The sequence below is a fragment of the Aequorivita soesokkakensis genome (genome assembly GCF_001641085.1).
Classification (GTDB): domain Bacteria; phylum Bacteroidota; class Bacteroidia; order Flavobacteriales; family Flavobacteriaceae; genus Aequorivita; species Aequorivita soesokkakensis.
Genome location: NZ_LXIE01000001.1, coordinates 56,535 through 114,205, shown reverse-complemented (window position 1 = coordinate 114,205; position 57,671 = coordinate 56,535). Strand labels below are relative to the sequence as shown.

The following is a 57,671-nucleotide window of genomic DNA, read 5'->3' as shown; positions in this document are numbered from 1 at the left end:
CAACAATGGCTGAATATATGGCCCAAGGCAAACAACCCGAAATACTTTTTTGGGTGGGTTGTGCAGGGAGTTTTGACGACCGAGCAAAAAAAATAACCAAAGCCTTTGTGAAAATACTAAACAAGGCAAACATAGATTTCGCCGTTTTGGGGACAGAGGAAAGTTGTACCGGAGATCCAGCAAAAAGAGCCGGAAATGAATTCCTTTTCCAAATGCAGGCAATGGGCAATATTGAAGTGCTAAACGGGTATGAAGTAAAGAAAATAGTTACCGCCTGTCCGCATTGTTTCAACACCATAAAAAACGAATATCCCGGCCTTGGCGGCAATTACGAAATAATGCACCACACCCAATTCCTAAAATCCTTGATGGAAGAAGGTCGCTTAAAAGTGGAAGGTGGAAAATTCAAAGGAAAGCGAATCACATTCCACGATCCTTGCTATTTGGGAAGAGCCAATGGCGAATATGAAGCGCCTCGCGAACTGCTTCAAAAACTGGAAGTGGAATTGGTAGAAATGAAACGTTGCAAAACCCGCGGACTTTGCTGCGGTGCCGGTGGAGCGCAAATGTTCAAGGAACCCGAAGCGGGAAAAAAGGATATAAATGTAGAGCGCACCGAAGAAGCTTTGGAAACTGCGCCAAAAATTATTGCTGCGGCTTGTCCGTTTTGCAATACCATGATGACCGATGGCGTTAAGGCTAAACACGCTGAAGACAATGTTCAGGTTTTGGACATTGCTGAAATGATTGCAAATGCTGAAGATTTATAAATAATGTTGACAGATTTTAAAAACCTGCCCGATGATTCCAGAATTTGGATTTATCAGGCCAATAGAAAACTAAGCGACGATGAAGTTGCTGAAATTACACAATTATCTGAAGATTTCCTGACCAAATGGACCGCCCACGGCGCTGAACTTGAAGCGGGACTTGAAATAAAATACAATCGTTTTATAGTTTTGGGGTTGAATCAGGCAAATGCTTCGGCTTCGGGCTGTAGCATTGATGCTTCGGTCCATTTTATCCAATCCCTTCAAAAAAAATTTGATGTGGATTTGCTCGATAAAATGAACGTTACATTCTATTCTGGCGATTATATTGCTTACAAACCTTTGGCAGATTTCAGAAAAATGGCGAAGGACAAATCTGTTTCAAAAAATACCGTCGTCTTTAACAATCTAGTAAATACAAAAGCAGAATATCTTGAAAACTGGGAAGTTCCCGCTACAGAAAGTTGGCACAATAGATTTTTATCATAAAATGGACTTTAATATTATGAAGAAATTATTGCTTGCATTCCTATTTGTTACCCTGTCTTTTACGGCCTTTTCCCAGGATAAAAACCCATTGATCGTTAAAAACGATTTTCAAAACCAAAAAAAATGGGTCGATAGTATTTATGATGCTATGACTTTGGAAGAAAAAATGGGCCAACTTTTTATGGCTGATATTTTCAGTAGCGATCCAAAAGAAAAAACCGATAAAATAAAAGATTTAATTACCAATTACCATTTGGGTGGCGTTATCTTTTCAAAAGGTGGGCCAGTGCGCCAAGCCAAATTAAATAACGAATTTCAGTCCTTAGCCAAAGTTCCTTTAATGATCGGGATGGATGCAGAATGGGGGTTGGCAATGCGCCTTGATTCAACCTATGCTTTTCCTTGGAATATGACTTTGGGCGCTATTACGGACAATAAAATTATTGAAAAAGTTGGCCGTAGAATTGGTGAGCAATCCAAACGATTGGGCGTTCACATAAACTTTGCACCGGTTGTTGACATAAATACAAATCCGAAAAATCCAATAATTGGAAACCGTTCCTTTGGGGAAGATAGGGACAATGTTACCGAAAAAGCCCTCGCTTTTATGAAAGGGATGCAGGGCGCAGGAATTATGGGAAGCGCAAAACATTTTCCCGGCCATGGCGATACCGATATGGACAGCCACAAAACCTTACCGACGGTCGATTTTTCACGTGAACGATTGGACACTTTGGAACTATATCCCTATAAAAGATTGATAAACGAAGGCCTCAACAGTGTGATGATAGCACATTTGAACGTTCCTGCCTTGGAAGACCAAGCTAATTATCCATCATCACTTTCCGCAAAAGTTGTAACGGATCTATTAAAAACCGAATTGGGTTTTAACGGACTTATTTTTACGGATGCGCTTAATATGAAAGGTGCTTCAAATTTCAAAAAGCCGGGCGAAATCGAATTGGCTGCGTTTCTTGCTGGAAATGACGTCCTTTTGATTTCTGAAGATGTTCCCAAAGCGATGGAATTTCTTATTAATTCGTTTAACGAAGGCTTAATTACTGAAAAGCGATTGGCATATTCCGTAAAGAAAATTCTTTATGCAAAATATAAAGTTGGTTTAAACCACTACAAACCTATAAAAACTGCATATTTAGTTGAAGATTTGAATTCGGTGAATGATGATGCACTTTACGAAGAGGCGATGGATAACGCTTTGACAGTGATTAAAAACGATCGAGCTATTCTTCCCATTAAAGACCTTCAAAAGAAAAAAATAGCTTACGTAAATTTTGGAGACGATTCCGGGGAAGATTTTTTGAATGAACTGAAGAAATATGGCAACGTAAACTGGGTAAAGGCAAATAGTTTGGACGACTATATTCAGAAATTGAAAGAATACAATTACGTAATCATCGGTTTTCACAAAAGCAACGACAATCCTTGGAAGAAGTTTGAGTTTTCTGAAAATGAACTGGTTTGGCTTTATGAAATTGCCCGAACCAATACTGTGATACTTGATGTTTTTGCGCGGCCTTATGCAATGCTGGATTTGAAAACAACGGCCAATTTTGAAGGCGTTATTATGTCTTATCAAAACAGTAAAGTTTCGCAGCAATTGTCGGCACAATTAATTTTTGGCGCACGCGAAGCCAAAGGGAAATTACCCGTTTCCTTGGGAGAAGATTTCCCTTTAAGCAGTAGTTTAAAAACGAAATCCTTAAAACGACTTCAATACGGAACTCCAGAAAGTGTTGGCGTGAATAGTTATAAGCTCAAAAAAATAGACTCACTTGCCAATTTGGGAATTAGAGAAGGAATGTATCCCGGAGCCCAGATTCTGGTAGCCCGAAAAGGAAAGATCATTTATCAAAAGGATTTTGGTTACCACGAATACGACAAAAAAATAGCAGTTAGCGATTCCAATGTTTACGATCTTGCTTCACTGACGAAAATTCTAGCAAGTCTGCCTTTGATTATGCAGCTGGTGGATAAGGAAGAATTGAGCCTTGACACAAAGCTTTCTGAAATGCTTCCGGAGTATAAAAATTCAAACAAGGCAAATATCACTTTAAAACAAATGCTTTCGCATTATGCCAGATTAAAAGCTTGGATTCCGTTTTACCGTCACACTTTTAATGATGAAAAAACGGGTATTTCCTCAAAATACTATTCAGATATTCCGGGAAAGGATTTCAACGTGCAGGTGGCTGAAAACCTATATATGCGCAGGGATTATATGGACACTATCTACAAAGATATCCGCGAAAGCGATTTGAATCCAAAATTGGAATACAAATACAGCGATCTTCCGTATTATATTTTGAAACAGTACTTTGAGCGAAAATACGGTAAGCCATTGGAAATGATAGTACAAGAAAATATTTATGAATCCTTGGGAGCCAATTATACTGGCTACCATCCTTTGGAAAAATTTTCAAAAGACAATATTCCACCAACGGAACAGGATGATATTTTCAGAAAACAGAAAGTTCAGGGCTATGTTCACGACCAAGGGGCTGCAATGCTTGGCGGAGTGAGTGGTCATGCGGGTTTGTTCAGTAATAGTAACGATATTGCCAAAATTATGCAAATGTATTTATGGGAAGGGTTTTATGGTGGAAAACGATATTTTAAACCTGAGACCATGGCGCTTTTCAATACCTGTTATTATTGCGATAAAAACGTGAGGCGTGGCGTTGGTTTTGACAAACCCCAACTGGGAACCTCAGGACCAACCTGTGGTTGTGTGTCAATGACCAGTTTTGGACACAGTGGTTTTACGGGAACTTTTGCCTGGGCAGACCCCGAACAGGAAATTGTTTACGTATTTTTATCAAACAGAACATTTCCCGATTCAGAAAACCGAAAATTGATACAGACTGATTTGCGAAGTAAAATCCAGGAAGCGATTTATGAAGCCATAGATTATTAGCTTTAAATTTTTTCAGAAAACTTGAAACTTGAAACCTACAAAATGAAAATAGCAATAGTATGTTATCCAACCTTCGGCGGAAGTGGGGTAGTGGCCACAGAACTTGGTTTGGCACTAGCCGAAAAAGGGCACGAAATTCATTTTATTACTTACAAGCAACCCGTGCGATTGGAGTTGCTTTCAAAAAACATCCACTTTCACGAAGTTTCCGTTCCGGTTTATCCGCTTTTTCACTACCAACCCTATGAGCTTGCGCTTTCCAGTAAGTTGGTTGATATGGTGAAACTCCATAAAATTGAAGTGCTTCACGTGCATTATGCCATTCCGCATGCATATGCGGGTTATATGGCGAAGAAAATGCTGGAAGAGGATAATATATATATTCCAATGGTTACTACACTTCACGGAACCGATATTACGTTGGTTGGGAATCATCCTTTTTATAAGCCCGCCGTTACTTTCAGTATCAATAATAGCGATGTGGTAACATCTGTTTCAAAAAGTTTAAAGGAAGATACATTGCATCTTTTTGACATACGAAAGGAAATTCATGTTGTTCCTAACTTTATAGATATTCCGAAGAAAATAAACGCATTTACCGACTGTCAACGCGATATGATGGCTGATAGGGATGAACGGATCATTACCCACGTTAGTAATCTTCGGAAGGTTAAAAGGGTAAAAGATGTAATTGAGGTATTTTACCGTATTCAGAAAAAAATTCCAGCAAAGTTGATTATTGTTGGTGAAGGCCCAGAACGCGAAACCTGCGAAAAACTTTGCGCAAAAAGAGGAATAGAGGAAAAAGTATTGTTCTTGGGAAATAGCAACGAGGTGGATAAAATTCTATGCTTTACAGATCTTTTTATACTTCCTTCGGAAAAAGAGAGTTTTGGTTTGGCAGCCTTGGAAGCAATGGCTTGTGGTGTGCCCGTTATTTCAAGCAACACAGGTGGTTTGCCAGAAGTGAATATTGAAGGAGTTAGCGGATTTTTAAGTGAAGTGGGCAATGTGGATGAAATGGCAGATAATGCATTAAAGATTTTATCTTCCGATGAAATTTTAGGCAAATTTAAAAAACAAGCTATTGAAGCTGCAATGGTTTACGATACGAAGAAAATTGTGCCTTTATATGAAAAACTTTATGAGGAGGCAATCGCTAAAAAAACCACGGCAAGTTTTCAATAATTCTTTTTTATAAATTCCATAGCATTTCCGTGCATTACACGCTCTACAATGGTTTCAGCATTAATTCTGTTGAACTCATTTAGGCGTATTAGATTTTTTGAAAGATACTCATTTGCGTGGTTCAACATTTCCTCAGCCAAATCCTTCATATTTTCTGCAGTCCAAAGCCCATTAATTGGGTTCACGATTCCATCAAAATCACTGCCAATACTTTGTATTCCCCAACAAAATAGACCTTCCTTATCAAGCACTTCAGCAATATGCTGCACTTGCCGCCAAACCAATAAAGCTTTTTTGTTGAGCTGTTTGCGTTTATTGGGAAAAATCATTTTACTTTCAGAAATGGCTTTATTACTTCCTATTCTGCGTTCGTCCAATTGTATTCCAAATATGCCGTTGCTGTGGGCAATTCGTATCAATTCTTCATCATAAAAATTAATATCAATATCACAAAACCATTCTTCGTGTTCGGGGAAATCAGTTTGGTTCCATGATACTATAGAATGCTTTCCATTACACGCACCGTGACTAGCTATAATTGGTATTTTTTCGGAAACGTACTTTGTATCCAGCAATTTATAATAAGCCTTTCGCGATGGCGTACTCAAATGCTTTATATCTATGGGGATTCTCTTTCCTTCTGTATCGTCAAGCAATAAATCTATGACTTCATATCCCAGTTCAGTTATGCCGCTATTTAGACCCCGATCTTGGTTCTTTTTTATCATTCCCATTGTAATGCTGCGCGCATGTCCGCAGAGTTCGTTGTAAAAATGATGGGCAAGTGTAAGAAACATAGGGCGATGTTCCCAATTTTTTATAGCATTAACATTCCCTATAACTTCCGTTCGGCTGGCCATATCCTTATTCATGTCCAAACCACTATTGAAACTATGGCCGCCTTCAATGGTAATAACAATATTTATTATCTTTTTAAAATCCGTTTCCTGTGCAAAATTGCTTTCAATATCTTTATAATTCCTCACAAGCCTGTAGGTATAGATTGTTCCATCAATATTTTCGACTTGATTGTGCAATTGCTGATAATAATGGTACTCATCCATTAAATCCATGAAATAATCATTATTGCTTCGTATATAATCCATTCGGGATTGGCTAATACTTGCAGCAAGATTTACCATTACATCTGTAACGCCTTTCACACCAATAATCTCTTTTCCGAAAAAATGCTTTTCAAAAGGATACAGAGCAACCACAACTACTTTGGCTTTGGATTTTGCCAAAGCAGTTAAATCTGTTTGGGTAAATTTGGTAAGGGTAACAATTCTGTTTACAAATTTTTCGAGAAAATTTGGCGGACTGTAGTGCCAAATGGAATTTTTCCGGTTCGGGTCCAGCGCGTTTTGTTTAGTGGGATTATATTTAAAACTTTTGCTGTACGGTTTTAACGAGGGATGACAATGTATATCTACATAGTGCTTTTCCATAATCTTAATTTATTGAATTTCATAAAATTGCAACAAATTTTAATAGTAACAAACAGGATTTTCCCTGTTTTTTAAAAGGGAAAAGCCCCATTTCAAGGTGGGGCTTTTCTTTCAAAATAATATGGATTGATTTTCTAAAACTGGTACCGCGCACTCAAACCTACGTCAAAACTAACGTCATCTCTATAACCCAAATTTGCTTGTGGTCTAAAATCGAAAGAAATAAGTAACGGAAAATCAAAATTATATTCAATCCCAACATCTCCAGTTAAAAAGCCAAACGCTTCCGAATCATTATATCTATCATCGTATGGATAATCTTTATGCTTTCTGTCATAACTTACAATACCTGCTCCCAAACCCGGGCCAGCATACCAATTAAAGCCACCATCAATATTCCAAACCCATTGATAAATACCGGTAAATTTTACGGCATCCCAATAACGTTTGCTGTGAAATGCCAAACCAAGTTCCAATCGGTTATTATCACCAACGGCACGCTGATAGTTAACTTCGGGACCAAAACCATCGCTTTCACTAAGGCGAATCCCGATTGCATTCTTTGAAATTTCTTGAGCGTTGGCTTGCGAGCCAAGTCCAATAATTAGCAATATTAATAAAATTGATTTTTTCATAATTTTTCTTTTAGTTATAAACGTTGTAAAAATAGGTCTATTATTAAGTGTTAATAGTTAACGCGATGCTAATCCACACTGTAAAATTTACAAAGTTTTGTTAAGGATTTTTCTACATTTACAGTTCCAGCTATGAAAAGAAAACTTCAGGATTTTGAAAGAATATTTAATGGTGAATTTTTCACAGATTCACTTCACACAAGTATTTATGCCACAGATGCTTCCGTATATCGAAAAATTCCACTTGCAGTTGCCTATCCAAAAAATGATGAAGCAATCAAACAATTAATTGATTTTGCTTCAAAAAACAAAACCTCGCTAATTCCCAGAACCTCTGGCACTTCCCTAGCAGGGCAATGCGTTGGCGATGGAATCGTGGTTGATGTTTCAAAACATTTCACCAAGATTTTATCCGTTGACGTTGAAAAGAGAACGGTAACGCTTCAGCCCGGAGTTATTCGCGATGAACTAAATGCCCATTTAAAACCATTCGGGCTTTTCTTCGGTCCAAATACTTCTACCAGCAATCGTTGTATGATTGGCGGAATGGTCGGCAATAATAGCAGCGGAACAACCTCAATTCAGTATGGAGTAACGCGCGATAAAGTTTTAAAATTGAAAACTGTACTTTCCGACGGCAGTGAAGCTGTTTTTGAATCCCTTCCAAAAGAAGCTTTTTTGAATAAAACAGAGTTAAATTCCTTGGAAGGAAAAATTTGTAAAACCCTTTATAATGAATTGATTTCTAAAGATACACAAAAGGAGATCTGGAAAGAATTTCCAAAGCCAGAAATACACCGAAGAAATACGGGCTATGCGGTTGATAGTTTGCTGAATACGTCTGTTTTCGGGGATTTCAATGAAGAAATAAATATTTGTAATCTCTTATGCGGAAGCGAGGGAACCCTTGCGTTTACAACAGAAATCACACTTCAGCTAGACCTATTGCCTCCCAAATATACCGCAATGGTTGCAACACATTATAAAAACCTTGAAGACTGTCTGAATGATGTGGTTGTTGCAATGCAATACAATTTGCATACCTGCGAAATGATGGACAATGTGATTTTGGACTGTACCAAAAAAAACAAAACTTACGAGCCGTACCGTTTTTTTGTGGAAGGCAATCCAAAGGCAATTCTTTTGCTGGAGTTAAAGAGTACTTCGGAAGAAGATTTGGAAAAGCAAATAGATTCCTTAGTTGGGGCATTAAATATATCTAATTACAGTTATCACAATCCCGTTTTGAGGGGCGAGGAAATTGATATGGCGCTCGAACTTCGAAAAGCGGGGTTGGGTTTATTGGGAAATATGGTCGGAGACCGAAAAGCTGTAGCCTGTATTGAAGATACAGCCGTGGCTTTGGAAGATTTACCTGCCTATATAAATGAATTTTCCGCGTTGATGAAAAACTACAATCAACAAGCGGTTTATTATGCACACGCAGGTGCGGGCGAGCTGCACTTGAGGCCAATCCTTAATTTGAAGGAAATGGAAGGTGTGGAGTATTTTAGAAATATTACCACAGATGTTGCAAAACTTTGCAAAAAATATAAAGGTTCCTTTTCTGGCGAACACGGTGATGGCATTGTTCGCGCGGAGTTTATACCATTTATGATTGGAGAAAAAAATTATGGTCTTTTAAAGCGAATTAAATCAGCTTTCGATCCCCAAAACATATTCAATCCCGGGAAAATTGTTGATGCCTATAAAATGGACGAATCACTTCGCTATGAAATTGACAGAAAAGAGCCCGACATAGAAACCTTGCTGGATTTTAGTGATTCTGAAGGAATTCTTCGTCTTGCAGAAAAATGCAACGGCAGCGGAGATTGCAGAAAAACTGAAAATGCTTCCGGAGCAATGTGCCCCAGCTATCATGCCACAAAAAACGAAAAAGATACAACCCGAGCCCGAGCGAATGCGTTACGGGAGGTTTTGACTAACAATGGAACTGCAAATAAGTTCAATTCCGAAGAATTAAAAGAAGTCTTTGATCTTTGTATAAGCTGTAAAGCCTGCGCCAGCGAATGTCCCAGCAATGTGGATATAAGCACTGCTAAAGCTGAATTTTTATATCAGTACAATAAAACAAATGGTATTTCATTTTCAAATAAATTATTCGGAAAAAGTACGAAACTGAATAAAATGGCTTCAAGGTTTCCGAGACTTTCAAATTGGTTTTTTTCGAATGATTTTACTTCAAAAATAATTAAGAATATAGGTGGTATCCATAAAAATCGGTTCTTACCAAAAGTTTCCATTAAAAGTTTCAGTAATGTTATACAAAGCAATAAAAATCAAATAATTACAGCATATTCAGTTGAAAAGAAAATTTACAAAAATGTATTGCTATTTGTTGATGAATTAAGCAATTATTTGGATGCTGAAATTGCACTGGATTCTTTTCTTCTTTTAACGGGTTTAGGCTACAAAGTAACCGTTGTTGATACCTTGGACAGTGGAAGGGCATTAATATCAAAAGGGTTTTTGGAGGAAGCAAAAAAAGAAGTCGATAAAAACATATTTTATTTAATGGATAGGGTTTCGGAAACAACTCCGCTTGTAGGTATTGAACCCTCAGCAATCTTATCTTTTCGAGACGAATATCTTCGTTTGGCGGACGATAAAACTGCTGCTGAAAACATTTCAAAAAGCACCTTTTTAATAGAAGAATTTTTGGCTACTGAGATTCAAACCGGAAACATTTTTTCTGCCCAGTTCACTTCCGAAGAAAAACATATTAAGATCCATTCGCATTGCCATCAAAAATCATTAAGCAACCAAAAAGTTACTTTTGATATTTTAAACCTTCCCGAAAATTACAAGCCAACAATCATTCCTTCGGGTTGCTGCGGGATGGCTGGAAGTTTTGGCTATGAAAAAGAACATTACGATATAAGTATGAAAATAGGGGAGTTGAAGCTTTTCCCTTCAGTAAGAAAATCTAGTAATGAAACAATTATTTCAGCCAACGGAACAAGCTGCAGACATCAAATTTTTGACGGTACGGGCAGGAAAGCATTGCATCCAGTAACCATTTTGAAAAATGCTCTAAAAAGTTAGTTTAGAGCAGCGTTTTGAAAGCTTTCATTGCAGCTACCATACTTTCAAAACCTTCGTTTTCTTCCTCAAATAAAATTTCCTCCGGAATAAATATATTTTGACGGTCATTATATGAATATAAGTTCCATCGTTCGTTATTATACTCCAGAGCTGTAAGATTTTCCACCCAATCACCGCTATTTAAATATTGGCAACTTCCTTTTGGCGTTTTCACTTTTTTAATGCAAGGTTGATGGATATGACCGCATACCACATAGTCAAAGTCATTGTCAATGGCCAAGTCTGTTGCCGTTGTTTCAAAGTCGTCTATAAATTTGATTGCACTTTTTACGCTATTCTTTATTTTTTTTGACAATGAATATTTTTCACGACCAAATTTTTCCAAAAAATAGTTTATAAATCTATTTATAAGAATTAAAAAATCATAACCCCAACCTCCAAGTTTTGCAATCCATTTGGCATGCTGTATGGAAGCGTCAAAAACATCCCCGTGAAAAAACCAAGCTTTTTTTCCGTCTAAATTGAGCAACAATTTATCTATTATTTGGATATTACCCATTTTGGTATTACTGAACCTGCGGAGTTTTTCGTCATGATTTCCTGTTATGTAATAAACCTTGGCTCCCTTTGTGGCAAATGATAATAGTTTTTTTATGATTAAGAGATGCGCCTTTGGGAAATATCGCTTTCTGAATTGCCAAATATCAATAATATCACCATTTAGAATTATTTTTTTGGGCTTTATAGAGTTTAAATAGTTTAGAAGTTCTTTGGCGTGACAGCCGTAAGTTCCTAAATGGACGTCAGATATTACAACAAGTTCAACTTTTCTTTTCAAGTAGAAATATTTATGAAACAAATTTCCAAAAATCAGTTGGCAAACATTTTATGTGAATGTTACGCTTGGTGTGCTTTAGCGTTATTTGGAATGCAGAATGTTTCCAAAAGATTAAGAATACCGTTTATTTTCATTATTCGTTACTATCGTTTACATTTGTTGAAAACACATCTATGGCGGGCAATTCCTTCGGAAAAATTTTTAAACTCACCACTTTTGGAGAATCGCACGGTTCCGCTATTGGCGGAATCATAGAGGGTTGTCCCGCAGGACTTTCCCTCGATTTTGAAGCAATCAATTTTGAAATGCAACGCCGAAAACCTGGCCAATCTGCTATAGTTACCCAAAGGAAAGAGGAAGATGAAGTAAAATTTCTCTCAGGGATTTTTGATGGAAAAACCACGGGAACGCCCATTGGATTCATTATTGAAAATACCGATCAGAAAAGTAAGGATTACAGCCATATAAAAGACATTTACCGTCCATCACACGCTGATTATACCTATGATAAAAAATACGGAATTCGCGACTATCGCGGCGGTGGCCGTTCTTCTGCACGTGAAACCGCTTGTAGGGTTGTTGCCGGAGCAATAGCGAAACAATTATTGGCAGGAGTTAAAATTACAGCTTATGTTTCTTCAGTTGGGGAAATGGAGCTTAAACAGCATTATTCAGAACTTGACTTTTCAGAAATAGAAAAAAATCCCGTCCGTTGCCCAAATGCTGAAATGGCTTCAAAAATGGAAGATTATATAAAATCTATCAGAAAAGAAGGGAATACCATTGGCGGAATTGTGAGTTGTGTGATCCAAAATGTACCCATAGGTTTGGGCGAACCGGTTTTCGACAAACTGCATGCCGAATTGGGCAAAGCAATGCTTTCCATAAACGCCGTAAAAGGCTTTGAATACGGAAGCGGTTTTGCAGGAACGAGAATGAAAGGCAGTGAACACAATGATGCTTTTAATGAAGATGGAAGTACGAAAAGCAATTACAGTGGTGGAATACAGGGCGGAATAAGCAACGGGGAAGATATTTATTTTAATGTTGCTTTTAAACCTGTTGCAACCATTATGCAAAAACAAGAAACCATAGATAACAAAGGAAACAAAGCCGAAGCCGAAGGAAAAGGCAGGCACGACCCTTGTGTCGTTCCGCGAGCAGTACCTATTGTGGAAGCAATGGCAGCATTGGTTTTGGCAGATTTCTATTTATTGAACAAAATTTCAAGATTTTAAAAAACGTAAAATTTATATGAAAAAATTAGCGCTACACTGGAAAATAATCATCGGATTGGTTTTAGGAATAATCTGGGCATTGCTTTCCAGCCAATTGGGATGGAGTGAATTCACCATTGATTGGATAGCGCCTTTTGGTAAAATCTTTATCAATCTTTTAAAATTGATTGCCGTTCCGTTGGTACTAGTTTCAATTATCAGTGGCGTTGCAAACATTGGCGACGCTTCCAGTTTGGGAAGAATGGGAGGGAAGACCTTACTTGCATATTTGTTGACTACCCTTTTTGCCGTGGGAATGGGGTTGGCGCTCGTAAATATTATCCAACCGGGAAAATTGATTGATGAGCAAAGCAGAATTGATAACAGAATAAGTTATGAAATTTGGGCAGCATCGGAAGGTCATCAAATAAAAGACGGAATAAATTATTTGCAGGATCCAGCTTTCTTTGAACGTGCACAAAAAATCACAGATCTTTCAAAAGGTGAGCTTCGGGATGCCTCCGTAACCGAAAAAATGCAAACTGCTGAACAAACAAAGGAAACAACTCCTTTACAACCTTTGGTAGATTTGGTTCCCGAAAACTTTTTCTTTTCACTGACAAACAATGGGTTGATGCTTCAGATTATTTTCTTCGGAATTTTCTTTGGGGTCTGTTTGCTTCTTATACCAAACGAAAAATCGCAGCCTGTAACGGCATTTATGGACAGCGCGATGGAGGTGTTTTTAAAAATGGTAGATTTAGTGATGCAGGCAGCACCTTTTTTCGTATTTGCACTTTTGGCGGGTGTTGTGAGCAAAATGGCGGGAGACGATATTGGTAAGGTTTATGAGATATTTAAAGGTTTAAGTTGGTATTCGCTTACTGTGTTTATAGGGTTGATGTTGATGATTTTCATAGTTTATCCAATTTTGATGAAACTTTTTGTAAAGAAAATTCCTTATAAAGGATTTTTTAAAGCAATGGCTCCTGCGCAAACATTGGCATTTTCAACATCAAGCAGTGCCGCCACCTTGCCTGTAACGATGGAATGTGTTGAAGAAAATTTAGGTGTCGATAAAAAGATTACCAGTTTTGTTTTGCCAATTGGCGCTACAGTAAATATGGACGGAACCTGTTTATATCAAGCGGTAGCGGTTGTTTTTCTTGCACAGTTGCATATGATTGATTTAACGTTAGGGCAACAACTAACCATTGTACTTACGGCAACTTTGGCATCAATTGGTTCAGCCGCCGTGCCAAGTGCAGGTTTGGTGATGTTAATAATAGTTTTGGAATCGGTTGGGCTAAATCCGGCTTGGATTGCTATTATTTTTCCAGTTGATAGAATTTTGGATATGTTCCGCACTATAGTAAACGTTACGGGTGATGCAACGGTATGCACCATAATTGCGGATGGTGAAGGGATGCTTAATTATGATCCACAGGAAAACCCTTCTGAAACCTTCGATTTAGATTCATAATTTTTTAAAAGAATTAATTTTAACACATTCGTGTTTTAATAAAACACAAGAATTCATTAAATTAGATAATTACTTCTCCCCGGCAATAAGTGCCCGATCTAATCTTTATTTTGAATTTACCTTCTTAGCTATGACTAAATATCATAGTTATGAAAACAATTGTCTTAGTTTTTTGTGCTGGCTTTACAATCTGGAATGTATTTGGCCAGGTGGGGATTGGAACAGTAAACCCCAGTAGTTCTTCAATGCTTGAAGTTAGTAGTACCTCTGATGGCGGTGTTACTTATAAAGGTATAATGCCGCCGCGGGTGGAAGTTGCTGCAGAACGTGATTTAATAAATCCTTCCACTAACGATGTTGGTTTAATGATTTTTGTAGAGTCTATTGGATGTCTGCAAATTTGGAACGGCACAAATTGGGAAAATATTTATTGCTTAGATAGAATAGCCGTTGAACCTTGGATCAATGAATTTCATTATGACAATGTTGGTGGAGACGTTGGCGAGTTTGTTGAGATTGCAGGACCAACAGGTTTAGATTTGAGCAATTATCGATTATTATTTTATAATGGAGCAAATGGAACTGTTTATTACGGGCTCACTTTATCAGGAATAATTGACAATGAATCTAATAACTTTGGCGCAGTGAGCTTTCCATATAACAATATCCAAAATGGCCCTGATGGTATTGCTTTGATTAAAATTTCCAACAGTGAAGTTCTTCAATTTATAAGTTATGAAGGTTCTTTTCTTGCCACTGCAAATGTTGCAGATGGTTTAATGTCAATAGATATTGGCGTTCAAGAATCTGATGCCACAACACCAATTGGTTATTCATTGCAACTCACGGGAACGGGCAATACATATGGTGATTTTAACTGGAATGCCCCAGCAGATGACTCACCGGGAGACTTGAATGTTGGACAAAATATTAATTAAAAGAAGCGGCGATGCATTGATGCATCGCCGCTTTTAAATTTACAAATAAACCTTTTTAAATTTTGGATATTTCACAGTATAGGTAAACTCCTTTTTATCTGAAGCATTCGCTTGAAGGTCAATTTTCCAACGCATAATCCCTGTTTTATCATTGTATTCGGAAGAACCAGTTTCAATATCTTCTACTTTAATTTCCTTGTTTTCAGAAATTGGAATTCTATCTTCTACAACCAAGGTTATCGGCGTGTTTTTATTGTTTTTCACTTCTAGTTTATATCCTTTATCAACGATTCTCGTTGCACCCAAAAAGGACTTGCTCTTAAAATTTTCCAGTTTTTCACGTTTCACTATTATATTTGGATCAATTCCCAAGGAAAGGTTCAAACTATCTGCTGTAGCTTGTGGATTGATAATTGACTTTCCTGCATAACTTCCTTCAAAATAGATATTTGCTTCGCCGGTTAAAAGGTCAAATTTTTCCCAGTTTTTTATGGTTGCCGTAAGAAAAACATTTTCGTTCAACTCTGGCGCTGCATAATATTGATAATTGGCTGAAAGTTCAAAATTGTCAACCTCTATCACGGTAATTTCTGCGTTGGATTTGATAGTGTATTTTTCCTTTATTTCGAAACGTGTATTGGTTATTCCAGTTTCTTTAATTGAAGTAGAAATTTCCTCAGGTTTCTTTGTGGTAATTAAAACAACCCCATTTGCTCCACGAGAACCGTATATTGCAGTTGCTGAAGCGTCTTTTAAAACTCTTATATCTGCAATTGAATTATCGTCTAAATACTGGACATCGCTTTCTGAAACTGGTTGTCCATCCAAAACATAGAGCGGAGAAGAACCAGCATTAAGTGAACTCATTCCTCTTATACGCACAAAAGTTCCTTGCCCAGGTCTTCCATTAGCGCCTGTTACTTGAACGCCCGCAGCTTTTCCAGAAAGGGCTTTATCAAGCGAATTATTTGTTTTTCCATAACCAGTAACAACAACTTCCTCTAAAACAGCTCCGGGTTTTAAATTAACATTCATTGCGCTTGCATAGATAGGAAGCGTTTCAGTTTCAAAACCTACATAACTATAAGCAAGTTCACGGGAACCTTGAATATCCAAAGTATAATGTCCATCAAAATCTGTTTGCGTGCCGTTTGATGTTCCAACCTCTATCACATTTACTCCCGGCAACGGCAAACCAGTATCGTCGATAACAGTTCCGGTAACACGGCGGATCGTGGGGTTGTATTTGTATTTGCTATTGCGAACGGGAGTTGTGCTTGCATAGCTTTTATTGTTGAAATTTAAATACTTCGGAAAAATTGAGGGCTTAATATTATTGGTATTTGGATCGCCCGTTGACAATACCACATTTACGTTTTCCCAATCCGTCCCGCTTTGTTGATATACATTGGCTTTATATGAAAATTCAATAGGTGAGGAGGTATTTATCGCGCGAATATCATACAAGGGAAACCAGCCCGCATTTTTAATGTTGTACTTAATGTTCAAAACAAGGTTTGTGGGTTTTGGGGAATTAAGCTTCAAGGTTATTTCGCCACGCTGTTCTTTTTTGGAATCGTCCAACTTCAGTAGTTCGTTTTGATGGTCGGTGATTTTATTTTTTAAATCGGTTATTAATTGATACTGTTTGTAAATAGCGTTTTTAATTTCTGTTGTACGGTTTCTGTAATAAACTGACATTTCCTTAACTTTTTCAAGAGAAAGGTCCGTTGCATCGCTATTAATTTTTTGGTTTTGCTGCAATAATTGCAATTCTTGCTTAAAACCGTCAATAACATTTTCAACCTCGTTTTTTTGTGTTTCCAGATTTTCCAAAGCATTTTTTAAAGTTTTGTATTCTTCAGAAACCTCTTTCTTTTCGAGATAATCTATATTGAATACTATTGAAAGAATGGAAGTATTTCCAAGACCCGAAATCTGAATACTATTCTCATCAATATCTGGAGAAAGGTTATTGAAAACAAAAATGTTTTCGCCTGAAATAAGGTTTACGGAAGAATTCCGCTCTATGGAAGCACCTTCCAAATAAACGGTAACTTTTTCAATTTTTGAAGTTGTAGGTTTTTCCGAATTCGCAAACAAAACGAAAGGAAATAGAACGAAGAACAATGTAAGATTTTTCATGGTGATGGTTTTTATTTGTTATGGAACCAAAACTATCACCACACTTTTAAAATAAATAATCCCATTGAGCAAAATAGACTTTTGAAGTAGGGAACTGGTATTACTGGTTATTTGGGGCATTAATATTATAAAAAGAAAGCAGGCCCCAAAACAAAAGGCCTGCTCTACTAACTAAATCTAATTATGAAAAATTAGTTCTTAATAACTTTATAGGTTCCAATTTCTCCGCCAATGGAAACCTTCATAATGTAGGTTCCTGTAGCAAGGTTTGAAACATTTAATTCCATTCTATTGGCAGCATTATTCATTTCAATAACTCTTTGTCCCAAAAGATTGTAAATAGCTACATTATCTATTGTTGAAGTGGCTTTTAAGTTAACCACATCGCTAGTTGGGTTTGGATAAAAACTAAAACCATCAAGCGTGTTGTCTTCCACACCAAGCACGGTAGCATTGATAAGAATATCGGTTATTCCGCCTGTATTCATTACAAAAACATAATAGGTCTGGTCGGCCAAAGTGAATATTGAGGATGAAGTGCCCGGCGCACATTGATTTGTATTTTGGTCAACCAAAGTCAAATCTGCTTCTGTAGCGTTTTCATCAGCAGCCGTGTAAAAAGTTACTGAACTTGCACCCGCTGGAGTAACGATTGTAGCATCTGCATTTCCATCAACGTTTGTTGTGAATTTATACCAAACGCCATTAGCTCCCGTAAGATCACAATTGTTAGGGTTTCCGTTTTCAGTAGTCGCTGCAGGCATTGCAACGGCAGGGTCTGTGTAAGGGAATCCTATTTGGTCAACATCAATTGCATTGGTAATCATATCGTTCGGTGGCGGTACTGGAGTACAGTCAACATTCAAAGTAAAGTTTCCGGTAGCATTCAAGAAACCGTGTACCAAAATGTAATAAGTTGTATTTCCATCACTTTGGAAAGAAACTTCAGATTGAAGTCCGCAAGCATCATCATTGGCAGTTTCGCAAACCAACGCTCCGCAAGTACCTGAATAAACAGTTAATTTACTGTCGTAATCCGTTCCATTACAAAGTGAAATGGTGTAATCTGTAACCAAACCACTGTTATCCGTGAATTCATACCAAACGCCAGGGCCGGTAATGTCAACGCCGCCACAGGCTGGGGCAGAAGCGTCAAAAGTTGCATTGGCAGTAGTTCCGGTAACTGTTTCGCCACAAGCTATTGGTAAGGCATTTTCACATTCATCGTTCACTGCCGTATCTACGCAAGATATTTCCATTGTAAAGTTTCCAGCACTTGTCCCGAAACCTTCTATCATAATAAAATAGGTTGTGGTTCCGTCTGAGTAGAACGTAGCTTCAGACTGCAAGCCACAATTATCATCATTATAACCTACTTGGTTAGCAAGGTCACAGTTATCATAAATTCTAATTGCAGAATCGTAATCAGTTCCGTTACAAAGTGAAACAGTTATTATTTGTGGAGTACCGTTTCCTGTATAGCTGTAAAATTCATCGTTAGCCTCATTTCCTCCAGAATCTGTGTCATTAATAGTTTCACCAGTAACAATGTCTCCACAGGCAACTGCAATGGCGCCACCACAATTGTCGTTTCCGTTATTGTAAAGGTTGTAGTGTGAAAAATAGCCATCATAAAAACCTACAACATTAATAATGTCTTCACCCGCAAAAGGATCAAAATCTACGGAAGTACTTCTGAACGAGCCCATTGTTAAAATGTGGTTGTCGTCATTAAAATACACTTGTGGAAAATCTTCAGAATTGTTGCCACCTGTAGTCCAATGGTTAACATATTCACCCGAAGTTGTCATTTCCATAAGGAAGTTATCCGTTTTTCCATTTGAAGTTGTAAGTGCTTCCGCAGCGCTATTGTCAAAATCGGTTGTGCCATTAAAGGCTCCGGTTACAAAAAGGTTTCCGTTGAAGCCTTCGGTTATATCGTAAAAATGCTCAAGATCTGTAGTTTCGCCACCAAGAACGTAACTGAAGTCATAATTTCCATTGGTATCAAATTTGCTTAAAAAAGCATCGTAAGGGCCGTTGGAAACTTGGGTATTCGTGCCAGCCGTTGGGTCTAAATCAACGGTGCCGGAGAACATTCCTTCCACATAAACGCCAGAAGGTAGGTTATTAATCGATTTAAAAACATCCAACCCAGTACCACCAAACGCCTGACCCCAAATATAATCACCATCGGAAGAAAGTTTCGCCATAAAAAGATCATCGCCTCCGTTTGAGGTAAAGGTTGAAGTTCCTGCATTTGGATCAAGATCTACCGTATTTCTGAATCTTCCTCCAATCAAAATGTCTTCATTCGCATCAAACTCCATATCCACTATTTCAACAATACCCGTTGATCCCAAAGTTTTTACCCAAATAAAATTCCCATCGGTATCTAATTTCAAAAGAAATCCATCAGGCGAAGAGCCACCATTGGTTGAAAATAATTCAAAAGAAGTGTTCGGGTCTGGATCAAAATCAGCATACACAAAGCTTCCGCCAATATATACGTTTCCAGCACTGTCAACTTCGATAGATTTGGAATCTTCGTTAACATTTGCACCCGCTGGGTTACTTACTTGCTTTGCCCAAACAAAATCGCCGTTGCTATCCAATTTTATGATAAAACAATCACGGCTCAAAAAAGGTGAAGGCTGGCTCAATTGGTACACGCCCGGACCCGGATCTGCATCGAAAGATTGAGAACCGGCGCCTTGAAAGTAACCTGTTATATAAAGATTGTCATTAGCGTCCACAGCAACATCAGTTGCCACATCGTCAAATCCGCCACCAAAACCTTTCACCCAAACTGGGTTTCCATCATTATCATATTTCGCCAAAAAACCATCGGCATTTCCTCCTGCCCAGGTTATAGAGTTGCCAATGGTAATGGTTCCTGAATAAATACCTGCTGCATAAACATTGCCTTGGCTGTCCATAGCCGAACGATATGCAAAGTCAATGGAGCCATCGCCAAAAGTGGTAGTTCCATAATACTCTTGGGCCGAGGCAATAGCTCCCAACAGGAAGATCGCAGCCACGAGTACTGTTTTTGTAATTGTTTTCATTTTCACTTTGTTTTAATTAATAATTGGATTTAATTTTTAATATTGAATTCCAGACCTATTCCGCGAACACTGTCAATACTAATGTTGGGATCGTCTTGAAGCCTTTTGCGAACACGTGTAATGAATACGTCCATACTTCTTCCGGAGAAAAAATCTGTTTTGTTCCACACGTGCAGAAGAATATCGTCACGTTTTATCAATTGGTTTCTGTTTGAATAGAGATAAAAAAGCAATCGAGCTTCTTTTTCAGTGATTTTTTGGGTTTTGTCGTTGATTTTCAATTCCAGATTGGTAGCGTCGAACGCGTATTTTCCAATGGAAATGATTTCATTTTGGGGAAGTTCGGCGCGAACGGTTCGCTGTTGTTCCGCACGGTTCATAATATTTTTTATGCGAAGGATCAATTCCTCCGCCTCAAAAGGTTTTACCACATAATCATCCGCGCCAAGTTTTAAACCTTTTATTCTGTCTTCCTTTGTTTTACGGGCTGTAAGGAATAGAAAAGGAATTTCCGGATTCACTTCAATTATTTTTTCCGCAAGTGAAAAACCGTCCATAATAGGCATCATAACATCGAGAATACAAATGTCAAAATCGCCATTCTTAAAAATTTCAAAACCTTCATTGCCATCCTTTGCCCAAGAAACAGAGAATTTATTAAGCTCCAAATATTGTTTCAGCATGGTTCCGAAATCCAAATCATCTTCTGCTAAGAGTATGTTTTTCATATTATTGGAATTTTAATGGTGAATATTGAACCTTTGTTGGCTTCGCTTTCCACAGAAATGCTTCCGCCGTGAGCTTTTATTATTTGCTTTGTGTAATAAAGTCCCAGCCCCAAACCTTTGTAATTATGGGTGTCTTTTTCGCTCACGCGATAAAATTTCTCAAAAATGAAGCGTTGGTATTTTGGAGAAATCCCGATGCCGTTATCCTTTATGCTGATGTAATGTGTGGAATCAGTTTTGTCAATTCCGTAGCTTACCGTCAATTCAGTACCGCCGTATTTTATGGCGTTGTTCAACAGATTTATTATTGCCGTACTCAAATAGAATTTATCGGCTTCAAGCGCAATTCCAGTACTGTCAATGTTTCTGTGAAGTTTTATTTCTGAAGAATTTACGGAGAGCAAATAATCGTCCAGCAATTCATTCATAAAAATGCTGCCATTAAAAGTTTCCTTTGAAAGCTGGATTTCCTGATAACCCAAACTGCTTTGCAGTACTTGGTCTATCAGCTTTTGGAGTCTGGTATTCTGTCTGTCAATTATTTGTACTGCGCCATCGGCAATTTCCTTATTTCCATTGGCGTGTTCGCTAGTCAAGGTTTTGGTTGCAAGTGAAAGCGTGGAAAGCGGAGTTTTAAGTTCGTGGGTAATGTTATTGATGAAATCTGTCTTTATTTCAGCCACACGTTTCTGTTTCATCAAATTTTGAATGGAATAATAGAGTAGCCCAACTACAAATAAAAACAGCAAGCAGGAAGCAACAAATAAAACTGAAAGTTCCTTTGTTAAAACGGAATTCCAGTTTAAAACATTCATAAAAATGCTGGTCTTAAAATTAAGTTTAAAAAAATCTGGATTGCCGTTATTTACGAAATCATGATCCTCTTGCCAGTTACTATAAGTAATTAGTGCGGCATTCTGTGAGTCAAAATTTTCGCCGAGCAACATGATTTTATCCGGATCATCTTCTTTGTATAACGTATCTGTATTTCCCAAACTGTCACTAACTGAGATTGAGCTTACAGACTTTTTAAATTGAATATCAACTCCGGGCATTTCAGCCTCCATTCCTTTTTTATAAACCGCCAAAAAGCCAGGATTTATTTCCTCGGTTTTTTGTTTTAAACGTTGAAGAGCATCCTTTTTAGAAATTTCTCCTTTTTTTAATGCCTCCAATTGTGTAAAGAAATCATTGCGGTATAACCACATTATGGAATCTACTTCTTTTGTATAATATACTTTTGAAATAGCCATCCTAGCATCAATGCTGAACGTTTTTTTCTTTAGTTCGTAGGTATTGTAAATAAGATATCCCTGAATGCCGATAAGCGCGATCAGGGTAAAAATTGAAATGGCGACTAAGCCTTTAAACTTCAGTTGCATGACGTAAATGTATTGTTTAGGTGAAAAGTTAAGGAAATAACGCGAGTCGTTAACTTATCGTTAACCGAAGTGCAAAATTTTGAAAGGAAGTATTTTACAGAAATTTAGATTTCAATTCCACAGTAGGAATCATACAGCTTTCCTTTTTCCCGAACCATTTATAGCGGTTTTTGGCAATGTAATCATAGACTGAATTTCTGATGAATTTTGGCACGATCATAAAGCCAAAAAGTAGGGGATAAGCGCCCGACAGCTGTTTGGCAATATGAAGTGCCGCTGAGGATTTAGTGTAATGTTTTTCGCCATCTATAAGAATGATGGAATCTACTTTTGAAGTGTCTATGTTGAATTTTGAAATCAGTTGTTGACCAATTTCACTTTGAAGCGCCGCAAATTTGAAAACGTTCTTTTTATCGCGTTTAATGATATAAGTAACCGCGCCGTTGCAGAGATTGCAAACGCCGTCGAATAAGATGATTTTATAATTATTAGACATAATTGCTTTTAAGAAATCCCAAAGAAAACAAATCCCAAATTCCAAATAAATCTCAATTTCCAAAAATCAATTAGTTGAAACATTTTTAAAGCTTTTGAAATTTGGAATTTATTATTTGATTTTTTTTGTGATTTGGGATTTGTCATTTGGGATTTTCAATTCAGACTTTTTCAAGTTCCTCCAAACTTACATTGGTTGTAAACATTCCATAATTAACGATTGCCTTGTTTTTTTCAATTGTATCAATTGTTCCAATGGCGCGGCCGTCAATCATTCGCACTCGGTCTCCAATTTTTAGGGCAACTTTCGGTTTTGGTGGTGGTAATTTTTTTGCTTTTTCCTTTTCCTCTTTTTTGCGCTCGCGAATAACTTCAACTTTCTTTTCAACTTCTTTAATAACCTCCCGTTCTTTGGCTTTTACAACCTTTTTCACTTTTGGCGCAAGCTTTTTTCGCTTGCTGTTTTCAATCATTACCAACTTCATCAACTCGTCTATCAACTGTTTTTTCTGTTTGTTGTTGAAATATTTTTCAGAAAGTACATCAACCTTTTTACCCAAGCTAATTAGTTTTTGATTGGCATCAAACAATTCCTGATAGCTTTCCAGTTTTTCCTGCACACGGGCATTCACTTCTTCCAATTGTTTGCCTTCAATCCTAGCTTTTAGTTCCTCATTTTTCAAGGATTCAGAAGTTTTCCGAAGATTTGAACGCTCCTTTTGAAGATTGGCAATGGTTTTATCAAAACGCACTTTGCCGCGCTCAATCTTTTTTTTCGCCTTGTTTATCAAACTGTACGGAATACCGTTTTTCTGCGCAACCTCAAATGTATAGCTGCTTCCCGCTTCACCCAAATGCAAATGGTACAAAGGTTCCAAAGATTTGTTATCGAACTGCATATTTGCATTGATGGCGTGGGGCAATTCATTCGCCAACAATTTTAAATTGGTGTAATGAGTGGTGATTATCCCGAAAGCTTCGCGTTCGTAAAAAACCTCCAAAAATGTTTCTGCCAAAGCGCCACCGAGTTCGGGGTCGCTTCCGGTTCCAAATTCATCAATCAGAAAAAGTGTTTTGTTATTGCACTTTTTTAGGAATTGATTCATTTTTTTTAGACGATAACTATAAGTGCTTAAATGATTTTCAATGGATTGATTATCGCCAATATCAGTTAATATCCTTTTGAAAAAGCAGATTTCACTTTGCGGTTCGGCAGAAATTAGCAGCCCACTTTGAAGCATAACCTGCAAAAGCCCAACGGTTTTTAGCGTGATACTTTTCCCGCCTGCGTTTGGTCCAGAGATTACAATAATTCGTTTATCGGGAACCAATTCAATGCTTTGCGGAAATGTTTTTTCTTTCCTTTTATTGTTTGAAACCAACAACAGTGGATGAAATGCTTTTTGAAGCGAAATCTTTTTTTCCGAAACGATAATGGGCAACACGCCGTTTATTTTTAAAGCATATTTTGCTTTCGCGTAAAGCACGTCCATCGTTATCAAATATTCCTGATAGCTTGCCAAAAGTTCGGCGTGCGGACGTACAAATTCCGTCATCGCCTTTAAAATGCGCTTTATTTCCTCGTCTTCCTCGTATAAAAGATTACTGAGCTCGTTGGCGTATTCCAGCGTTTCCTGCGGTTCAATATAAACGATGCTTCCCGTTTTTGAACTACCCAAAACGGCGCCTTTCACTTTTTTGCGATGCATCGCTTTTACGGCAAGCACGCGGCGGTTTTCAACCACTGACTCGCGGATTTCGTCCAAATAATCACTCTGTGCGTACTGTGAAAGTGCTTTTGTGAAAGAGGAATTAATCTTTCCTTTTACAATATTCAATCTCCTGCGAATGATACCAAGTTCTGTAGAAGCTTCGTCCTTTATTTCGCCGTATTTGTCAACGCGTTTGTTGATTTCTTCGGAAATGATTGAGGTGTAACTGACATCTTCCGAAAAGGAATTCAAGTGAATATAAAATTCTTCAAATTTCTTAAAGAATTTCAAAAGAATCCGTGTAGTTTCAGAAATGGAAAGAATCTTTCGAAAACCGGAAATTTCAAGACTACTGTTTTCAATTTCAAGCAAACGAAGCTCCCTAAAAATAGGATCAAAACCGTGATTTGGGATTCTGTTGTCACCATCAAACGAAGCTGTAAATTCCTTAACACGCTGCAATTCTGGCTCAATTTCAGAAAATTCCTCAAAAGGTATTATAGCCAAAATGGCTTCGCGACCAGGTTCGGTTACACAAAATTCTGCAACTTGCCGAAGCACGGCAGGAAATTCTAAATCCTCTAAAGTTTTACTGTCAATACGGGCTTTCCGTTTTATTTCCATTAATTTTACTTTTTCAGCAATCATACAAAAGTAACAATAATGGAGGTAACAATTGAGCCCGGATGGAAGGCGATTTTAAAGGAAGAATTTGAAAAGCCTTATTTCAAAAATTTAGTGGAATTTGTAAAAAATGAATATTCTTCCACAAAATGTTTTCCGCCGGGAAAGCAGATTTTTTCGGCTTTTAACCATACTCCTTTTAATGATGTGAAAGTTGTGATTATTGGGCAGGACCCTTATCACGGCGACGGACAGGCGCATGGTTTGTGTTTTTCTGTGGGTGAAAATGTAGCGACTCCGCCTTCGTTAAAAAATATTTTTGAAGAAATAAGGACTGATATTGGAACGCCTATTCCGAGCAATGGAAATTTGGAACGCTGGGCAGATCAAGGGGTTTTGCTTTTAAATGCAACTTTGACCGTTCGGGCACACCAAGCTGGAAGCCATCAAAATAGGGGATGGGAAAAATTTACGGATGCCATTATTGAAAAACTTTCACAGGAAAGGGAAGGCTTGGTTTTTATGCTTTGGGGAGGACCTGCAAAAAAGAAAGGAGCAAAGGTGGATAATTCAAAACATTTGGTTTTAACTAGTGGTCATCCTTCGCCATTGGCCGCAAATAGGGGCTATTGGTTTGGCAATAAGCACTTCAGCAAAACAAATGATTATTTAGAGGAAAAAGGGAAAAAACCAATTGCGTGGTAATTTTCAAATACAAAACAATAGAATAGAAACGGGGAGAGATTTTCTATTCTTCTTCGGGTACTTCAGATTCGGTAGCGTCGTTGCAGCTAAATTGCAATAGCAAGAAGTTTGTGACTAACAACGCCCCCAAAACGATTAAAAAAGTAGTCATAATACTTGGTTTTATACAAATAAGATGCAGGTTCTACTTTCGGGTTGCGTAAATATTAAGATTTTTTTTAGATATTTTCTAAGATATTGTTTTTCTGAATTTTAGCTTCAATTAAATCCAGTTCCAATAGTTTTTGCTGAATATTTTCCAGCTCTTTTGAAGTCAATTGACGATCGCTCCATTCGGTCAAGGAAAGCCATTCTCTAACATCCTCAATTTTTTGGCCATAGCGTTTTGCAATCATTTCATCAATATTTGGAAGGGTTTTAAAATCTGAAGTTACCAAATTAATTACTTCAAGGATTGCTTTTACGCTTTCAGCCTCATTTTCCAAAACATCGTTACGAACGGCAATCACAAAACTTGGCCACGGAGTAGGGGATTCGCCAACCAAACGGAAAATGCCCTTGTCCACGTGGGGTTTTGTCATAAACTTTTCCCACATAAAATAATCGCCGTCTCCTTTTGGAAGCCCTTCCAATGCACCATCCAAATCTTTTATCACCTTAAAATTCAAATCCTTTTTTAAATCCCAAGCAAGATTTTCAGCGTTTACAAACGCCATTAAATGCGAACCTGAGCCATAACGACTAATTGCAGCTTCGGTTCCTTTTAAATCTGAAACGGTCTCATAATCTGAATTTGCGGCAACGTGAATTCCCCAAAGCAAAGGCGATTTCACAAAAACCTGTACAATTTTTGTTTCGCTACCGTTGATAATATCGCGAACCATTCCTTCGGTAAGGATTACGGCCATATCAATTTCCTTTTCTCGTAGTGCGCGGCACATTTGGCCAGTTCCACCGGCAAAATCCTTCCAACGAAGATTGATTCCCTTTTCATTGAATTTTTTGTCGCGAAGCGCGATGTACCAAGGCAAATTAAAATGTTCAGGCACACCGCCGATGATGAAATTTTTCATTTAGCAATTATTTCCAAAGTGGATTTTATTAAAGATTCTATAGTTTTTTCAGGATTTTTACTGAAAGTTCCGTTTGCTCTGTTAGCCAAAATGGCATTTAGTGATATTGCGCGATGACCCAATAATCTTGCCATTCCATAAATTCCGGAAGTTTCCATTTCAAGATTTGTAATTTTTTTTCCTTTAAAATTGAAGTTTTGGATTTTATTATTCATTTTTCCATCTTCAAGCTTAAGTCGAAGAACGCGTCCTTGAGGGCCATAAAAACCTACATTGGTTGCTGTGATTCCTTGTCTGAATTTTTCAGAAAAGAATTTTTTCAGCAGCTTTTCATCAGCGGAAACAACGTAAGGTTTGGACTTTTTAGAATTCAAATTTGTTTGTGAAACAAATGCTTCGGAAAAATCTTCCTCTAAAAAAGAAGTATCGCCGTAAAAGTGAAGTAAATTATCAAAACCAATTGCTTTTTCAGAAACCAAAAAACTGTCAATCTCAATTTCAGGTTGAATGGCACCCGAAGTGCCAATACGAATGATTTCAAGGGAAGTCAATTCTTTTTTAACGGTTCGGGTTTCAAAATCTATGTTTTTTAAGGCATCCAACTCATTGAAAACAATGTCTATATTGTCCGTTCCAATTCCAGTAGAAATTACGCTGATTCGTTTTCCGTTCAAACTTCCTGTGTGTGTTTTAAACTCACGTTTGTGGACTTTAAACTCAATTTCGTCAAAATATTTTGAAACCGCATCAACCCGATCGGGATCACCAACTGTAATTATTGTATCTGCAAGCTGATGTGGCAGTAAATTAAGGTGATAAATACTGCCGTCTGGGTTGAGAATAAGTTCCGAATCTTTAATTTCCATAGTAATATATCAACCCCCAACTCGCTTCACCTTAAAACCCTTATCCTTCAAAAAACTCATAATCTTATCGCGATAATCGCCCTGAATGATAATTTGTTCATTCTTAAAACTTCCGCCGACGCTCAATAATTGCTTTATTTCCTTTGCCAAAATTTTAAAATCTGAATCTGCGCCAGTATATCCTTCAATAATAGTTATTGGCTTGCCTTTTCGCTTTTCATATTTGCAAATTAAAGGATCATCCTGCATCCAAATAGTAGTTTCTTCCTCAGTTTCGGGAATATCATTTGTTTCGTGGTCTGGGAAAAGATTTTTTAATTGATCTTTTAAATCCATTACTTTTTAATTAAGCCAATTTCTACCAAACGCTGGTGCAAAAATTCACCAGCCGTAATGTCATCATACGCTTTTTCATGTTCGGCATCAATACATTCCGGCAAACAATTCAATTTCATATCGCTGCGAGGATGCATAAAGAAAGGGATAGAATAGCGTGGACTTCCCCATTCCTCTCGCGGTGGATTTATAACACGATGAATAGTGGAACGCAATTTATTATTTGTATGTCTTTCAAGCATATCACCAACGTTTATAACCAATTCATCCTCGTTTGGTATTGCATCAATCCATTCGCCATCTTTTCTTAAAACTTGAAGTCCACCAGCCGATGCCCCCATTAATAATGTGATTAAGTTTATATCTCCATGGGCTCCAGCACGCACAGCACCTTTGGGTTCTTCCGTGATAGGAGGGTAGTGTATTGGGCGTAAAATGCTATTTCCGTTTGTTGCCCAATGGTCAAAATAAAATTCATCCAAACCAATATAAAGTGCCAATGCCCGAAGTACATAAATTCCTGTTTTTTCAAGCATTCGGTATGCTTCCATCCCTGTGTGATTGAAATCCGGCAATTCTTTTACCTGCACATTTTTTGGATATTCCTCAATCAGTTTTGCATCTGCAGCGGGTTCTTGACCAAAGTGCCAAAACTCCTTTAAATCGCCTTCCTTCTTTCCTTTAGCGTGTTCTTTTCCGAAGGAAATATAACCGCGCTGTCCTCCAAGGCCTTCAATTTCATATTTTTCCTTTACTTCAAGCGGAAGGGCAAAAAAACTTTTCACTTCTTTATAAAGTTCTTCAACCAAATCGTCGCTGAGAAAGTGGTTTTTAAGCGAAACAAAGCCTATGTCTTCATATGCAGAACCAATTTCGTTTACAAATTTTTGTTTTCTTTTTGGATCTTCAGATAGAAAATCGGCCAAATCTACACTGGGTATATTATTCATAGCAATTGAAATTAGCTTACAAAGATACCAAATTGTAAAAGTTTTTCCACAGCTAAATTTTGCTTTAATAATCCTTGTGGCAAAGGGTTTTTTTCTACTTTTGGTACTGCAAAATTATTATGATGAAACCAGAAACCACGCCACATATTTTCTTCGATTATAACCGAAAAGACCTTGATAATGAAATTTTGTTGAAACTTTACCGAGGTATGCTCAAACCGAGAATGATAGAAGAGAAAATGCTCATTCTTCTTCGCCAAGGAAAAGTTTCAAAATGGTTCAGTGGAATTGGGCAGGAAGCAATTTCAGTAGGAATTACGGCGGTTTTGGACAAAGACGAATACATATTACCGATGCACCGGAATTTAGCTGTTTTCACGATGCGCGATATTCCGTTGCACAGGTTGTTTTCGCAGTGGCAGGGAAAGGCGAACGGTTTTACAAAAGGTCGCGACAGAAGTTTTCACTTTGGAACACAGGAATTTCACATTGTTGGGATGATTTCGCATTTAGGGCCACAATTTGGCGTTGCCGATGGAATTGCGTTGGCAAACAAATTAAAGGGAAACAATAAAGTGTGTGCTGTTTTCACAGGCGAAGGCGGAACGAGCGAAGGCGACATTCACGAAGCGCTGAACGTTGCTTCTGTTTGGCAACTTCCGGTTTTGTTTTGTGTAGAAAACAATGGTTACGGCCTTTCAACTCCAACCAACGAACAATATAATTGTGAAAATATTGCAGACCGTGGCAAAGGTTACGGAATGGAAGCTCATATTATTGAGGGCAATGATATTTTGGAAGTTTATACAAAATTGAAAAATTTGGTGGAAAGTATGCGGATAAATCCACGTCCAGTTTTGTTAGAGTTTAAAACCTTCAGAATGCGCGGCCACGAAGAGGCGAGTGGTACAAAATATGTTCCGACAGACTTAATAGACGAATGGGGCTTGCGCGATCCACTTCTGAATTATGAAAGTTATTTGTTGAACGAAGGAGTTCTTTCCGAAGAAAAAATTCAGGAATTTAAAGATGAGTTTAAGCACGAAATAGATGAAAATTTAGACATCGCCTTTGCTGAACCAAAAATTGAATCTACTGAAGCTAATGAATTAAATGATGTTTATAAAGAATTTAAATATCAGGAAGTTAAAGAAAACTCAAAAAAAGAAAACATACGTTTAATCGATGCTATTTCGCAAGGTTTAAAACAATCTATGGAACGTCACGACAATCTTGTGATAATGGGCCAGGATGTTGCTGAATACGGAGGAGTTTTCAAAATAACGGAAGGATTTGTGGAGCAATTCGGGAAAGACCGTGTGCGCAATACACCTATATGTGAATCGGCGATTGTTTCTGCGGCAATGGGGCTTTCCATTAATGGATACAAAGCGATTGTAGAGATGCAATTTGCTGATTTTGTCACTTCGGGCTTTAACCCAATAATCAATTATCTAGCGAAAAGTCACTATAGATGGAGCGAAAAAGCAGATGTGGTTGTAAGGATGCCCTGTGGCGCAGGAGTGGGAGCGGGACCGTTTCACAGCCAAACCAATGAAGCATGGTTTACGCATACTCCTGGCTTAAAGGTTGTTTACCCAGCTTTTCCGTATGATGCAAAAGGGTTATTGGCAACAAGTATTGAGGATCCAAATCCAGTGATGTTTTTTGAACATAAAGCATTATACAGAAGTATTAGACAAGATGTGCCAACAGATTATTACACACTGCCATTGGGAAAAGCTTCTCTTTTAAAAGAAGGAAAGGACGTTACAATAATAACTTACGGTGCCGGGGTACATTGGGCCTTGGACACTTTAGATCAAAATCAAGAAATAAGTGCAGACTTAATTGACTTACGGACATTAGTTCCTTTAGATACTGAAGCAATATACAATTCAGTGAAGAAGACCGGGAAGGTAATTATACTTCAAGAAGATTCTATGTTTGGGGGGATTGCCTCAGATATTTCTGCACTAATAATGGAAAACTGTTTTGAATATTTGGATGCTCCAGTAAAACGTGTGGCCAGTTTGGAAACACCGATTCCTTTTGCCGCAAATTTAGAATCTGCCTATCTTCCTAAGCAAAAATTCAAAGAAATCCTATTGGATTTACTGTCTTACTAATAATTTAACATTCCTTGTTAAACTTTAGATAAAGGAAATCCAAATGTTAAAATTGTTGTTTACTTTAGTGAAATACTAATCATTAAAACTCAACATTATGGTACGCTGGATTGTTATTTTCTTAGTAATTGCATTGATTGCAGCAGTTTTTGGTTTTGGTGGCATCGCAGAAGGTGCGGCTGATATAGCAAAAATTATTTTTTACATTTTTATAGTACTTTTAGTACTATCCTTACTTTCAAGATTATTCAGAAGGTAAAAATTTCACACAACCTATTTTTTAAACACAAACTATCATTTTATGAAAAAAATCCTCATTTTGGCCCTCATTGCGGCCACCGCATTTTCCTGTGGTACACCCAAAACCGTTCAGGAATCTAAAAAAGTAATTAAAGGGTATTGGACCTTAGACAATGTAAGTTATGGTTCATCAGGTAAATTCAATGTTACACTTTTTAACGATACCTCTGCAGAGTGTTTTGAAGGAAGTTCATGGCGTTTTATACCTAATAATAATACCGCAACTTATAATATCGAAAATCCCAACTGTCCAACAGGGGAGAGAAATTTTATTTTCACAATTGTGGAAATAGATCCCGCATCTGGATTGTATGACTTTATTATCAAGCCCACGAACGCTAAAGGTAAATCTGAAGATAATTCAGGTTTCAGGGTCCATTTGGCCCAGCTAAGTGAATCTTCCATGCGCTGGGAGCAAACAGTAAGTTTGGAGGGTAAACCCTTTAAAATAAATATGAATTTTTCTAAAATAAACGAACAATAATTATGAAAACATTTTTTAAACAAATAACATTTGTTGCTTTAGCTTTTACGATAATTGTAAGCTTAGGAAGCTGTGAAGCCACAAGAAATGCTAACAACAAGCAAAAGGGTGCCGTGATTGGTGCTACTGGCGGTGCCATTTTGGGAGCTATAATCGGTAACAATGTAGGTAAAGGCGGAAATGGAGAACTTGGTGCTGTAATTGGCGGTGTTGTTGGTGGTGGTGCTGGTGTTCTTATTGGAAGCAAAATGGACAAACAGGCTCAAAAGATTGAACAAGAAATTCCTGGAGCCCAAGTAGAAAGAGTTGACGATGGTATTGTAGTTACTTTCGATGAAAATAGTGGTGTTTATTTCGACACTGCTAAATATAATATCAACTCAGCCTCTCAAGCTACTTTAGATAAACTGGCTAATGTTTTAAAAGAATATCCAGATACGGATGTACTTGTGGTAGGTCATACAGATAGTGTGGGTGCAGATGAAATGAACATGACATTATCTAAAAACAGAGCGCAATCCGTAACAAATTATTTTGTTCAGAATAAAGGTTTAAGCTCAGGTCGTTTTACTACTAATTGGTACGGAGAAACTGCTCCTGTAGCTGATAATTCCACAGCGGAAGGACGCGCAAAAAATAGACGTGTTAACCTTGCAATCGTTCCAAATGAAAAAATGAAGAACGAGGCTAAACAACAAGCCGGCGAGTAATTTTTAAATTAAAAATTTAATTAAATCCCGTACCAGTTTTGGACGGGATTTTTTTAGCTTTAAAGCGAATAATGACAAACAAAAAAAAATTTGATATTATTATTGTTGGAGGCGGACTTGCTGGCCTAACAACTGCTTTACATCTTGCAAATAATAATTGCAAAGTTTGTTTGATTGAAAAAAATGAATATCCCCACCATAAAGTTTGTGGGGAATATGTGAGTAATGAAGTTTTGCCCTATTTAGAAATCTTGGGAATTGATCCATTTTTGGAAGGAGCAAAAAAAATAACAAAATTTGAAATTACCGATTCAAATGGATTACCAATTAAAGCCAAACTTCCATTGGGTGGATTTGGATTGAGCAGGTATGCATTTGATAATTTACTCTACCAAGCCCTTAAAAATAAGGCTAAAATTGTTTTTGATACAGTGGAAAAAATTGATTTTGATATAAATCAATTTACAGTTTCCACACAACAAAAAGATATTTACAAAGCAGATTTTGTTATTGGTGCGTTCGGAAAACGTTCAAATATAGATTCGTTTTTGAAACGTGATTTTATGAAGCAAAACTCCACTTGGCTTGCTGTGAAAAATCATTTTGAATATGAATTTCCGGAAGATACCGTGGCCCTTCACAATTTCAACGGCGGATATTGCGGCTTAAGCAAAACTGAAACAAATGCTGTGAATGCTTGCTATTTGACTACTTTTAAATCTTTTAAAAGATATAACGATATTGAAAAATTTCAAAATCAAGAGCTTTCAAAAAATCCTTTTTTGGAGAAATTTTTCAGCCAAGCAATCCCAATATTTAAAAAACCATTGACCATTAGCCAAATCTCATTTCATAAAAAGAAACCTGTGGAAAACCATATTTTTATGGTAGGGGACAGTGCAGGCTTAATTCACCCCTTGTGCGGTAATGGAATGGCAATGGCAATTAAAAGCGCACAGATTTTCTCGGAATTATTTTTAAATAATTTTAAAAAAAACAATTTTGAAAGATCAAGATTGGAAGAGGAATATTCTAGAATGTGGGAAAATGAATTTGGCGAGCGATTGAGAACGGGAAGATTCGTGCAAAAAGTTTTATTGAATCCTTTTGCTTCAAAAGTAGGGTTTTCAATGGCCCGGATTGTTCCTTCAATAGTGCCGAAAATTATTGAAAAAACGCACGGAACCAAAGCTGTATGATTACTTTCAGCAATAAATACAGATCTCAGCAAGTGGAAATCATGGACGATTTGGATTTCAAAGGGGAAGAAATGAAAAATCTTTTGGGCGATTTGAAGTATGTAAACAAATGGCTGGGCGGCAACAAGGTTACGTTTGATGGAATTGAAAAACTTTTGCGCGGCAATTCAAAAAAGGAACCAATCACAATTTTGGATATTGGTTGTGGCGACGGCGAATTGCTTCGAAATTGTGCAAAATATGCAGAAAATAATAATATAAAATTGAAATGCATCGGGGTGGATTTCAATAAAAATATTTTGGAATATGCTGAAAAACAAAGTATAGGGTGTTCAAATATAAAATATTTAAAAGTTGATGTTTTTTTGGAGGAAGAATTAATTCCGAATTGCGATATTGCAGTATGTACGCTGTTTTTGCATCATTTCAGCAATGAAAAAATAGAAAAATTATTAAATATTCTTTTAAAAAAATCAAATAACGGATTGGTAATTAACGATTTGCAAAGAAGCAGAATAGCCTTCAATTTATTTAAAATAGTGAGTAAATTATTTTTAAAAACCAAAACTGCAAAATATGACGGTTTGGTGTCCATAGCGAGAGGTTTTAAAAAAGATGAACTTGAATATATTTCAAAAAAAATCCCAAATCAAAAAAGTGAAATCCATTGGCGGTGGGCCTTCCGCTATCAATGGGTACTCAAAAAAACGATATGAGCGTAAAAATAACCACAGTAGCAAAACAGTTGCCGGCCCACAGTAGAAACACTGCGGAAGTAATTCCGTTTGTAAAACAATGGATGAGTGGGCAGGACAGCCGTTTTCAGCGAAAAGTGATAAAAATATTTGAAGGAGCGGGCGTGGATAAACGCTATTCCATTATGGATCCTATAGAAGTCTTTACAAACACGAGTTTTGAGGAACGCAACGATATTTATGTTCGCGAAATAACAAAACTAGGGAAGCAATGTCTTGAAAAAGCGTTGAAAAAAGCTCATTGGAAACCTACGGATGTAGATTTTATTATTACCGTTAGCTGCACAGGAATTATGATTCCGTCGGTTGATGCCTATTTGATTAATGAACTGAAAATGAAGCAGGACATTGTCCGCCTTCCCGTTACCGAAATGGGCTGTGCGGCCGGGGTTTCGGGGATTATTTATGCCAATAATTTTTTAAAGGCAAATCCCGGAAAACGTGCCGCCGTAATTGCCTTGGAAGCGCCCACCGCTACTTTTCAATTGGAAGATTTTTCGATGGTAAATATTGTTAGTGCGGCAATTTTTGGGGATGGTGCAGCTTGCGTTTTGCTTTCATCCAATGAAAGTGATACTGGCCCAGAAATACTTGCAGAAGAAATGTACCATTTTTATGACGCCACAGATATGATGGGTTTTAAGCTTGTAAATACAGGGCTTCAAATGATTCTTGACAAAGGCGTTCCAGAAAAAATTGCTGAACATTTTCCCGCCATCGTACATCCTTTTCTTGAAAAAAACAATTTGAAAATAAAGGATATTGATCACCTCATATTTCATCCTGGAGGCCGGAAGATTGTTGAAACTGTTGAGGATTTATTCGGGAGTTTGGGCAAAAACATTGAAGATACCAAAGAAGTACTTAAATTGTACGGAAATATGAGCAGCGCAACCGTACTTTATGTATTGGAAAGATTTATGGACCAAAACCCGACAAGTGGCGATTTAGGCCTGATGCTCAGTTTTGGGCCCGGATTTTCAGCACAACGGGTTTTATTGAAATTCTAAGGTTTCTTTATTCAGATTGAAAATTATTTATGAAAGAATTTGAAAATCAATGGGCAATAATTATGGGAGGAAGTAGCGGACTCGGCTTTGCTAGCGCTAAAAAACTTGCTTCCCAAGGAATGAATGTTTGTATTGTCCATCGGGATCGAAAAAGCAATTTGGCAGCATTTGAGAAAGAAGTAAAGGCAATGGAATCGTTAGGAGTTTCAGTTAAAACCTTTAATCAGGATGCTTTAAATAAAGATATTCGAGAAACAATTGCTCAAGAATTTCCGAAGAATAGCGTTAAATTATTATTGCACAGCATCGCAAAGGGCAGTTTAAAAACAATGCGAGGCTCTGAAAATAAAACCCTTTCAAAACAAGATTTTGATATTACCATGCACGCAATGGCAATAAGCTGGTATGAGTGGAGCCAAACATTGATCCAGCACGAAATTTTTACCAAAAAAGCAAGAAATATAGCTTTTACCAGTGAAGGCAATAGCAGGGTTTGGCCCGGTTATGGTGCGGTTTCGGCAGCAAAATCAGTGCTTGAAGCATTGATGCGAAATATGGCTGTGGAATTTGCCCCACTTGATATAACAACCAACTGCATTCAGGCTGGAACTACCGAAACTCCTTCGTTTTTGGTAATTCCGGGGAGCGAGGAACTTGCAAAAATGGCGAAAAAGAGAAATCCATTTGGACGTTTGACACAACCTGAAGATGTTGCAAACGTTGTGTTTTTGCTTTGTAAAAAAGAAGCTGATTGGATAAACGGAACCATTCTTAAAGTAGATGGCGGGGAAAGCCTCAGATAATAAACAATTTTAGATTTTGACATATAAAGATATTCTTGATTCACTACCGTATTCCGAGCCTTTTCTGTTTGTGGACGAAATACTTTCTGTTTCGGAAGAAGCAATAAAGGGCACCTATACATTTCAACCGGACGCTTTCTTTTACAGAGGACATTTCAAAGGCAATCCAGTAACACCGGGCGTTATTTTAACGGAATGTATGGCACAGATTGGGTTGGTTTGTTTCGGAATCTATCTTTTAAGAGAAGAAACCATTTCAAAAAAAACCACATTTGCGCTCAGCAGCAACGAAATGGAATTTTATATTCCTGTCTATCCAGGTGAAAAAATTACCGTTGTTTCTGAAAAAATATATTTTAGGTTTCAAAAATTAAAGTGCAAAGTGAGATTGATGAATGAAAAAAAAGAACTGATAGCCTTAGGAACTTTAAGTGGAATGATTTTAAATGCTAATAATTTGAAATGAAGAAACGTGTAGTTATTACTGGTCTTGGAGTTGTTTCACCCAATGGGGTAGGAGTTTCAGAATTCACGGAGGCTATAAAAAGTGGAAAGTCAGGAATACGATTTTTTCCAGAATTGCGCGATCTTAACTTTAGTTGTCAGTTAGGCGGAATGCCATTTGTTTCCGAAGAAAAAAAAAGGGAGTATCTGTCAGAGCTTCAACTTCGAAATTTTAATAGCAGCGGTATATTATACGGTATTATTGCCGGAATGGATGCCTTAAAAGACGCGCAATTGCAACCAGCAAAGAATGATGAAGAACCGCTATGGGATTTAGGGATTATCTTCGGAAGCGGTACAAGCGGGGTCGAAAAATTTCGCGAAGCCATATATAAAATAGATGATAAAAATGTGCGGCGTTTGGGTAGTAATTCTGTAGCACAAACAATGACCAGCGGAGTGAGCGCATATCTCGGTGGTTTAATTGGTGCCGGAAATATGGTAACCGCAAACTCATCTGCCTGTGCTACGGGTACAGAAGCACTTTTAATGGGCTATGATCAAATTGCAAACGGGAAGGCCACTTATATGCTTTGCGGTAGCACTAGTGACAGCGGTCCCTATATTTGGGGCGGTTTTGATGCAATGAAGGTTAGCACGTATAAATACAACGATTCACCAAAGGAGGTAGCAGGCCCAATGAGCGCAGAAGCCAATGGGTTTGTTCCGGGGAGTGGGGCGGGAGCCTATCTTTTGGAATCTTTGGAAAGTGCACAAAAAAGGAATGCAACTATTTATGCCGAAATTTTAGGCGGCGCCGTAAACAATGGCGGACAAAGAGGAGGTGGCAGTATGACCGCACCAAATGGAGTGGCAATACAGAAATGTATTAAAAATGCATTGCAGAACGCAAATATTTCCGCCTCAGAAATTGATTATATCAACGGACATTTAACGGCAACGCTGAAAGATCCGGATGAAATTGAGAATTGGAGTCTGGCCCTTGACAGAAAAGGAGCTGATTTTCCGTATATAAATTCATTGAAAGGAATGGTGGGCCACTGCTTAGCCGCAAGCGGAAGTATTGAAATTGTTTCAGCCATTCTTCAATTGCACCAAGGGTTCATTTTTCCAAATGTATATTGCGAGCCTGTGCACCCAAAAATAGCTTCAACCATTTCTTTGGAAAAAATTTCGATGAAACTACTTAAAACACCGTTACAAACCATAGCCAAGGCCAGTTTTGGTTTTGGCGATGTAAACGCTTGTGTTATCTTTAAGAAAATTTAATTTAGTATGACTTCAGAAGAAATATATTCGCAACTTCAACCCATAATAACTACATATTTACCCGAAGATGTTTCTATAAATGAAATAAATATTGAAAGCGATTTAACTCGTGAACTAAACATAAATTCTGCACATTTGGTAGATATTATTTTAGACATTGAAGATGCCTTCAATATAGAATTTAAAAATGACGACATCGAAAAACTTCGGACCGTGAACGATGCCGTTTCCCTTATCAAACAGAAAACCCTTTAGAATTTTAGGTTTTCTAAATTCGTTAATTCCTCAAAATTAATCCGTTAAAGTGAGTTAAAACCATTGGTTTCGCGTGTTTTATTGATTATTTTTAAAAGTAAAATTTAATCAAAAACGCCATGAAAAAAATAATTTTTATCTTAATACTTTCTATTAGTTTTTCCGCATTTTCGCAGGATCCATTTTTGCAAAAATCTAATCCGGAAGCAAAAGCGGAAGCTGTTAGAATAACTAATCTTTATATTCCTGAACTTTCATTAACTGGAGAGCAGCAGTTGCTTTTTCAGCAAAAGGTGGAAGAATTTTTAATCAGAAGACAAAAAATTGAAGCGGAATTTAAAGGAAAAGAAAAACTGGACTTGCTGTACCAACTTCAACAGGAGGAAACAGATGAAATGAACGATATTATAACACGTCCACAAATACAGGTTTACAAGAAAATCAAGCCAAGAATTCAACCTTTGGAAACAATAGAAAAGGAAAAATAATTATTTTTCCTTTTCTATAAAATTTTCATTCTCAGTTGTTCTCTCAATGTCTGGATCAGTTCCGTTTGATGGACTTTGTTCCAAGCCTGCAGAATCTACTTCAAAAAACTCCATAATTTCCGGAGGATTGTCTATTTGTTTGGTGCGCTTGCCTTTAATGGCAATGGGTCTTGAAATTACAGAATCATTTTTCTGAATAATTTTAAGCCAATCATTAGAGCCAAATTCAGCAGTACTTTCGGTGCTGAGATCAAGTTCCCTTTTATCTACCAAATCACCAATCTTTACACCAAGGGAAGCTGCAATCTCTGCCCATTGGGTGTCCGAAACTTTTGTTTTAGCCAAATCTATGGCCAGATATTTTTCGTCCAATCCCGTTAAGTAACTTAGCGTATGTCTACCAACGCGTGTGTTGCTGCTATAAATAAGGGTTAACTGCCTTTCGTCTCTCGCTATTACTCCCATAGTTTTCATCATTAATGTGCTTTCAATTTTTCTTTTCGTTTTTGAAGTTGCCCTCGAAGTTCTGTCATAACTTTTGCAACCGAGGCTTCAAATGAGCCAGAGGAGGTTTCTGCAAAAATTGTTGGGCCGGGCAGTGCCAAACGAACACTGCATATTTTTCCAACTTCAGGATTGGAAGAATTCTCTTTTTTAAAATATACATCAGCACCTACAATAGAGTCATATTTATTTTCAAGTTTATTAAGTTTTTCAGCCACAAAAGCTTCTAATCTTGGGCTCGCAGCCACTTCGTGATACTCAAAATTTATATTCATATTAGTTGGTTTTAATTATCAATTTTAAAGATACGATAGCCAAAAAACCATTCCAAACTTTTAAGGGGATTTTGTGAAATTAATCTTCTTCTGTCTGCTGTGGGTTAGGGTCGGGGATAAGTAGGGAGGCAATAATTCCACCAGAAAGCGAAACACCAATAACGGTTAGCGATAGCCATTCGGGAATTTCAACATTGTGTGAGAGTATCATCTTCACGCCAACAAAGGCAAGGATAACCACAAGACTGTAATTGATAAAACGAAATTTGGTCAGCATTCTGGAAATCAAAAAATACATAGACCGAAGCCCCAAAATAGCAAGTATGTTAGAGCTAAAAACAATAAATGGATCCGCGGTAATGGCGAGGATGGCAGGAATACTATCCAAAGCAAAAAGAATATCCGTCAATTCAATAATTATGAGCGCTACAAAAAGAGGAGTAGCTGCGCGGACTCCCATCCTTTTGATAAAAAACTTATCACCTTCCATTTTGTAACTTATTGGAAAAAGCTTCTTTAGAAAACGAAACATTTTGGATTTTTTTGGATCGAATTCGGATTCTTTATGAAGCAACATTCTAAAAGCAGTAATCAAAAGAAAAGCTCCAAAAACATAAATAATCCAATCAAATTTATTGATAAGCGCAACGCCGAAAAAAATCATCAGCGCCCTAAAAACAATGGCGCCCAAAATTCCCCAAAACAAAACCTCGTGCTGGTATTTCTTCGGAATGGCAAAGGAGGAAAAGATTACCGCTATAACAAAAACATTATCAATACTTAAGGAAAGTTCTATTAAATAACCTGTAATGTACTTTAAAACAGCAGTGTTTGGGGAAAGGCCTGTAGGATTCTCTATAAGCCCATCACTAAAAAGCCAATAGATAATTCCTGAAAAACTAAGGGCAACGGTGACCCATATTGCGGTCCAAATTGCTGCTTCCTTTGTTTTGATGACATGCGGATTTCGGTTAAAAACACCCAAGTCCAATGCCAGAAATAAAATGATAAATGCTATAAATATTCCCCAGACAATCATTTTTTAAAATTTTAAACAAAAATAAGTGCAAATACTGTCTAAATAATACAGGAAAATGTTAATAGTGATAAAGAGCGGTAAATCTTTTTTTAAACTTTTATAACAAAATCAAAGGCTTAATTTTAAAATAAAAATAAAAGGATTATAAATAAATAATTTAAAGGCTTTATTGCTGATTAAATAATTAGATTATCTTCGGAAATAACCTTTTTTACCAATCATAAAATGGAAAATGCCAAACAAAGTAAATCTGAAGAACAACAAAATATTGACAATGAGCTTCAGAATTCCAAAAACTCGGAAGCCGATATCGCTAAATCACACGGCGAAATCCTGAAACAGCAAATTGTGGAAGGGCAGGAGACTTATGACAAAAACCCGATAAGTATTCTTTTAAGTTCGTTGACTGCAGGCTTGGAAATAGGTTTCAGTTATTTATTGATCTGTTCACTATATTTTTTTCTAAATGGAAAATTTGCCGAAGACACTATTTTTAGTGCAATGGCCTTTGTTTATCCCGTTGGATTTATAATGGTAATTCTTGGCCAATCCATACTTTTTACGGAACAGACTTCCCTTTTAACGTTGCCTGTTCTTAATAAAAAAAGAAGTATTTCGAGTCTTTTAAAACTCTGGGGGTTGGTTATTTTAGGGAATTTGATTGGCGGTTATCTTATAGCTTTTCTTTTGGTGTGGTTTGGTCCACAGTTAAATATATTCGATTTGCAGACAATTGAAAAAATTGCGCTGCACGTAACCCAATATAACAATATTGTAATACTGGTAAGTAGTATATTGGCTGGATGGCTGATGGGATTGCTATCTTGGTTGGTGGCCGCTTCAAAAGATACGCTGAGCAGAATTGTAATAATTTTTATGATCACGGCCGTTTTGGGCTTTACTGGTCTTCACCACAGTATTGTTGGTAATGTGGAAGTATTTGCCGGATTGATCAGTTCGCCTGCAATTTCCATTTTGGACTATATATATTTTATAGCCCTGTCGCTTTTCGGAAATGCGCTGGGCGGATTTGTTTTTGTGGCGCTGCTTAAATATCGTGCTTTCGTATATGAAGCTAAGGGGTAATTGGCTAGACAAAACAAAAGATAAATAGAAAAATCCCTTAAAAGAAGGGATTTTAAATGTGTTTATTTAGCGAGTGAAAACCAATTATCCGGGATTAATTCCTCCGGCTGGCTTTTTTTTAATTTTTGGCGCTGGCGTTTCTCTACCTTCCGTTTTTTTTGGTTTCGCAGGAGTTGCGGGCTTTTTTTTTGGTGCTGTTGGCATAATTGACAAATTTTGGTTAAACAATACTTAAAGATACGCAATTAGTAATTATCGTTTCCATTTTATTTGGAATAAATATTCGAAGACTATCTGAATTTAAGTATTTTAGCAGTACTAACCGAATATTATGAAGCTTAGCTCCTTTTTTAAGCAGTGCCACGAAAAGGAAGTTTTTAAAATGTTGTCTATATATGTAGTATCTGCTTGGGTAATTTTGCAGGTGCTATCAATAACGTGGCAGCCTTTGGGACTTCCGCAAAAATCTGTTACGTTTTTAATAGTAGTCTTGCTTATATGTTTTCCGTTCTACATTTTTCTTCTTTGGAAATTTAAAGTTGCTCCCTTACATAAAACGGAAACAGAACCCGATGAAAAAGAAATAAAGAAAAAAGCCAATTTTCAGAAAATGTACTTTTCTGCTTTGGGTATTATCGCTTCTATCTGCGTAATCGCCGTTTTTTTTATTGTGAATAAAAATTTCTTCCAACGGAATGAAGCGCTTCTTCCTAAAATAATACAAAGCGATAAAATTGCTGTTTTAAAATTTGGCAACAATACGGGCGACCCGCAATATGATATTGTGAGCAAAATGGCTTCTGATTGGATTATCCATGGCATTACCGAAAACAACGTAGCACAAGTAATAACACAGGATTTGGTAGATGAATATAAAGCAATATTAAAGGGAAAAAATGTTGAAGAAGATGAAACCGCCATTGTCAAAGAATATCTGAAACCCAGTAAAATTATTTCGGGAAATTTTTACCTTAAAAAGGGCCAGCTAATTTTTCAGGGAATGTTGATAGATGGGAAAACAAACAAAACCATAATTTCATTTAAACCCACAGAATGCGCTGCTGAAAATCCATTGAAATGTATTGAAGACTTAAATGAATCTATTACAGGCTATTTTATTACTGCAGATAAAAAAAATCTAACGATTCAAGAAAACGCACCTAAATTCGAGGCATACAAATATTTGATAGAAGCAAAAAACAGTAATGACGACCAAGAGTACATTGCGCTATTAAATAAAGCTATTGAAGCTGATTCTACGTATTTTGAGCCAAAGGTAATGCGGGTTCAACATTATTTTAATCAAAAAGAATTCAAAAAATCAGATTCGTTACTTAAACTTATAAAACCCGAGTCCTATACCAATAAACGCCAATTGAATCTACTAAATATGCACGAGGCCTTATTAAAGGGAAACAACCGCACGGTTTATAATACCTATTTAAAAGAATATGAAATAGCTCCTTCCGATTTAGGTAGCAATAAAACCATTATGATTTTTGCGCTTCAGTTTGTAAACAGACCCGAAGATGTTGATGCGATCTACAAAACAATTCCAATGGATAGCTTGAATCTACAGAACTGCCGAGATTGTATTTTTCGAGTTTACGTAAAAGCGTATGCAGATATTGAATTGAAAAATTATAGTTCAGCTATTAAAATAATTGAAACAGCCCAAAAAGAAAATGAAATAAAATATCTAAATAGACCTTTATTAATTGCGTACATAAGGGCTGGAAAAGAAGAGGTTTTGGAACAATTTCTGCGAAAAATAGATATAACTGCAACCCCCGCAGAGGCGCAGGAATTATATTTGCAAGCAGGAAAAGAATATTTATTGAAAGGCAACAAGCCAAAAGCAGATAAATATTTCAACAAAATAATAAACTCCGAGCCCGACACGGTAGCCCCAGAAATGTTAGCTGACGCATTGTTTTATAAAGAGAATTATGCAAAAGCTGAAAAAGTTTTAAGTAAAATTCATGCCATTGAGCCAAAGAATAGCAGTGTCCTCTCAAAATTGGCAATTAGCAATTTTAAACTCGGCAATAATTCAGAAGCCGAAAAAAATATCCAAAGTTTGGAAAATTTACGAGCTAATTTCCAATTTGGCGAAATAGATTATGCCCTTGCACAGTATTACGCAGCAACAAACAATAAAACTGAGCTGTATAAAGACTTGCTGAAATCTGTCGCGAGCGGGCATATGTTCCATTGGAAATACTATAAGAACGATCCCCAGTTTATAGATTACATAAATTCAAAAGAGTTTGAAGAAGTAATGAATTTTTGGAAATAAGATATTTTTAAATTTTCAGCTCCCCACTACTTTTTCTATTCGTTTAAAACTAACTAAAATGGCAAAACTTAAAAATGCCCACGCATTAATTATTGGGGTTGGTAGTAAAGACTTACCAGAAACTGTTAACGACGCTAAGGCATTGTACAAACTCTTGGGCGATAAAGAAATAGGCGGTTATTATAAAAAAAACCTTAAAATCCTTACCAAAAAGAAAGCAACGCGAATTGGAATTCTAAAAGCGTTTGATGAATTGCTTGAAAGAACAGATGCAAATTCATCCGTGTTTCTCTACTATTCCGGTCACGGCGGGATGTATAGCGACAATACATTTATAAAAGATGAAGCAAAAAAGAAGCCCGAAGCAGAAAACCAAAAGTATTTTCATCTCTGCCCAATTGATTATGATCCCAATAACTACAAAACCACGTGGATAAAAGCGGAAGAGGTAAAATATAAACTCTCACAACTGCAATGCCGAAGATTGATTTTCTTTTTAGATTGTTGCCACGCCGCAGGAATGACGGCAGGTGTTTCAAGGCAACCCTTGCAACCAAAACACACAAACGCAGACGGCTTGGCGCAAAACTTAGACGATGGCCGTGGAATGATGATTGTTTCTGCCTGCCGTGCCGATCAGGAAAGTGGAATTGTAGAAGGGGAGGAGAACAGCATTTTTACAAAATGTATGCTTGAAGTTTTAAGGGGAGATCACAAACGTGAAGACGAGGACCCATTCGTAAAGATTATTGAGGTTGTTGAATATTTATTCGATAGGGTTCCTAAAATAAATCCTGATCAAAAACCATATGCCAATCTTCAGATGTATGAAAATTTTGTGGTTAGTATCTCTTCAAAATTTGAAAAAGATAACCTTGAAGAGACTGAAGCTGAAACTTTAGAAAACAAACCTAAATCAACTGAAAAAGAATTGGTTACAAAATTTAGGGAAAGTGAAAATGCCAATAGCGTAATTCTTTTTGTACACGGTTTTTCCGGCGATGCTGAAAATACTTTTTCGCAAGCGCCAAAGTTGCTCATTAACAATAAAGGCGGCTTGGACGGTTGGGATATGTTTCCGTTGGGATACAGCAGTAATGTAGTGCCAGAAATGGGCAAGAGTGTTTGGGCCTGCTCAAAAGATATTGAAAGAAATTCAGATTTTTTGCTTACTTCAATAAAAAATAAATTTTCAAAATATAAGCGTATCGCCATCGTAGCGCACGATTTGGGCGGAATTGTAGTGCAACAAGCTATGCTACAATTGGATAAATATGATTTGGGCAGAGTAAGCCACGTAATGTTCTATGCTACCCCAAGCTATGGCCTTCCTGAAATAAAATTGGAAAACTTTTTCACTTATGACAATGATGAAAAAGAATTGAAAGAGGGAAGCCAATATATTCGAAACCTTCGGAATCGTTGGGATGAAGCTTTTCCGGATGAATATCCTTTCACCTTTAAAACCATTGCAGCCACTAAAGATGAGTATGTGCCCATTAGTTCAAGTTTGGAACCTTTCCCGAAAAAATATCACGAAATTATAGAGGGCGACCATTTTTCAATAGTACAGATTACGAATGAAAATGACGATAGCTACCGACTAATTTTAAATACGTTAACCAACAAAAGTTTTTTGAACAAATCTTCAAATACAGAAGAAATAAATATTGCAATAGGCGAGTATAGTGAGGTTATAAACAAGCTCCTTCCAACGCTGAAAACCCTTGACGGTAAAGGCGTGGAGCAATTGGTTTATGCACTGGAAGGAGCCGGTAGGGAAGAGGAGGCAATGAAAATTTTAAATGAGCACCCAGAGGCAAAGGACAATTCAAACTTATTGGGAATAATGGGAGGAAGGTATAAGCGCCAATATTTGAAAACTCATACAGCTGAAGATTTGCGAATGGCCTTCAAACATTACAGCGATGCCCTAAAAATTTCAGAAGCGAAAAATGATTATTCCCAAATATATTATCACGCTATCAATCTGGCTTTTCTCAGTTTGATGAAAGGAGAAAAAGGAGATATGAATACGTTTGCAGACCAAGCAGAACAAGCCACGAAGAGAGATCCATTTCCGAGTTTATGGAAACTTGCAACTATGGGAGAAGCTTTTCTTTATAAAGGAGATTTTGAAAATTCAAAGGACAATTACGGGAAAGCTGCAAAGATGGCTGATTTACGCCAAAAGATTTCGATCCATGCCAATGCCTATAATGCGTACGTTAGTTTAATGCAAACAGATAATCCGGAAGACACATTTATAAAATTCCTAAAAAAGAACTTTTTAACTTAGTATAAACCAAATTATGTTTACTGAAAATTCAATTGATAATTTCATTAAATACCTAATAACCAATTTTTTATTGTAATTTAATTTCAAAATAATGCGTAATGAAAAGATTTCTTCAAGACGAAATTCCTAAACTGAATTTTAAAAAGGCCTTAAAAAAACCAATTCCTATAAAGTGTATTCAAATAGACGAGCCGTTTGAGGTGGAAAGTATGGAAGGGCTAGTAAAAGGAAAGAAGGGGGATTGGTTGATGGTGGGTATAAATGGCGAAAAATATGTGTGTGACGCAGCTATTTTTCAAAAGACTTATGATATTATAGATGAAAATTAAACAAAATTAAATTTTAAATCGCTACAAGATGAGTGCAAAAAAGATTTTCATCAGTTATTCAAGACGTGATACAGAATATGTAAAATCCCTTGTGGACGCGTTGCGAAAACAAGGGTTTGAAGTGTGGTTTGATAAAAACATACGTACAGGAACAGACTGGGATGACACCATAGAGGAAGAGTTAAAGAAAGCTGATGCAATAGTGCTGATACTTTCAAAAACCTCAGTGGCTTCAGAGAATGTGAAGGATGAAATTTCATACGCTATAGGGCTGGATAAGCCAGTAAATCCTATAAAGATAGAGGAATGTGATGTGCCGATGCGCTTGGCGCGCAAGCAGTTTGTAGATTTTACGGTAATGGGCCACGAGGCTGGTTTTGAACGCTTGGTGAATGATTTGAAACAGACCTTAAAATTGGCAGAAGAGAACAAATCCGTTCCCAAGGGAAGTTTTAAGCCACCGGTATCAACTATAAATACAAATCCTCAAAAAAAATCAAAAAAAATAATCCCTTATTTAATTGGCGGATTGGTAACACTTGTTCTTTTTATTGCTGTGATATGGAATTGTACAGAAGATGTAAATACTGAGGAAATAAACGATTCTACAGATACCATTGTTGAACAAGAGCAAGTGCAAACAGAAGATAGCAGTGCCCAAGCTGAAATAAACGGGTTGAATTTAACAAAAGTTGTCTATTCAGCGGATGGCGATAAACCTACTGGTTATTTTGAAAATGTAGGTGACAATGTGTGGATGGAACGATCTGTTGAAAATGATGCAAAATATAGATTCACGGAAACCAAACGCGATGAATGGTTTGTGTACTTATCTGATGAAAGCCGTGATATAAATTTATATATAGATCTATACCGCAACGGTATTTATATGTCCACAACAGAAGAAGAAGAGCCAACATTGTGGTACACAATAATTGCTACTGAATAAATTACATTTATAAAATCTCGATACTAAATCAAACGGATAGTGGTATTTGATATATTCTATTTTACATAATATAAATTATAGAACAAATCTTATCATGAGAAAAATAGCGAATAGAACTTTTTCTGTTCTATTTTACATAGTTGCAGTTATGATGCCTTTAGGCTCATATCGATAGCAATTATGTAACAGCTATTTTACAAAAAACTGTTCGTTAAACATTCCTAAGCTATAATTTTATAGTATGAATATATCCAAGAGAGTTATGCCATTTATAAGCGATTGGATTTTATAGTTATATAGAACTTTTTCTGTTCTATTTTACATAGTTGCAGATATGATGCCTTTAGGCTCATATCGATAGCAATTATGTAACAGCTATTTTACAAACAACTGGTCGTTAAACATTCCTAAGCTATAATTCTATACTTGGTAAAATATCCCAGAAGCATTTGTTTTCATAAGTATAATTGGAACTTGGGTCATTAAATAATTAAGTGGTTTGCTTCTCAGCGTTTATTTAAAACATTAGTATCTATATTTAGCCGTTATGTAGTATAGCCGCTACCAAGCGCTCGATTGTTTTATAAAGTCAAATTGCACTGGCAATTTATTTTAAACACAATTGCGAAGCATTCATGAGCTCCTTATTTAAACAATAAAAATAAGCGAATAATTATCCAACGCTTGCCAACGCCAAAATAAAAGCTAACCTTTTTGCTCTTATTAAAAATCGCGTATTCGATAATTCGCTATTACACAGTTAGTCCTTTACGAGACTTTTTTCTTATTCTTCTTCTTTTTATAATTGCGTCCATACCACAATAAAACTCCCGTAACCGGAAGACTTGCAATAAGCAGGCTTGAAAAAAAAGCTATTATTTTACCCGCAATTCCACCAATAGCGCCAATGTGAATATCATAGTTCATTCGCAATATTTTATCTGCTAGTTTGGCGTCTTTGTATTTCCCATATATACCTGGGGTTTCTATTTCATCCAAGGTGTTTTGGTCAAAAAAACGATAATCCGCATTATAGTACAATCCTTCGCTATTGGAAACTTCAACGTAAATGCTTTCCTCTGGAGTTTTGGGGTAATGCAATTCATAAGCAGATGCGTTTGGCGATTCCTTTTGTAGTTTTACAATCAAATAATCCATAGGCGCAATACTATCATTATTGTTGGCAATACTTTGGTTTTCGGGAATGATAAAACGCGCTTCCTTTTCACCACCCACCGATTTATACACTACATACTTCAACCAGTTATAGGACATCACCGAGCCTGTGAATGCCAGGATCAGGGCGAGTGCACACACGTAAAATCCAATTATGGAATGCAAATCAAAATTCTTACGTTTCCATTTGGTGGTTTTTTTCCAATCGAATTTCACACGTTGCTTTAAATTTTTGCGCTTTTTAGGCAGCCATAAAATAAAGCCCGAAATAATGATCACAATAAAAATCAATATCGAAACCCCCACTACCTGTTCTCCTATTTTTTTTGGAAGCCAGAGCCGCATATGTCCTTTTAGCATAAAGGGAAAGAATCCGGAGAGGTGGTCGTCAACCTGGACCACCTTCCCCGAATACGGGTTTAGAAATACACTTTGATAAAATTCGGGTTCCGCGTCATAAAAAATAACCTCTATGGCATCATCAGCTTTTTTAAAAAGGGTGCCGTGAATGGTTTGCTGGGGAAAGACGGCGGTTGCAATATCTTTTGCTTCCGTTGGCGTTAAGATGGCTGTTTCTTGAGGTTCTACTTTTTTATAATCATCGTACAGGCTTTCAATTTCTTCACGAAACGCCCAACAGCAACCCGTAATGGCTACCACAAAAACCACTAGGCCCGTAGTTAGGCCTAATATTTTATGTAGTTGGAATATAAATTTTTTAAAGGTCATGGAAGTCTTTTTAAAAAGGACAGCCCCATACTATAGCGGGCTGCCCTTTTAGGTGCTAATTAAAACGTATAGGAAATATTAGCCAACAATGCTCTTGGCATCTGTGGATTGATTGTTGACCAGCCCTTATAATATTTCTCATTTAGGGCATTGTTTAATTTTAAACCTATTCTATATTTATTTGCTTGGTAAAAAACGGAAGCGTTTACTACGGTATAGCTTGGCAATATAAATTCACCTGTAGATTCATAGTTTATGGCGAAACTTTCACTGGCGCCATTAAAGCCAGCCCCTATTCCAAATCCATCGAGCTTTCCTGTTTGGAATTCATAGCTTGCCCAAAAATTGTAAAGCGTTTCCGGGCCAGCCTCCAGCGGACGCCTGTTTAGGATTTCGTTATTGTCAGATTTTGTGGTTTCGCTATCGTTATTGCTATAGCCTGCACGAATGTTTAAGCCAGGAATGGGGTTGGCGTTGATTTCAATTTCAAAACCTTTGCTAACCACTTCCCCACCCTGTATTTTATTGAAAGGCGATGCTGGATCTGTAATTACGCGGTCCTTCACTTTTATATCGTAATAACTTGCAGTAACGTTCAATCTATTGTTGAAAAGGTTGGTTTTTACCCCAAATTCCAATTGATTGGCCTGCTCAGGATCAAAAGTCTTTAGGGTTTGTGGGCCTTCGTCCGGGTTTCCAACCAATTGGGGCGCTACGTTGGTAAAGCCGTTTTGATAGTTTGCAAAAACCGAAAGCTTATCGGCTATTGGCTGGTATAAAAGTCCGAATTTTGGAGATAAGGTTGTTTGGTCGTAATCGTCTTCGGTAGTGGTCAAATCACCTTCGTTGTCAAATCGATCCAAACGCAACCCTACCATAGCGGAAAGTTGATCAGTAATGTTTAAAACATCTGAAGCATATACACTGTAAATATGGTATTTGGATTTGTTGTTGCCCACAGGTTGTGATGCCAAGACCGCATCAACACCTGCTGTAGAGAGTGGGTATGAATCGGTTTCAACCTCAGGTGTAAATGGATTGTCCCCGTTGGCCCCTCCCTCTGGTGTAATATTTCCGTAAAAGGCATAGCCCGTACCATTATCGGTTTGGGTGGCATTAAAATAATCCAGGCCGATCACTACTCTATTTCGAAGCGAGGCAATTTTAAAATCGCCTATAAAGTTCTGCTGGATGTCTGTGGTTTGCGTATTTGCATTTTGTTTGTTGATAAAGCGGGAAAATGTATCATTCCCAAGAATGCCATAGTCAAACAAATAGGAATAATATCCGGTTGTGGAAGTCGTACTTTTTGAAAGCAAGGTTTGCGATTCCCAAGTATCGGAAAGCTTATAATCCATTTCTATACGGTAATTCTGGTTTGGGTTTTTAAGGGTTAAGTCGTTGCTGGTGAAGGACAGTTTATTGTTATAGCCCAACTCCTCCAGATTGCTTGCTTCTGTTGGTGCGCTTCTGTTCAGGAACAAAAACATCGGATTGGTTTGTTCGGCCTGGGTAATTTCAGCATAAAGCGAAAAGGAAAGCCTGTTGTTCACTTTATAGGAAAGAGAGGGCGCAACAAAAAAGGATTTTCTAAAGCCCGCATCCTGAAAGCTTTGCTCGGTGGTATAGGCAGTATTAATTCTGAAATACAGATTGTCTTCCTTGCTTAGGGCGGTATTGAAATCGCCTATAATTTGGTTTAAGCCATAAGTTCCAGAGGTAAACGAAAGCTCCCCTCCTGTTCCCACATAGGGTTTTTTGGTCACTACATTTATAAGTCCGCCATAGGAGCTTACCGCATTGCCGAATAAAGTTGCAGAAGGACCTTTTAAAACCTCGATGCGCTCCACGTTTGCAGGATTAATAGTTCCGTTGGTTAGGCCGGGCAGCCCATTTACCAATTGCGGTTGTACTGAAAACCCCCGAAGCGAATAATATCCTGCCCCATCTCCCCCACGGCCTGTGGAAGCCCAGAGCTGTTCCACGCCCGTTGCATTTTTTAGGGCATCGTCAAAATTTGTAATCACTTGCGATTCCAAAAGTTCGGTGGTTATGGTACTGTAAACTTGGGTGTTTTCAATGTCCTTTAAAGGAAGTTTGGCAACGTATGCCGTTTGTTTTCTTGAGAATTTATTGGTGCGCTCCCCTTCTATAACTACTTCATTTAGAATTTCATTACCCTCATAAAGGGTTATTGTTTCTAGTTCCAGATTTTGATTCTTGGCTAGTGAGAAATTTATTTCCTTTGTTTTAAAGCCTAAATAGGAAACTGAAAGGATGTAATTTCCATTCGTTAAGTTTCCAATTTCAAAACTTCCGTTGCTATTTGATTGGGTTCCTTTTGTAGAATTTTTAATAAAAACATTTACTCCAGCAATTGGGTTTTGGTTATTATCTTTTATAGTGCCGGAAATGGATGCATTTTGTGCGAAGGCATAAGTTGTGATGAGAAATGTAAAGAGGGTGATTAGTTGGCTTTTCATTGTTCTTTATTTAGACTATATATAAATAATAATTTTCGGCAAATATATTTGTCAGCTTTGGGATATCCAAATTATTTATAATAAATCTAAATAAGAATTTATAAGCCTTTGATTTGGTGATCAATTTAGTTTATAGAAAATTCGTGGTTGTTGGCAATATAATATACCTAATTCTTGCAATCCATTAAAATAGCTCTACATTTTTCTCTCCAGACAGCTGTTTAGTCCAGGCTGCGAGCATTTCTTCAAACTTGGGCAACTGGGCATTTTTTTCAATTAAATCATTGTGGAGCTATGTCGTATTCTAAAAAACTTCCCGGAGCTTATCAAAGTTTTGAATATTTACATGCTTGAAACAATAAATAACCTACCTTAAAATGTATGTATTAATTCCTTCAAAACCGAATCAATTCCCATAAAGAAATCATGCTGTTGTTGATTTATAATTATATCAGGCTGTAGTGCAGTATTTTCTTGAGGTGATAAACGAAACAACCGCTTGGAATATGTAATAACTAATTTTGAATTAGGTAGCGTAAAACTATCCATATCTTGATATCCATTTGGGTTGGAACCCGTGGGCTGCCCAACAATTTTTGCATTTAACAATTGCTTAAATAGCGCTGCATTACTTGTTGCTGCAGAAAAGGTTTTGTTACTCGTTAATACGAACACGCCTTTTTTCCAATCTATACAATCAGCCAGATTTAGCGCATACGCCAGAACGGTACCCACATATAAATCTCCGCCTCCATTATCACGCATATCAATAATTACCTGTTTAATCTGTTTTTCTTGAATCTCAGATACTAATTGCGCACCAAAAACTTGCATCTCTTCAAAGGAAGGATAACCGGCAAAATTTATATATATCGCTTTTGTGCCTGAAATTGAGGTATACCACAAATTAGCATTATCAATAGTAGGTTTTTTTATTTCAGGTATCGTTAAATCTATTTTGGAAACCTCACTTCCCTCCCACTGTTCATTAGTAATCGCTTCCAAATCCGCAGTCAGTAACTTTCTATTATTATCTCGAAAGCTAAATTTAGCGTTACCCCTAGAATCAATCAAATTGAGATGGAAGAGTAATTCTGCAGTGGTCAAATAACTACTGGTTCTTTCCTTTAAGGAATATTCATTTTCCACAAATTGGGCTACGCCTGAAATTTTTTTCGCCACGGTATCAATAGGAATACCATTAATTGATTCCAAAGCTGTTTTGAGAATCTGTTCATTTTCCTTCAAGGTTTTTGTTACGTACCATTGTCCTTCTATAAATTCAATTTCGAATGGAAATCGATGTGTAGGGATATTTCTTAGTGATATAGCTGTATGGCCATCATTTATTCGTCTTGTTAAGCGCATTAATTTTAAAATAATGTCAAAATCGTTTAACGAGTCAACATTGTCATAAATCTTGCTCCATTCACTTAAAAACGCATCTTTAGATACCGAATGATACAGGTCTATGTGTTTTTGCTCCAAAGATTCCTTATAGATTTTTAAATCTTCTTTCCAGTCAATTTTGTTAGCCGTCTGTGCAAGTAAGACTTGAAACGCCGAAACGATAAAAATTGATACAGGAATAATTATTTTTTGAAATGAATTCATAGTACTATTTATTTTCTATTATATTTTATATATCGTAAGCCGTAAAACCATATGGTTAACACTGATGAAATAAACATATATCTTATTTTTCTATATTTTAGAATGAGTAGCCTATGGAGAACTCTCCATAAAATGGATCTATAAAGTCATAATCACTCCTAAAATCCCTAATCATTTCATTGACATCATGGGTGTTTGGCTTGCTATTCCAATCTTCATTTGAAAAACCATATCCAAGTGCAAAGGTCAAGGTAAAACCACTTTTCCATACCCATTTTTTTCCTGCATTTATACCAAAGCTCACATCGGGCATAGTAAAGTCAAAATTCGTTTCATTGATTTTACCTTCCCCGTTAAATTGTCTGTATCTGCCATACGCTCCAGCAAAATACGAATTCATTTGCTTATTGAAATGGTAACGATAGTTCAGTATAAAAGAATACCCACTGGATTCTATTCGTGCCTCGGTGTAGGTTTTGGGAATTGCTTCATAATCAAATCGCGCTACAAAACCGTGCTTTTTTTGATACAGGAATTCATAATTCACAGAATAAATACCAAATGCCACTGCTACAGGACAAGCACTTATGGAGTGTTTAAATTCAGAAGGTGACTTTAGCTTTAAGTCTTCTTTCTCTTGTGCATACGTAAATGTTGAAAATACTATTACAAATACATAAAGAATAACATTAGGTGTTGTTTTCATTATTGGTGTTTAATAATTGATGTTAGATAATTTTATGGTACAAAGATGTAATTCATAATAAGGTCAATCGTCCTGAATTATGATTTCAAACCTTTTAATTTAGAAGTGATTTAAGGGAATTATAAAGTGTAATGCGTAAGTTAGAATGAACAAAAAAGGCTTAACATTTTAATGTTAAGCCTAGGTGAGCGTTTGCTTTTTTTGCATTAGCGTAACGCTTCTGGATGTGCGATTGATTGATCTGGGTGTTGAGTTATCTTTCCAATGCTGGCTTCCAAAAACATTTTTTTTAGATTTTACAAGATACAAGGTTGCTGAAGTTATTTTTCAACTATCAAGTTTTCCAAATACCTTAGTGCAGAGGCAATTAAGTTATTCCTTTTTTTTGCCTTCTCTTGGAAAGTATTCAAAGTTTGTCTATCTAATTTTCGCCCTTCTACAAAAACATAGAATGGTTTTTGCAGGGTTGATAACGTAATTAACGGATTTTCATCAACTAACAACAAATTTGCCATTTTACCAACTTCAATAGTCCCAAGCGAATTCATAATGGCGTGTGTTTTGGAAGCATTTACGGTAGCGGTCTTTAAAACTTCATAATTGGAAAGGCCAGCTTCTTTGTAAAAATTCAATTCGGTATGTAATGAAAATCCAGGTAGGGTAACACCTATTCCAGCATCTGTTCCGCAAATTATATTTACTCCTGATTCGTTCAGTTTTTTCACTATGGTAAGATGAAAATCATGTTGTTTTTTAATTCTGCTGACTGTTGTTGAATCATTTTGCTTGGCAGTTAACCAACGGTTGAATTGATTTTTACTATCTACTCTTTTAATGAGAGGATTTATATAATCCAGCTGTTCTGAGTCTAACATAGAATCATTGTTCATCATTTGAAAGATATTATTGAATACTGTTAAAGTTGGACAATAGCTTGTGTGTTTTGATTGGGAAATTAAACCGATGATTTTTTGCAGTTTCAGCGTATCCAAATCATATTGTAAGGGTTGCTGTACAATTTCTTCGGCATGTTCAATAGACTTGATTTGAGGATTCAAATGGTCTGAAAACTGCACTTTTTTAGAAGGATGGGCAACAATATCCATTTCAGAAATTTTAGCCTGTTCAATAACAGCATCAAAGATTGGTTTATCCAATCCATCATAAATTTTGATAAAGTCATAACCTCTCTCTTTATATGAAACCACCTTTTCCTTCGCTTCTTCAGGGCTAAATAAATTCAAATTATCGTCACCAATAAATTCCGGTCCGGTTAGTTTTGGCCCTGTAGTAAATAAGGTGGGTGAAATTATCTTATCATTCTTTATATCTTCCTTAATTCTTAAATGCATTGGCATACCCCATACATTTCTTATAGCGGTAACACCGTTTGCAAGGTATAGGCCCAGTTCATATCTATCCCACAGATGCATGTGCATATCGATTAAACCCGGGGTTAAATACTTCTTTTTGGCATCTATAATTTCGATGCCGTTAACATTAATGGTATCTGCAATCCGCTGTATAATTCCTTCCTTTATGAATACCATTTTATTGACCAAAACGGTGTCTTGATTCATTGGAATGATATTGACATTGGTAATTAGGTAAGATTGATTGGATAGTGAGTCCTTTTTATTAATCTTTAAATAATTAGTCTCCAACGAATCAATCCAGAGGATAATGATTCCCGTTAGAATAATGATTCCAAAGAGGAGAAATCCAATTTTTAAAAGTCGTTTTAGAATTTTCATTTGTTTATTTTTTTATTTTATGCTAACCTATTACTGCTATCCAAAGCCTATAGTTTTATTGCTATTTTATTTGACTTTAATTAGCATTTACTAGCAATTTGTTATTTGCTGGGATTTTATAATAAATCTATTTTAAATTTTTAGCTTCTTCAATATAAAAATCTTCCAAATGATGCTTACCATAAGTGGGCGCAATAGTATCCTCTGCCATTAAGGTTAGAAAGAATTCAAGCGGGCCATAGGTTTTTACACTTGTGAAGGTTCTTAAGCTCCAAAGGGTTAGTGTTCTTAAACAATCTGGCAAATGAACAATTTTTACGGGTTTTTCTAAAGCTTGTAGCGCAAGTCCGCTAATCTCGTTAAGACTTAAAACATCGGGGCCTCCAATGGTTAATTCTTTGTTGTACTCATCAAGTGTATCCACAATGGCTTTAGCTAAATCCTCACCGTGAATAGGGTTGAATTTTTGATTGCCAGCGCCAAACAAGTAGACCCGACCCGATTTTGCCATTTGTAAAAAATCTTTCATATCTGAAAAAAAACCATTCGGTCTTACTATAGTATAGATTAAACCAGAAGCTTTTAAAGCATCGACAAATTTTTCCTTGGCTTCAAAAATTTTTAGCTTTCTATGTTTGTCACCGTTTATGGCAGACACATAAACAAAATGCTTTACACCCGCCTTTTTAGCTTCATCAAGCAAATTCATATTGGCCCGATAATCCACATCCATATAGGTTAATCCATCTTTTTGTCTTGTGATGCCAATGGTAGAAATTACCGTGTCAATACCCTTACAGATATCCCTTAGGGTCTCCGGATTGGTTACCTCGGCTGTTTTTATTTCCAAATAGTTTTCACAATCATTCTCTATCCTATTGGGATTGCGCACAATAGCAACCACATGGTTTTTCCTCTCGATGAGCACTTTCAATATAAAACTACCCAAGTAACCTGTAGCACCTGCTAATAAAACATTGGTGTCTTTCATTTTCAATAGCGTTTAAGGTTTGTTAGTTTAATGTTCTTTTAAAAATATATCGTGTAATAAAAATACCATTATCATCATTATCTCCTGCATCACTTTCTACTGCACTTGTTATGAAAATCAAATCCCAACCTTCTGAAAGCATGGCTGTAAGTTTGGATGAGATCACTGCGTCATTTGCTACTATATTTTGAAAGCGTATGCCGCCTAAATTATAAAAGTTCAACAGTTTAGTCTCTTCAAAGTTTCTAACCCTGATATCTTTTCTCTTGGTCTTATTCCTGCCACTGTTGTCATCGGTTTGTTCAGAAGAGAATTGTTTGTAATCTCTTTCATCATTTGAAGAAATAATGCGTGATCTACCCAATCCACTTGGAACAATGGATTCTACACTTGTAATCACCTTAATTTCAAACGCTTGCTTTGTGGTTTCCTGACTAAAAACAGGGGATATAAATAATACGTAAAATGCAAATATTGTTG

49 protein-coding genes (2 of these 49 cut by a window edge) are annotated in these 57,671 nt (G+C 36.9%); 26 read left to right on the top strand and 23 right to left on the bottom strand.

The annotated features are described in order from the left end of the window. The 4 genes in view from A7A78_RS00550 to bshA are tightly spaced (at most 42 nt apart) and all read left to right on the top strand, a layout consistent with a single transcriptional unit that may run on beyond the window. Nucleotides 1-770: the 3' portion of a (Fe-S)-binding protein gene (locus A7A78_RS00550; RefSeq protein ID WP_068760200.1), read on the top strand. 22 nt of this gene lie to the left of the window's left edge; 770 of the gene's 792 nt are visible here — the last part of the coding sequence; its start codon lies beyond the left edge, outside the window; it ends in the stop codon at nt 768-770. Nucleotides 771-773: 3 nt separating this feature from the next. Next, on the top strand, nt 774-1,259 hold the full coding sequence (locus A7A78_RS00545) for an ABC transporter ATPase (protein WP_068760198.1): 486 nt from the start codon (nt 774-776) through the stop codon (nt 1,257-1,259). A gap of 16 nt (nt 1,260-1,275) precedes the next feature. Then, the gene (locus A7A78_RS00540) at nt 1,276-4,194 is read left to right on the top strand and encodes a serine hydrolase domain-containing protein (protein ID WP_068760196.1); all 2,919 of its coding nucleotides are present in this window, start codon (nt 1,276-1,278) and stop codon (nt 4,192-4,194) included. Nucleotides 4,195-4,236: 42 nt separating this feature from the next. Further along, entirely contained in the window at nt 4,237-5,382 is a 1,146-nt protein-coding gene (gene bshA, locus A7A78_RS00535; protein ID WP_068760878.1) for an N-acetyl-alpha-D-glucosaminyl L-malate synthase BshA, read from the top strand. Here bshA and A7A78_RS00530 read toward each other — a convergent pair. Both A7A78_RS00530 and A7A78_RS00525 read right to left on the bottom strand, forming a co-directional pair. After that, nucleotides 5,376-6,830 carry an amidohydrolase family protein gene (locus tag A7A78_RS00530; protein WP_068760194.1) on the bottom strand — a complete coding sequence of 485 codons (1,455 nt, stop codon included), beginning with the start codon at nt 6,828-6,830 and terminating at the stop codon, nt 5,376-5,378. The genes bshA and A7A78_RS00530 overlap by 7 nt on opposite strands. A 134-nt stretch (nt 6,831-6,964) precedes the next feature. Then, nucleotides 6,965-7,465, bottom strand: a complete 501-nt coding sequence (locus A7A78_RS00525; RefSeq protein WP_068760192.1) for a hypothetical protein — start codon at nt 7,463-7,465, stop codon at nt 6,965-6,967. A gap of 132 nt (nt 7,466-7,597) precedes the next feature. Between A7A78_RS00525 and A7A78_RS00520 the strand changes: the two genes are divergently transcribed. Further along, nucleotides 7,598-10,531, top strand: a complete 2,934-nt coding sequence (locus A7A78_RS00520) for an FAD-binding and (Fe-S)-binding domain-containing protein (RefSeq protein ID WP_068760190.1) — start codon at nt 7,598-7,600, stop codon at nt 10,529-10,531. Nucleotide 10,532: 1 nt separating this feature from the next. Here A7A78_RS00520 and A7A78_RS00515 read toward each other — a convergent pair whose 3' ends face one another. After that, the gene (locus A7A78_RS00515) at nt 10,533-11,369 is read right to left on the bottom strand and encodes a UDP-2,3-diacylglucosamine diphosphatase (protein ID WP_068760188.1); all 837 of its coding nucleotides are present in this window, start codon (nt 11,367-11,369) and stop codon (nt 10,533-10,535) included. 173 nt (nt 11,370-11,542) lie between these two features. Between A7A78_RS00515 and aroC the strand changes: the two genes are divergently transcribed. From aroC to A7A78_RS00500, 3 genes are all read left to right on the top strand, one after another. Then, nucleotides 11,543-12,607 (top strand): chorismate synthase, encoded by a 1,065-nt coding sequence (gene aroC, locus A7A78_RS00510; RefSeq protein ID WP_068760186.1) that lies wholly within the window; start codon nt 11,543-11,545, stop codon nt 12,605-12,607. Between the two features lie 16 nt (nt 12,608-12,623). Next, a complete protein-coding gene (locus A7A78_RS00505; protein WP_068760184.1) occupies nt 12,624-14,069 on the top strand; it encodes a dicarboxylate/amino acid:cation symporter in 1,446 nt (481 codons plus the stop codon). Nucleotides 14,070-14,218: 149 nt separating this feature from the next. Further along, a complete protein-coding gene (locus A7A78_RS00500; RefSeq protein ID WP_068760182.1) occupies nt 14,219-15,007 on the top strand; it encodes a hypothetical protein in 789 nt (262 codons plus the stop codon). A gap of 39 nt (nt 15,008-15,046) precedes the next feature. Here A7A78_RS00500 and A7A78_RS00495 read toward each other — a convergent pair whose 3' ends face one another. From A7A78_RS00495 to A7A78_RS00470, 6 genes are all read right to left on the bottom strand, one after another. Then, nucleotides 15,047-17,152, bottom strand: coding sequence for a DUF4139 domain-containing protein (locus A7A78_RS00495; protein WP_068760180.1), 2,106 nt, complete (start codon nt 17,150-17,152; stop codon nt 15,047-15,049). A gap of 191 nt (nt 17,153-17,343) precedes the next feature. Next, the gene (locus A7A78_RS00490) at nt 17,344-20,220 is read right to left on the bottom strand and encodes a T9SS type A sorting domain-containing protein (protein WP_068760179.1); all 2,877 of its coding nucleotides are present in this window, start codon (nt 20,218-20,220) and stop codon (nt 17,344-17,346) included. A gap of 29 nt (nt 20,221-20,249) precedes the next feature. Further along, complete coding sequence (locus A7A78_RS00485) at nt 20,250-20,948, bottom strand: response regulator transcription factor (protein ID WP_068760175.1); 699 nt, start codon at nt 20,946-20,948, stop codon at nt 20,250-20,252. Then, the gene (locus A7A78_RS00480; protein ID WP_068760173.1) at nt 20,945-22,330 is read right to left on the bottom strand and encodes a sensor histidine kinase; all 1,386 of its coding nucleotides are present in this window, start codon (nt 22,328-22,330) and stop codon (nt 20,945-20,947) included. The genes A7A78_RS00485 and A7A78_RS00480 overlap by 4 nt, the downstream gene beginning before the upstream one ends. Before the next feature lie 94 nt (nt 22,331-22,424). After that, the gene (locus tag A7A78_RS00475) at nt 22,425-22,826 is read right to left on the bottom strand and encodes a thiol-disulfide oxidoreductase DCC family protein (protein WP_068760171.1); all 402 of its coding nucleotides are present in this window, start codon (nt 22,824-22,826) and stop codon (nt 22,425-22,427) included. A gap of 160 nt (nt 22,827-22,986) precedes the next feature. Further along, on the bottom strand, nt 22,987-25,161 hold the full coding sequence (locus tag A7A78_RS00470) for an endonuclease MutS2 (RefSeq protein WP_068760877.1): 2,175 nt from the start codon (nt 25,159-25,161) through the stop codon (nt 22,987-22,989). Between the two features lie 39 nt (nt 25,162-25,200). Between A7A78_RS00470 and ung the strand changes: the two genes are divergently transcribed. Beyond that, nucleotides 25,201-25,866, top strand: a complete 666-nt coding sequence (gene ung / locus A7A78_RS00465) for a uracil-DNA glycosylase (RefSeq protein ID WP_068760169.1) — start codon at nt 25,201-25,203, stop codon at nt 25,864-25,866. A 218-nt stretch (nt 25,867-26,084) separates the two neighbouring features. Here ung and A7A78_RS00460 read toward each other — a convergent pair whose 3' ends face one another. The 4 genes from A7A78_RS00460 to A7A78_RS00445 are packed head-to-tail and all read right to left on the bottom strand — an operon-like array spanning nt 26,085 to nt 29,091. Further along, the gene (locus tag A7A78_RS00460; protein WP_068760167.1) at nt 26,085-26,939 is read right to left on the bottom strand and encodes a substrate-binding domain-containing protein; all 855 of its coding nucleotides are present in this window, start codon (nt 26,937-26,939) and stop codon (nt 26,085-26,087) included. Further along, nucleotides 26,936-27,805 (bottom strand): nucleoside phosphorylase, encoded by an 870-nt coding sequence (locus A7A78_RS00455; RefSeq protein WP_068760165.1) that lies wholly within the window; start codon nt 27,803-27,805, stop codon nt 26,936-26,938. Before A7A78_RS00455 ends, A7A78_RS00460 begins: the two co-directional genes overlap by 4 nt. Before the next feature lie 9 nt (nt 27,806-27,814). After that, on the bottom strand, nt 27,815-28,141 hold the full coding sequence (locus A7A78_RS00450) for a translation initiation factor (RefSeq protein WP_068760163.1): 327 nt from the start codon (nt 28,139-28,141) through the stop codon (nt 27,815-27,817). Continuing rightward, nucleotides 28,141-29,091, bottom strand: a complete 951-nt coding sequence (locus A7A78_RS00445) for an isopenicillin N synthase family dioxygenase (protein ID WP_068760161.1) — start codon at nt 29,089-29,091, stop codon at nt 28,141-28,143. The genes A7A78_RS00450 and A7A78_RS00445 overlap by 1 nt, the downstream gene beginning before the upstream one ends. A gap of 119 nt (nt 29,092-29,210) precedes the next feature. On the opposite strand from A7A78_RS00445, the gene A7A78_RS00440 reads away from it, so the two are divergent. From A7A78_RS00440 to A7A78_RS00390, 12 genes are all read left to right on the top strand, one after another. Beyond that, nucleotides 29,211-31,220 (top strand): alpha-ketoacid dehydrogenase subunit alpha/beta, encoded by a 2,010-nt coding sequence (locus A7A78_RS00440; protein WP_068760159.1) that lies wholly within the window; start codon nt 29,211-29,213, stop codon nt 31,218-31,220. A gap of 97 nt (nt 31,221-31,317) precedes the next feature. Beyond that, nucleotides 31,318-31,479: a DUF1328 domain-containing protein gene (locus A7A78_RS14820; RefSeq protein ID WP_094745982.1), complete on the top strand. Its 162-nt coding sequence runs from the start codon at nt 31,318-31,320 to the stop codon at nt 31,477-31,479. Nucleotides 31,480-31,521: 42 nt separating this feature from the next. After that, nucleotides 31,522-32,004, top strand: coding sequence for a lipocalin family protein (locus A7A78_RS00435; protein ID WP_068760157.1), 483 nt, complete (start codon nt 31,522-31,524; stop codon nt 32,002-32,004). Between the two features lie 2 nt (nt 32,005-32,006). Then, the gene (locus A7A78_RS00430; RefSeq protein ID WP_068760155.1) at nt 32,007-32,714 is read left to right on the top strand and encodes a YiaD family glycine zipper/OmpA-like lipoprotein; all 708 of its coding nucleotides are present in this window, start codon (nt 32,007-32,009) and stop codon (nt 32,712-32,714) included. 71 nt (nt 32,715-32,785) lie between these two features. Continuing rightward, nucleotides 32,786-33,913 carry an NAD(P)/FAD-dependent oxidoreductase gene (locus A7A78_RS00425; RefSeq protein WP_068760153.1) on the top strand — a complete coding sequence of 376 codons (1,128 nt, stop codon included), beginning with the start codon at nt 32,786-32,788 and terminating at the stop codon, nt 33,911-33,913. Further along, nucleotides 33,910-34,629, top strand: coding sequence for a methyltransferase domain-containing protein (locus A7A78_RS00420; protein ID WP_068760151.1), 720 nt, complete (start codon nt 33,910-33,912; stop codon nt 34,627-34,629). Before A7A78_RS00425 ends, A7A78_RS00420 begins: the two co-directional genes overlap by 4 nt. After that, nucleotides 34,626-35,678: a type III polyketide synthase gene (locus tag A7A78_RS00415; RefSeq protein WP_068760876.1), complete on the top strand. Its 1,053-nt coding sequence runs from the start codon at nt 34,626-34,628 to the stop codon at nt 35,676-35,678. Before A7A78_RS00420 ends, A7A78_RS00415 begins: the two co-directional genes overlap by 4 nt. Nucleotides 35,679-35,707: 29 nt before the next feature. Continuing rightward, nucleotides 35,708-36,481 carry an SDR family oxidoreductase gene (locus A7A78_RS00410; RefSeq protein WP_068760149.1) on the top strand — a complete coding sequence of 258 codons (774 nt, stop codon included), beginning with the start codon at nt 35,708-35,710 and terminating at the stop codon, nt 36,479-36,481. 16 nt (nt 36,482-36,497) lie between these two features. After that, nucleotides 36,498-36,947 carry a 3-hydroxyacyl-ACP dehydratase FabZ family protein gene (locus A7A78_RS00405; protein WP_068760147.1) on the top strand — a complete coding sequence of 150 codons (450 nt, stop codon included), beginning with the start codon at nt 36,498-36,500 and terminating at the stop codon, nt 36,945-36,947. Next, a complete protein-coding gene (locus A7A78_RS00400) occupies nt 36,944-38,215 on the top strand; it encodes a beta-ketoacyl-[acyl-carrier-protein] synthase family protein (protein WP_068760145.1) in 1,272 nt (423 codons plus the stop codon). The genes A7A78_RS00405 and A7A78_RS00400 overlap by 4 nt, the downstream gene beginning before the upstream one ends. 6 nt (nt 38,216-38,221) lie before the next feature. After that, entirely contained in the window at nt 38,222-38,470 is a 249-nt protein-coding gene (locus A7A78_RS00395; RefSeq protein WP_068760143.1) for an acyl carrier protein, read from the top strand. A 119-nt stretch (nt 38,471-38,589) separates the two neighbouring features. Then, nucleotides 38,590-38,958 (top strand): hypothetical protein, encoded by a 369-nt coding sequence (locus tag A7A78_RS00390; protein WP_068760141.1) that lies wholly within the window; start codon nt 38,590-38,592, stop codon nt 38,956-38,958. Here the strand turns inward: A7A78_RS00390 and A7A78_RS00385 are convergent, their stop codons facing one another. The 3 genes from A7A78_RS00385 to A7A78_RS00375 form a co-directional block, all read right to left on the bottom strand. Next, nucleotides 38,959-39,435 (bottom strand): arsenate reductase family protein, encoded by a 477-nt coding sequence (locus A7A78_RS00385; RefSeq protein WP_068760139.1) that lies wholly within the window; start codon nt 39,433-39,435, stop codon nt 38,959-38,961. Continuing rightward, the gene (gene hpf / locus A7A78_RS00380; RefSeq protein WP_068760138.1) at nt 39,435-39,737 is read right to left on the bottom strand and encodes a ribosome hibernation-promoting factor, HPF/YfiA family; all 303 of its coding nucleotides are present in this window, start codon (nt 39,735-39,737) and stop codon (nt 39,435-39,437) included. Before hpf ends, A7A78_RS00385 begins: the two co-directional genes overlap by 1 nt. Before the next feature lie 79 nt (nt 39,738-39,816). Then, nucleotides 39,817-40,776, bottom strand: a complete 960-nt coding sequence (locus tag A7A78_RS00375) for a TerC family protein (protein ID WP_068760137.1) — start codon at nt 40,774-40,776, stop codon at nt 39,817-39,819. A 225-nt stretch (nt 40,777-41,001) separates the two neighbouring features. On the opposite strand from A7A78_RS00375, the gene A7A78_RS00370 reads away from it, so the two are divergent. The 5 genes from A7A78_RS00370 (at nt 41,002) to A7A78_RS00350 (ending at nt 47,738) form a co-directional block, all read left to right on the top strand. Continuing rightward, nucleotides 41,002-41,862: a formate/nitrite transporter family protein gene (locus A7A78_RS00370; protein ID WP_068760135.1), complete on the top strand. Its 861-nt coding sequence runs from the start codon at nt 41,002-41,004 to the stop codon at nt 41,860-41,862. Nucleotides 41,863-42,193: 331 nt separating this feature from the next. Continuing rightward, a complete protein-coding gene (locus A7A78_RS00365; protein ID WP_068760133.1) occupies nt 42,194-44,161 on the top strand; it encodes a tetratricopeptide repeat protein in 1,968 nt (655 codons plus the stop codon). A gap of 58 nt (nt 44,162-44,219) precedes the next feature. Further along, entirely contained in the window at nt 44,220-46,460 is a 2,241-nt protein-coding gene (locus tag A7A78_RS00360) for a caspase family protein (RefSeq protein ID WP_068760131.1), read from the top strand. Between the two features lie 98 nt (nt 46,461-46,558). Continuing rightward, nucleotides 46,559-46,789, top strand: coding sequence for a PGDYG domain-containing protein (locus A7A78_RS00355; RefSeq protein WP_068760129.1), 231 nt, complete (start codon nt 46,559-46,561; stop codon nt 46,787-46,789). Between the two features lie 28 nt (nt 46,790-46,817). After that, nucleotides 46,818-47,738 (top strand): toll/interleukin-1 receptor domain-containing protein, encoded by a 921-nt coding sequence (locus A7A78_RS00350; RefSeq protein ID WP_068760128.1) that lies wholly within the window; start codon nt 46,818-46,820, stop codon nt 47,736-47,738. Between the two features lie 768 nt (nt 47,739-48,506). Here the strand turns inward: A7A78_RS00350 and A7A78_RS00345 are convergent. The 7 genes from A7A78_RS00345 to A7A78_RS00315 form a co-directional block, all read right to left on the bottom strand. Continuing rightward, entirely contained in the window at nt 48,507-49,643 is a 1,137-nt protein-coding gene (locus tag A7A78_RS00345; protein ID WP_068760126.1) for a PepSY-associated TM helix domain-containing protein, read from the bottom strand. Between the two features lie 59 nt (nt 49,644-49,702). Beyond that, nucleotides 49,703-52,126 carry a TonB-dependent receptor gene (locus tag A7A78_RS00340; protein WP_068760124.1) on the bottom strand — a complete coding sequence of 808 codons (2,424 nt, stop codon included), beginning with the start codon at nt 52,124-52,126 and terminating at the stop codon, nt 49,703-49,705. A gap of 372 nt (nt 52,127-52,498) precedes the next feature. Next, a complete protein-coding gene (locus tag A7A78_RS00335; RefSeq protein WP_068760122.1) occupies nt 52,499-53,740 on the bottom strand; it encodes a S41 family peptidase in 1,242 nt (413 codons plus the stop codon). Between the two features lie 97 nt (nt 53,741-53,837). Continuing rightward, nucleotides 53,838-54,446 (bottom strand): DUF3575 domain-containing protein, encoded by a 609-nt coding sequence (locus A7A78_RS00330; protein WP_068760118.1) that lies wholly within the window; start codon nt 54,444-54,446, stop codon nt 53,838-53,840. Nucleotides 54,447-54,766: 320 nt separating this feature from the next. Next, nucleotides 54,767-56,200: an amidohydrolase family protein gene (locus tag A7A78_RS00325; RefSeq protein ID WP_068760116.1), complete on the bottom strand. Its 1,434-nt coding sequence runs from the start codon at nt 56,198-56,200 to the stop codon at nt 54,767-54,769. A 127-nt stretch (nt 56,201-56,327) separates the two neighbouring features. Beyond that, a complete protein-coding gene (locus A7A78_RS00320) occupies nt 56,328-57,191 on the bottom strand; it encodes an SDR family oxidoreductase (RefSeq protein ID WP_068760875.1) in 864 nt (287 codons plus the stop codon). A 22-nt stretch (nt 57,192-57,213) separates the two neighbouring features. Further along, a protein-coding gene (locus A7A78_RS00315; protein ID WP_068760115.1) for a hypothetical protein crosses the window boundary here: on the bottom strand, nt 57,214-57,671 show its 3' portion. 13 nt of this gene lie beyond the right edge of the window; the window shows 458 of its 471 coding nt (coding positions 14-471); its start codon lies off the right edge, out of view — the gene reads right to left on this strand; its stop codon occupies nt 57,214-57,216.

What these genes read in the sequence shown, in the direction of transcription:
- A7A78_RS00530 (WP_068760194.1), bottom strand. Translation starts at nt 6,830, where the DNA reads ATGGAAAAGCACTATGTAGATATACATTGTCATCCCTCGTTAAAACCG.
- A7A78_RS00500 (WP_068760182.1), top strand. Translation starts at nt 14,219, where the DNA reads ATGAAAACAATTGTCTTAGTTTTTTGTGCTGGCTTTACAATCTGGAAT.
- A7A78_RS00485 (WP_068760175.1), bottom strand. Translation starts at nt 20,948, where the DNA reads ATGAAAAACATACTCTTAGCAGAAGATGATTTGGATTTCGGAACCATG.
- A7A78_RS00450 (WP_068760163.1), bottom strand. Translation starts at nt 28,141, where the DNA reads ATGGATTTAAAAGATCAATTAAAAAATCTTTTCCCAGACCACGAAACA.
- A7A78_RS00415 (WP_068760876.1), top strand. Translation starts at nt 34,626, where the DNA reads ATGAGCGTAAAAATAACCACAGTAGCAAAACAGTTGCCGGCCCACAGT.
- ung (WP_068760169.1), top strand. Translation starts at nt 25,201, where the DNA reads ATGGAGGTAACAATTGAGCCCGGATGGAAGGCGATTTTAAAGGAAGAA.
- A7A78_RS00330 (WP_068760118.1), bottom strand. Translation starts at nt 54,446, where the DNA reads ATGAAAACAACACCTAATGTTATTCTTTATGTATTTGTAATAGTATTT.
- A7A78_RS00320 (WP_068760875.1), bottom strand. Translation starts at nt 57,191, where the DNA reads ATGAAAGACACCAATGTTTTATTAGCAGGTGCTACAGGTTACTTGGGT.
- A7A78_RS14820 (WP_094745982.1), top strand. Translation starts at nt 31,318, where the DNA reads ATGGTACGCTGGATTGTTATTTTCTTAGTAATTGCATTGATTGCAGCA.
- A7A78_RS00345 (WP_068760126.1), bottom strand. Translation starts at nt 49,643, where the DNA reads ATGACCTTTAAAAAATTTATATTCCAACTACATAAAATATTAGGCCTA.
- A7A78_RS00375 (WP_068760137.1), bottom strand. Translation starts at nt 40,776, where the DNA reads ATGATTGTCTGGGGAATATTTATAGCATTTATCATTTTATTTCTGGCA.
- A7A78_RS00325 (WP_068760116.1), bottom strand. Translation starts at nt 56,200, where the DNA reads ATGAAAATTCTAAAACGACTTTTAAAAATTGGATTTCTCCTCTTTGGA.
- A7A78_RS00340 (WP_068760124.1), bottom strand. Translation starts at nt 52,126, where the DNA reads ATGAAAAGCCAACTAATCACCCTCTTTACATTTCTCATCACAACTTAT.
- A7A78_RS00420 (WP_068760151.1), top strand. Translation starts at nt 33,910, where the DNA reads ATGATTACTTTCAGCAATAAATACAGATCTCAGCAAGTGGAAATCATG.
- A7A78_RS00370 (WP_068760135.1), top strand. Translation starts at nt 41,002, where the DNA reads ATGGAAAATGCCAAACAAAGTAAATCTGAAGAACAACAAAATATTGAC.
- A7A78_RS00395 (WP_068760143.1), top strand. Translation starts at nt 38,222, where the DNA reads ATGACTTCAGAAGAAATATATTCGCAACTTCAACCCATAATAACTACA.
- A7A78_RS00430 (WP_068760155.1), top strand. Translation starts at nt 32,007, where the DNA reads ATGAAAACATTTTTTAAACAAATAACATTTGTTGCTTTAGCTTTTACG.
- A7A78_RS00495 (WP_068760180.1), bottom strand. Translation starts at nt 17,152, where the DNA reads ATGAAAAATCTTACATTGTTCTTCGTTCTATTTCCTTTCGTTTTGTTT.
- A7A78_RS00410 (WP_068760149.1), top strand. Translation starts at nt 35,708, where the DNA reads ATGAAAGAATTTGAAAATCAATGGGCAATAATTATGGGAGGAAGTAGC.
- A7A78_RS00520 (WP_068760190.1), top strand. Translation starts at nt 7,598, where the DNA reads ATGAAAAGAAAACTTCAGGATTTTGAAAGAATATTTAATGGTGAATTT.
- aroC (WP_068760186.1), top strand. Translation starts at nt 11,543, where the DNA reads ATGGCGGGCAATTCCTTCGGAAAAATTTTTAAACTCACCACTTTTGGA.
- A7A78_RS00425 (WP_068760153.1), top strand. Translation starts at nt 32,786, where the DNA reads ATGACAAACAAAAAAAAATTTGATATTATTATTGTTGGAGGCGGACTT.
- A7A78_RS00440 (WP_068760159.1), top strand. Translation starts at nt 29,211, where the DNA reads ATGATGAAACCAGAAACCACGCCACATATTTTCTTCGATTATAACCGA.
- A7A78_RS00435 (WP_068760157.1), top strand. Translation starts at nt 31,522, where the DNA reads ATGAAAAAAATCCTCATTTTGGCCCTCATTGCGGCCACCGCATTTTCC.
- A7A78_RS00505 (WP_068760184.1), top strand. Translation starts at nt 12,624, where the DNA reads ATGAAAAAATTAGCGCTACACTGGAAAATAATCATCGGATTGGTTTTA.
- A7A78_RS00460 (WP_068760167.1), bottom strand. Translation starts at nt 26,939, where the DNA reads ATGAAAAATTTCATCATCGGCGGTGTGCCTGAACATTTTAATTTGCCT.
- A7A78_RS00540 (WP_068760196.1), top strand. Translation starts at nt 1,276, where the DNA reads ATGAAGAAATTATTGCTTGCATTCCTATTTGTTACCCTGTCTTTTACG.
- hpf (WP_068760138.1), bottom strand. Translation starts at nt 39,737, where the DNA reads ATGAATATAAATTTTGAGTATCACGAAGTGGCTGCGAGCCCAAGATTA.
- A7A78_RS00490 (WP_068760179.1), bottom strand. Translation starts at nt 20,220, where the DNA reads ATGAAAACAATTACAAAAACAGTACTCGTGGCTGCGATCTTCCTGTTG.
- A7A78_RS00360 (WP_068760131.1), top strand. Translation starts at nt 44,220, where the DNA reads ATGGCAAAACTTAAAAATGCCCACGCATTAATTATTGGGGTTGGTAGT.
- A7A78_RS00480 (WP_068760173.1), bottom strand. Translation starts at nt 22,330, where the DNA reads ATGCAACTGAAGTTTAAAGGCTTAGTCGCCATTTCAATTTTTACCCTG.
- A7A78_RS00335 (WP_068760122.1), bottom strand. Translation starts at nt 53,740, where the DNA reads ATGAATTCATTTCAAAAAATAATTATTCCTGTATCAATTTTTATCGTT.
- A7A78_RS00390 (WP_068760141.1), top strand. Translation starts at nt 38,590, where the DNA reads ATGAAAAAAATAATTTTTATCTTAATACTTTCTATTAGTTTTTCCGCA.
- A7A78_RS00385 (WP_068760139.1), bottom strand. Translation starts at nt 39,435, where the DNA reads ATGATGAAAACTATGGGAGTAATAGCGAGAGACGAAAGGCAGTTAACC.
- A7A78_RS00365 (WP_068760133.1), top strand. Translation starts at nt 42,194, where the DNA reads ATGAAGCTTAGCTCCTTTTTTAAGCAGTGCCACGAAAAGGAAGTTTTT.
- bshA (WP_068760878.1), top strand. Translation starts at nt 4,237, where the DNA reads ATGAAAATAGCAATAGTATGTTATCCAACCTTCGGCGGAAGTGGGGTA.
- A7A78_RS00470 (WP_068760877.1), bottom strand. Translation starts at nt 25,161, where the DNA reads ATGGAAATAAAACGGAAAGCCCGTATTGACAGTAAAACTTTAGAGGAT.
- A7A78_RS00475 (WP_068760171.1), bottom strand. Translation starts at nt 22,826, where the DNA reads ATGTCTAATAATTATAAAATCATCTTATTCGACGGCGTTTGCAATCTC.
- A7A78_RS00350 (WP_068760128.1), top strand. Translation starts at nt 46,818, where the DNA reads ATGAGTGCAAAAAAGATTTTCATCAGTTATTCAAGACGTGATACAGAA.
- A7A78_RS00545 (WP_068760198.1), top strand. Translation starts at nt 774, where the DNA reads ATGTTGACAGATTTTAAAAACCTGCCCGATGATTCCAGAATTTGGATT.
- A7A78_RS00525 (WP_068760192.1), bottom strand. Translation starts at nt 7,465, where the DNA reads ATGAAAAAATCAATTTTATTAATATTGCTAATTATTGGACTTGGCTCG.
- A7A78_RS00355 (WP_068760129.1), top strand. Translation starts at nt 46,559, where the DNA reads ATGAAAAGATTTCTTCAAGACGAAATTCCTAAACTGAATTTTAAAAAG.
- A7A78_RS00445 (WP_068760161.1), bottom strand. Translation starts at nt 29,091, where the DNA reads ATGAATAATATACCCAGTGTAGATTTGGCCGATTTTCTATCTGAAGAT.
- A7A78_RS00400 (WP_068760145.1), top strand. Translation starts at nt 36,944, where the DNA reads ATGAAGAAACGTGTAGTTATTACTGGTCTTGGAGTTGTTTCACCCAAT.
- A7A78_RS00455 (WP_068760165.1), bottom strand. Translation starts at nt 27,805, where the DNA reads ATGGAAATTAAAGATTCGGAACTTATTCTCAACCCAGACGGCAGTATT.